The organism is Bradyrhizobium sp. CFUWI (assembly GCF_056429085.1).
Genome location: NZ_JBWJZE010000004.1, coordinates 169,851 through 227,521 on the forward strand (window position 1 = coordinate 169,851; position 57,671 = coordinate 227,521).

At 62.3% G+C, this 57,671-nt stretch carries 46 protein-coding genes (2 of these 46 cut by a window edge); 25 read left to right on the top strand and 21 right to left on the bottom strand.

Annotated features, from left to right (window positions below; genetic code table 11):
• Both AC066S_RS11255 and AC066S_RS11260 read right to left on the bottom strand, forming a co-directional pair.
• Positions 1–338: the start of a diguanylate cyclase gene (locus AC066S_RS11255; protein ID WP_478269672.1), read on the bottom strand. It extends 1,567 nt beyond the left edge of the window; the window shows 338 of its 1,905 coding nt (coding positions 1–338); it begins with the start codon at positions 336–338; the stop codon falls past the left edge of the window.
• Positions 339–512: 174 nt separating this feature from the next.
• Entirely contained in the window at positions 513–728 is a 216-nt protein-coding gene (locus tag AC066S_RS11260) for a hypothetical protein (RefSeq protein ID WP_164718943.1), read from the bottom strand.
• Positions 729–835: 107 nt separating this feature from the next.
• Between AC066S_RS11260 and hemE the strand changes: the two genes are divergently transcribed.
• On the top strand, positions 836–1,870 hold the full coding sequence (gene hemE / locus AC066S_RS11265) for a uroporphyrinogen decarboxylase (protein ID WP_478269673.1): 1,035 nt from the start codon (positions 836–838) through the stop codon (positions 1,868–1,870).
• 199 nt (positions 1,871–2,069) lie between these two features.
• On the opposite strand, the gene hemC is transcribed toward hemE, so the two are convergent.
• The 3 genes from hemC to AC066S_RS11280 are packed head-to-tail and all read right to left on the bottom strand — an operon-like array spanning position 2,070 to position 5,343.
• On the bottom strand, positions 2,070–3,050 hold the full coding sequence (gene hemC / locus AC066S_RS11270) for a hydroxymethylbilane synthase (RefSeq protein ID WP_478269674.1): 981 nt from the start codon (positions 3,048–3,050) through the stop codon (positions 2,070–2,072).
• Between the two features lie 24 nt (positions 3,051–3,074).
• On the bottom strand, positions 3,075–4,700 hold the full coding sequence (locus AC066S_RS11275) for a GMC family oxidoreductase (protein WP_126260538.1): 1,626 nt from the start codon (positions 4,698–4,700) through the stop codon (positions 3,075–3,077).
• 52 nt (positions 4,701–4,752) lie between these two features.
• The gene (locus AC066S_RS11280; protein WP_478269675.1) at positions 4,753–5,343 is read right to left on the bottom strand and encodes a TetR/AcrR family transcriptional regulator; all 591 of its coding nucleotides are present in this window, start codon (positions 5,341–5,343) and stop codon (positions 4,753–4,755) included.
• A 100-nt stretch (positions 5,344–5,443) separates the two neighbouring features.
• On the opposite strand from AC066S_RS11280, the gene AC066S_RS11285 reads away from it, so the two are divergent.
• Entirely contained in the window at positions 5,444–5,809 is a 366-nt protein-coding gene (locus AC066S_RS11285; RefSeq protein WP_135166303.1) for a nuclear transport factor 2 family protein, read from the top strand.
• Positions 5,810–5,828: 19 nt separating this feature from the next.
• Here the strand turns inward: AC066S_RS11285 and AC066S_RS11290 are convergent, their stop codons facing one another.
• Positions 5,829–6,821 (bottom strand): hypothetical protein, encoded by a 993-nt coding sequence (locus AC066S_RS11290; RefSeq protein WP_478269676.1) that lies wholly within the window; start codon positions 6,819–6,821, stop codon positions 5,829–5,831.
• A gap of 659 nt (positions 6,822–7,480) precedes the next feature.
• On the opposite strand from AC066S_RS11290, the gene AC066S_RS11295 reads away from it, so the two are divergent.
• On the top strand, positions 7,481–9,442 hold the full coding sequence (locus AC066S_RS11295; RefSeq protein ID WP_478269677.1) for a putative bifunctional diguanylate cyclase/phosphodiesterase: 1,962 nt from the start codon (positions 7,481–7,483) through the stop codon (positions 9,440–9,442).
• Between the two features lie 202 nt (positions 9,443–9,644).
• Here the strand turns inward: AC066S_RS11295 and AC066S_RS11300 are convergent, their stop codons facing one another.
• From AC066S_RS11300 to pgm, 4 genes are all read right to left on the bottom strand, one after another.
• Positions 9,645–10,625, bottom strand: a complete 981-nt coding sequence (locus AC066S_RS11300) for a PDR/VanB family oxidoreductase (protein ID WP_478269678.1) — start codon at positions 10,623–10,625, stop codon at positions 9,645–9,647.
• Positions 10,626–10,636: 11 nt separating this feature from the next.
• Complete coding sequence (locus AC066S_RS11305) at positions 10,637–11,389, bottom strand: GntR family transcriptional regulator (protein ID WP_478269679.1); 753 nt, start codon at positions 11,387–11,389, stop codon at positions 10,637–10,639.
• 3 nt (positions 11,390–11,392) lie between these two features.
• Positions 11,393–12,442: an aromatic ring-hydroxylating dioxygenase subunit alpha gene (locus AC066S_RS11310; protein WP_126260544.1), complete on the bottom strand. Its 1,050-nt coding sequence runs from the start codon at positions 12,440–12,442 to the stop codon at positions 11,393–11,395.
• A 278-nt stretch (positions 12,443–12,720) separates the two neighbouring features.
• Entirely contained in the window at positions 12,721–14,367 is a 1,647-nt protein-coding gene (pgm, locus tag AC066S_RS11315; RefSeq protein ID WP_478269680.1) for a phosphoglucomutase (alpha-D-glucose-1,6-bisphosphate-dependent), read from the bottom strand.
• A gap of 221 nt (positions 14,368–14,588) precedes the next feature.
• Here pgm and AC066S_RS11320 point away from each other — a divergent pair, with 221 nt between their 5' ends.
• Both AC066S_RS11320 and AC066S_RS11325 read left to right on the top strand, forming a co-directional pair.
• Complete coding sequence (locus tag AC066S_RS11320) at positions 14,589–15,725, top strand: alpha/beta hydrolase family protein (protein ID WP_478269681.1); 1,137 nt, start codon at positions 14,589–14,591, stop codon at positions 15,723–15,725.
• Between the two features lie 49 nt (positions 15,726–15,774).
• Positions 15,775–16,527, top strand: coding sequence for a transglycosylase SLT domain-containing protein (locus tag AC066S_RS11325; RefSeq protein ID WP_478269682.1), 753 nt, complete (start codon positions 15,775–15,777; stop codon positions 16,525–16,527).
• 9 nt (positions 16,528–16,536) lie between these two features.
• Here the strand turns inward: AC066S_RS11325 and AC066S_RS11330 are convergent, their stop codons facing one another.
• Positions 16,537–17,394 (bottom strand): winged helix-turn-helix domain-containing protein, encoded by an 858-nt coding sequence (locus AC066S_RS11330; RefSeq protein WP_478269683.1) that lies wholly within the window; start codon positions 17,392–17,394, stop codon positions 16,537–16,539.
• Positions 17,395–17,669: 275 nt separating this feature from the next.
• Between AC066S_RS11330 and AC066S_RS11335 the strand changes: the two genes are divergently transcribed.
• Complete coding sequence (locus AC066S_RS11335; protein WP_478269684.1) at positions 17,670–18,830, top strand: acyltransferase family protein; 1,161 nt, start codon at positions 17,670–17,672, stop codon at positions 18,828–18,830.
• Positions 18,831–19,138: 308 nt separating this feature from the next.
• Positions 19,139–19,987 carry an MBL fold metallo-hydrolase gene (locus AC066S_RS11340; protein WP_126260550.1) on the top strand — a complete coding sequence of 283 codons (849 nt, stop codon included), beginning with the start codon at positions 19,139–19,141 and terminating at the stop codon, positions 19,985–19,987.
• Positions 19,988–20,035: 48 nt separating this feature from the next.
• Here the strand turns inward: AC066S_RS11340 and AC066S_RS11345 are convergent, their stop codons facing one another.
• On the bottom strand, positions 20,036–20,911 hold the full coding sequence (locus tag AC066S_RS11345) for an aldose 1-epimerase family protein (RefSeq protein ID WP_478269685.1): 876 nt from the start codon (positions 20,909–20,911) through the stop codon (positions 20,036–20,038).
• A gap of 164 nt (positions 20,912–21,075) precedes the next feature.
• Here AC066S_RS11345 and AC066S_RS11350 point away from each other — a divergent pair, with 164 nt between their 5' ends.
• The 7 genes from AC066S_RS11350 (at position 21,076) to AC066S_RS11380 (ending at position 33,469) form a co-directional block, all read left to right on the top strand.
• On the top strand, positions 21,076–22,179 hold the full coding sequence (locus tag AC066S_RS11350; protein WP_478269686.1) for a glycosyltransferase family 4 protein: 1,104 nt from the start codon (positions 21,076–21,078) through the stop codon (positions 22,177–22,179).
• Positions 22,180–22,400: 221 nt separating this feature from the next.
• Positions 22,401–23,579, top strand: coding sequence for a glycosyltransferase (locus AC066S_RS11355; RefSeq protein WP_478269687.1), 1,179 nt, complete (start codon positions 22,401–22,403; stop codon positions 23,577–23,579).
• Positions 23,579–24,919 carry a hypothetical protein gene (locus tag AC066S_RS11360; protein WP_126260554.1) on the top strand — a complete coding sequence of 447 codons (1,341 nt, stop codon included), beginning with the start codon at positions 23,579–23,581 and terminating at the stop codon, positions 24,917–24,919. The genes AC066S_RS11355 and AC066S_RS11360 overlap by 1 nt, the downstream gene beginning before the upstream one ends.
• A gap of 31 nt (positions 24,920–24,950) precedes the next feature.
• Positions 24,951–26,228: a glycosyltransferase family 4 protein gene (locus AC066S_RS11365; RefSeq protein WP_126260555.1), complete on the top strand. Its 1,278-nt coding sequence runs from the start codon at positions 24,951–24,953 to the stop codon at positions 26,226–26,228.
• Entirely contained in the window at positions 26,225–27,616 is a 1,392-nt protein-coding gene (locus AC066S_RS11370; RefSeq protein WP_126260556.1) for a hypothetical protein, read from the top strand. The genes AC066S_RS11365 and AC066S_RS11370 overlap by 4 nt, the downstream gene beginning before the upstream one ends.
• A gap of 568 nt (positions 27,617–28,184) precedes the next feature.
• A complete protein-coding gene (locus AC066S_RS11375; RefSeq protein WP_478269688.1) occupies positions 28,185–32,093 on the top strand; it encodes an RHS repeat protein in 3,909 nt (1,302 codons plus the stop codon).
• A 251-nt stretch (positions 32,094–32,344) separates the two neighbouring features.
• The gene (locus AC066S_RS11380; protein WP_126260558.1) at positions 32,345–33,469 is read left to right on the top strand and encodes an acyltransferase family protein; all 1,125 of its coding nucleotides are present in this window, start codon (positions 32,345–32,347) and stop codon (positions 33,467–33,469) included.
• Positions 33,470–33,494: 25 nt separating this feature from the next.
• Here the strand turns inward: AC066S_RS11380 and AC066S_RS11385 are convergent, their stop codons facing one another.
• Complete coding sequence (locus AC066S_RS11385; protein WP_235884989.1) at positions 33,495–34,976, bottom strand: lipopolysaccharide biosynthesis protein; 1,482 nt, start codon at positions 34,974–34,976, stop codon at positions 33,495–33,497.
• A gap of 109 nt (positions 34,977–35,085) precedes the next feature.
• On the opposite strand from AC066S_RS11385, the gene AC066S_RS11390 reads away from it, so the two are divergent.
• Together AC066S_RS11390 and AC066S_RS11395 are read left to right on the top strand one after the other, a co-directional pair.
• Positions 35,086–35,919, top strand: a complete 834-nt coding sequence (locus AC066S_RS11390) for a polysaccharide pyruvyl transferase family protein (protein WP_135167708.1) — start codon at positions 35,086–35,088, stop codon at positions 35,917–35,919.
• 1 nt (position 35,920) lies between these two features.
• Positions 35,921–37,036 (top strand): glycosyltransferase family 4 protein, encoded by a 1,116-nt coding sequence (locus AC066S_RS11395; RefSeq protein WP_235884988.1) that lies wholly within the window; start codon positions 35,921–35,923, stop codon positions 37,034–37,036.
• A 17-nt stretch (positions 37,037–37,053) separates the two neighbouring features.
• On the opposite strand, the gene AC066S_RS11400 is transcribed toward AC066S_RS11395, so the two are convergent.
• Genes AC066S_RS11400 through AC066S_RS11415 form a run of 4 tightly spaced genes read right to left on the bottom strand, consistent with a single transcriptional unit; the run spans position 37,054 to position 41,813 of the window.
• A complete protein-coding gene (locus AC066S_RS11400) occupies positions 37,054–38,145 on the bottom strand; it encodes an acyltransferase family protein (RefSeq protein WP_126260562.1) in 1,092 nt (363 codons plus the stop codon).
• Positions 38,142–39,248, bottom strand: coding sequence for an acyltransferase family protein (locus AC066S_RS11405; RefSeq protein WP_478269689.1), 1,107 nt, complete (start codon positions 39,246–39,248; stop codon positions 38,142–38,144). The genes AC066S_RS11400 and AC066S_RS11405 overlap by 4 nt, the downstream gene beginning before the upstream one ends.
• 8 nt (positions 39,249–39,256) lie before the next feature.
• Positions 39,257–40,594 carry a hypothetical protein gene (locus tag AC066S_RS11410; protein ID WP_478269690.1) on the bottom strand — a complete coding sequence of 446 codons (1,338 nt, stop codon included), beginning with the start codon at positions 40,592–40,594 and terminating at the stop codon, positions 39,257–39,259.
• 7 nt (positions 40,595–40,601) lie between these two features.
• Positions 40,602–41,813, bottom strand: coding sequence for an acyltransferase family protein (locus AC066S_RS11415; protein ID WP_235884987.1), 1,212 nt, complete (start codon positions 41,811–41,813; stop codon positions 40,602–40,604).
• 651 nt (positions 41,814–42,464) lie between these two features.
• On the opposite strand from AC066S_RS11415, the gene AC066S_RS11420 reads away from it, so the two are divergent.
• The 3 genes from AC066S_RS11420 (at position 42,465) to AC066S_RS11430 (ending at position 45,928) form a co-directional block, all read left to right on the top strand.
• Positions 42,465–42,977, top strand: a complete 513-nt coding sequence (locus tag AC066S_RS11420) for a hypothetical protein (RefSeq protein WP_235884986.1) — start codon at positions 42,465–42,467, stop codon at positions 42,975–42,977.
• A 31-nt stretch (positions 42,978–43,008) separates the two neighbouring features.
• Positions 43,009–45,240 (top strand): Wzz/FepE/Etk N-terminal domain-containing protein, encoded by a 2,232-nt coding sequence (locus AC066S_RS11425; protein ID WP_478269691.1) that lies wholly within the window; start codon positions 43,009–43,011, stop codon positions 45,238–45,240.
• Positions 45,241–45,637: 397 nt separating this feature from the next.
• Positions 45,638–45,928: a hypothetical protein gene (locus tag AC066S_RS11430; RefSeq protein ID WP_126260566.1), complete on the top strand. Its 291-nt coding sequence runs from the start codon at positions 45,638–45,640 to the stop codon at positions 45,926–45,928.
• Between the two features lie 44 nt (positions 45,929–45,972).
• Here the strand turns inward: AC066S_RS11430 and AC066S_RS11435 are convergent, their stop codons facing one another.
• Entirely contained in the window at positions 45,973–47,403 is a 1,431-nt protein-coding gene (locus AC066S_RS11435; RefSeq protein ID WP_126260567.1) for an undecaprenyl-phosphate glucose phosphotransferase, read from the bottom strand.
• A gap of 27 nt (positions 47,404–47,430) precedes the next feature.
• Between AC066S_RS11435 and AC066S_RS11440 the strand changes: the two genes are divergently transcribed.
• Both AC066S_RS11440 and AC066S_RS11445 read left to right on the top strand, forming a co-directional pair.
• The gene (locus AC066S_RS11440; protein WP_283810170.1) at positions 47,431–47,553 is read left to right on the top strand and encodes a hypothetical protein; all 123 of its coding nucleotides are present in this window, start codon (positions 47,431–47,433) and stop codon (positions 47,551–47,553) included.
• 461 nt (positions 47,554–48,014) lie between these two features.
• Positions 48,015–48,752: a metallophosphoesterase family protein gene (locus tag AC066S_RS11445; RefSeq protein WP_478269692.1), complete on the top strand. Its 738-nt coding sequence runs from the start codon at positions 48,015–48,017 to the stop codon at positions 48,750–48,752.
• A gap of 175 nt (positions 48,753–48,927) precedes the next feature.
• On the opposite strand, the gene AC066S_RS11450 is transcribed toward AC066S_RS11445, so the two are convergent.
• Positions 48,928–49,206 carry a hypothetical protein gene (locus AC066S_RS11450; RefSeq protein WP_126260569.1) on the bottom strand — a complete coding sequence of 93 codons (279 nt, stop codon included), beginning with the start codon at positions 49,204–49,206 and terminating at the stop codon, positions 48,928–48,930.
• Positions 49,207–49,787: 581 nt separating this feature from the next.
• On the opposite strand from AC066S_RS11450, the gene AC066S_RS11455 reads away from it, so the two are divergent.
• Positions 49,788–50,051: a hypothetical protein gene (locus tag AC066S_RS11455; protein ID WP_126260570.1), complete on the top strand. Its 264-nt coding sequence runs from the start codon at positions 49,788–49,790 to the stop codon at positions 50,049–50,051.
• 188 nt (positions 50,052–50,239) lie between these two features.
• On the opposite strand, the gene AC066S_RS11460 is transcribed toward AC066S_RS11455, so the two are convergent.
• Positions 50,240–50,428: a hypothetical protein gene (locus tag AC066S_RS11460; RefSeq protein ID WP_126260571.1), complete on the bottom strand. Its 189-nt coding sequence runs from the start codon at positions 50,426–50,428 to the stop codon at positions 50,240–50,242.
• 2,015 nt (positions 50,429–52,443) lie between these two features.
• The gene (locus AC066S_RS11465) at positions 52,444–52,782 is read right to left on the bottom strand and encodes an H-NS histone family protein (protein WP_126262111.1); all 339 of its coding nucleotides are present in this window, start codon (positions 52,780–52,782) and stop codon (positions 52,444–52,446) included.
• 412 nt (positions 52,783–53,194) lie between these two features.
• On the opposite strand from AC066S_RS11465, the gene AC066S_RS11470 reads away from it, so the two are divergent.
• The 3 genes from AC066S_RS11470 to gmd form a co-directional block, all read left to right on the top strand.
• The gene (locus AC066S_RS11470; RefSeq protein WP_478269693.1) at positions 53,195–53,917 is read left to right on the top strand and encodes a hypothetical protein; all 723 of its coding nucleotides are present in this window, start codon (positions 53,195–53,197) and stop codon (positions 53,915–53,917) included.
• Between the two features lie 1,937 nt (positions 53,918–55,854).
• The gene (locus tag AC066S_RS11475; protein ID WP_478269694.1) at positions 55,855–56,439 is read left to right on the top strand and encodes a transglutaminase-like cysteine peptidase; all 585 of its coding nucleotides are present in this window, start codon (positions 55,855–55,857) and stop codon (positions 56,437–56,439) included.
• 200 nt (positions 56,440–56,639) lie between these two features.
• Positions 56,640–57,671, top strand: partial view of a GDP-mannose 4,6-dehydratase gene (gene gmd, locus AC066S_RS11480; RefSeq protein ID WP_126262108.1) — the 5' portion only. The gene runs 60 nt beyond the window's last position; 1,032 of the gene's 1,092 nt are visible here — the first part of the coding sequence; it begins with the start codon at positions 56,640–56,642; the stop codon falls past the right edge of the window.

Below are 57,671 nucleotides of genomic sequence, written 5' to 3' on the forward strand. Positions count from 1 at the left end.
ATGATGGCGAGGCTGTGAATGCGCTCGATTGCCTTCTTGCGCGCTTCCAACAGGGTGCGCAGCTTCGCGATCGTGACCGGTGCGGTGCCGTCCATCTCGAGCCGGCTGACGACGCCGACAACGCCGGAATCCAGGAGATCGAGGCTGTCCTCGGCATGCTGGGTCAGCGACCGGACGACGTTCGCCATTTCGGCCTCGGCCTCCCTGAGCACCGCCTCCCGCGCGGCCCATTCACGCCAGCCGCTGACGCCAAGGATGGCCACGCAGGTCAGCGCGACGAAAGCCGCCGCACGCAACGGCAGGTGGCTCCATCCGGTTCGATGGGTCGCAGGGCTCATGCGGCAGAATTCTCCGATGTTTCGGAACCTCTGCCGCTTCTATTAGTGAACTCTGAAATCGCTACGAAAATACGGGCGATCTACCCGTTTCCCGGTAGTCCTACGGACACCGCAATCATCGCATCGCTAACAACATATTAGCGAGCCTATCGGAAACCGGCGTGCCTCCGCCCGCTAGCTGAAGATCGCCTTGACCTTGTCCCAGAGCGAGGGATGGTCGGCCTCAGCATCGGCCTTCGAGGGCGTCGGCTGGGCAGCGCTCACGGGATCGGACGCGGGGAAGGTGTCCTTCAGCCCGGCGTCGAGCTTGGATTGCTGATCGGCGGCCAGCGCCTCATGCAGATCGTCGGCATGCTTGTCGTGCGGCGCGGGATTGAATGTCTCAGCCATGATGTCCTCCATCGGCTGGGTCAACGCGGCCCTGTTGCGCTGGTTCCCCTGTTCCGCTGAGGGCCGAGGCGGTGTATCAGGGGCGATAACCCCGTTCAGGACCATTCGTGCCCCAATCTGCAAGAAAGCCCTTCATCGACGTGCTCTCCGGCCAGCGCCAGAGCATCCCGCCCATGTGGATGATGCGGCAGGCCGGCCGCTATCTGCCGGAATATCGCGAGGTGCGTGCCAAGGCCGGCGGCTTCCTTGACCTCTGCTTCAACCCGGAGCTTGCGGCCGAGGTGACGCTGCAGCCGATTCGACGGTTCGGTTTCGACGCCGCGATCATCTTCTCGGACATTCTCGTTATCCCCTACGCGCTCGGGCGCTCGGTGCGGTTCGAGGTCGGCGAGGGCCCGCGGCTGGATCCGCTGGATGATCCCGCCAAGGTCGCAACGCTGGCGCCGCGCGCCGATTTCGGCAAGCTCCAGCCGGTGTTCGATGCGCTCAGGCTCGTGCGCGGCGCGCTGGACCCGAAGGTCGCCCTGATCGGCTTCTGCGGCGCGCCGTGGACGGTCGCGACCTACATGGTCGCCGGCCAGGGCACGCCCGACCAGGCGCCCGCACGGATGATGGCCTACCGGCATCCGGAGGCGTTCGCGAAGATCATCGACGTGCTGGTCGAGAACTCGGTTCAATATCTGCTGGCGCAGCTCGAAGCCGGCGCCAATGCCTTGCAGATCTTCGACACCTGGGCAGGCGTGCTCCCACCGGCCGAATTCGCACGCTGGTCGGTCGAGCCGACGCGGCGCATCGTCGAGGGCGTGCGGGCCAAGGTGCCGGATGCCAAGATCATCGGCTTTCCCCGCGGCGCCGGCGCGCTGCTGCCCGCTTATGTCGAGGCGACCGGCGTCAATGCAGTCAGCATCGACTGGACCGCGGAGCCGGCTTTCATCCGCGAACGCGTGCAGAGCAAGGTCGCCGTGCAAGGCAATCTCGATCCGCTGGTGTTGATCGCGGGCGGCGCCGCCCTCGACCGCGCGGTCGACAACGTGCTGGCCAATTTTGCGCAGGGGCGCCTGATCTTCAATCTCGGCCACGGCATCCAGCCGGAAACGCCGATCGCCCATGTCGAGCAGATGGTCAAGCGCGTGCGGGGATGATCGGCGAGCGGTCTGTCCGCATCGTCATGCCCGGGACGAGCCCGGACATGACGAGCTGTTGTGGTCGGCCCAAACAAAAACGCGAAAACAACCCCATGCACAGTAGACAAGTCATTGATAAAGCTGGGCCGGCATGACGCCGCGCAGACGCGCATTTGACGCGTCGGGCAAAACAGGCGCGGTGCTTGCGCAATGAGGCTCAGCGCGGCCGGCTGCGCTCGATGATCTCGCCGGCGCCCTTGATCAGCAGATCCAGACCAACCGCACGGCCGAGCTCGCGCGGGCGATCGGCGGGGCCTTCGCGCGAAGCTTCGATGATGGTGTTGCCGGAGAGGTCGAGCACGGATGCGGTGAGCGACATAAGATCGCCCGCGATGGTCGAGAAGCCCGCCACCGGCGAATTGCAGTGACCGTTCAGCACCCACAGCACCTCGCGCTCGGCATCGGCAGAGGCGTGCGCGGCGAGATCGTCGATCGATGACAGGATTTTTCGCGTTTGCCAGTCCTGCGCCGCGCATTCGACGGCGACGATGCCTTGCCCCGCCGCGGGCAGCATTTCGGCCGCGGTGAACTCATAGGCGATGCGATGAGACAGGCCGACGCGATCAAGGCCGGAGCGTGCCATGATCAGCGCGTCCGCCGGCCCCACCTCGCCACCATCGGGCAGACGCTGCTTCGTCTTGTTATCGAGCTTGCGCACACGCGTGTCGGCCGCACCGCGAAAATGAATGATATCGGCCTCCGGAAAGAGCCGGCGCGCATAGGCTGCGCGCCGCACGGCATTGGTGCCGATCTTGAAACCTCGGCCGCGCGCTTTCCGGAACGCCTCCAGCGTCACGCCATCACGCAGCACCAGCGCATCGCCGGGCGGATCGCGCGACAAGGTCGCGCCGATGACGAGGCCGGGCGTGTCCTCGTTGCCCGGCATGTCCTTCAGCGAATGCATCGCTGCCTGGAGCTCGCCCGACCGCACGGCGGCCCGGATCTGCGCCACGAAGGCGCCGCCCTTGCCGCCATGCGGCAATAGCTTGCTGGTCTGGTCGAGATCGCCGGTGGTGTCGAACTTGACGATCTCGACGTCGAGACCGGGCACGGCGGCGGTCAGGCGGCGCGCGATCTCTTCCGTCTGTGCCAGCGCCATCGCGCTCTTGCGGGTGCCGATCTTCAGTCGCGTAGCCAAGCCGTTGTCCTTTCGAGCCGCGAATTAACGCGCATCCTCCAATATCATGTCGGAGGCCTTTTCGGCGATCATGATGATCGGCGCATTGGTGTTCCCCGACACGAGGTCCGGCATGATCGAGCCGTCGACGACCCGAATGCCTTCGAGCCCTCTCACCTTCAGCCGCTGATCGACCACCGCGAGCGGGTCGTTGCCCATACGACAGGTCGAGGTTGGATGGTAGATGGTGCTGCCGCGCTCGCGGCAATAATCCAATATTTCGGCATCCGTAGATACCTTCGCGCCGGGATCGTATTCACTGATCACGAACGGCTTCAGCGCCGGCGCGTTCAGGATCTTGCGCAAAATCTTGATGCCTTCGACGTTGGTGGTGCGGTCGGTCTCGGTCGACATGTAGTTGATGCGGATTTCCGGCGGCACCGTCGGGTCCGCGCTCTTGATGCGCAGGGAACCCCGGCTCTCGGGTCGGAGCTGGCATACCGACGCCGTAAAGCCGGAGAAGTCGTGCAGCTTCTCGCCCATCTTGTCGGTCGAGAACGGCAGGAAATGCACCTGGATGTCGGGCGAGGCGAGCCGCGGGCTGGTCTTGAAGAACGCACCCGCGGTGCCGGCCGCAATAGTCAGCCATCCCTTCCGGAACAACGCATAGCGCGCGCCGGCCATGGTGCGGCGAAGCGGATGATTGATGGTATCATTGAGCGTGATCTTCTGCGAGCAGCGCATCACGATGCGGACCTGCATGTGGTCCTGGAGGTCGTGACCGACGCCCGGCGCGTCCAGTACGACATCGATGCCGTGCTTGCGCAGGAGATCGGCGGGACCGACGCCGGAGAGCTGGAGCAGCTGCGGCGAGTTGTAGGCGCCGCTCGACAGCACGATCTCTCTTCGCGCGCGGGCCCGGCGGATTTGCGCGCCTTGCCGATATTCGACGCCGACGGCGCGGCGGCCCTCGAACAGCACGCGCTGGCCGAGCGCGCCAGTTTCGATCTTGAGATTGCTGCGCGCCTTGGCCGGGCCGAGATAGGCCACCGAGGTCGAGGCGCGGCGGCCGTTGCGCGTCGTGGTCTGGAACAGCCCGACACCCTCCTGCGTGGCGCCGTTGAAATCAGGGTTGTAGGGCAGACCGCTCTCGACCGCGGCGTCGATGAAGGCCTTTGACAGCGGGTCGGTGACGACCATGTTGGAGACCGACAGCGGTCCGCCCGTGCCGTGATATTGATCGGCGCCGCGCGACTGGTTCTCTGCCTTCTTGAAATAGGGCAGCACGTCGTCATAGCCCCAGCCGGTATTGCCGAGCTGGCGCCAGCGATCGTAATCCTCGTGCTGGCCGCGGACATAAAGCAGGCCGTTGATCGAGCTCGAGCCGCCCAACGTCTTGCCGCGCGGCTGGAACACCTGGCGGCCCTTCAGCTCGGGCTCCGGCTCGGTCTGGTACATCCAGTTGACGCTCTTCTCCTTGAACAGCTTGCCGTAGCCCAGCGGCACATGGATCCAGATGTTGGAATCCTTTGGCCCGGCCTCGAGCAGCAGCACGGTGTGCTGACCGTTCGCCGACAGCCTGTTGGCCAGCACGCAGCCGGCAGAGCCGGCGCCGACGATGATGTAATCGAATTCGGGATCGGACGGCATAAGGGCGGAGTTTGCGTTCATGCGCTGCTGTTCTTCTTGTTGGAGCGGGCGTTCCGGTTCGTCACTAGCACGATCATGCCCTGGCGCGCAGCGCCTCGATCAGCGACTTGAACGCACGGGCATATTCCGCGCCGGCCCTTGCGATATCGGCGCGCCCGGCGCAGGCGACGGCGGCCTCGGTCACCGCACCAAGCAGCAGCCGCGCCAAGGGCTCGACCGGCTGCCGCGCGATCAGGCCCGCGTCCATCGCCGCCGACAGTGCTCGCGGCAGTTTGCCGCCAAAATGCCTGGCGTCGATCTCGCGCCAGCGCTCCCAGCCGAGTACGGCCGGGCCGTCGCGCAGGATGATCTGGCCGGTCGGACCCTTCGCGGTCGCGGCAAAGTAATGCTGGGTGCCGGCGACCATCGCGGCGAGCACGTCCTTCTCCGCGCGCGCGGCCCCATCGATCTCCACGACGAGGTCGCGCGAGACCTGGTCGAACACGGCTTCGAACACCGCCTCCTTGGTCTTGAAGTGATGATAGACCGCGCCCTTGGCGATACGGGCACCATCCGCGATCTCGTCCATGGTGGTGGCGGCAAAGCCTTGTGTCCCGAACAGGCGGCGCGCCGCCGTCAGGATCGCTTCCGATGTCGCCGCCCGCCGCTCCGCCTGTTTCGCCATGGCTCTCGTCTAATCCAATCATCTGCCGGCCGCCAGTTGACTTTTCGACCGTCGGTCGGTATTTACCGACTAACAGTCGGTTTTATTCCTGAGGTGCATCATGCCGAGCCGTGAGATCGTCGAGGCTTTCGCAAAGAGGCTGGAGGATGGCGACTTCGTCGGAGCCATCCTCGACTACTACACGCCGGATGCCGCGACCTACGAGAATCTCGCCGCGCCGGTGGTCGGGCGCGACAAGCTTGCGGACAAAGAGCGTGGCGTGCTGGCAGCGTTCAAGACAGTCACTGCCGTGCGCATCGGCCCAAGCCTGATCGATGGCGACATTGTCGCCAGCCGTTGGAAATTCTCCTTCACCAACACTGAGGGCGTGACGCGGACGCTGGAAGAGATCGCCTGGCAGACCTGGCGAGGCAACGAGATCATCGAGGAGCGCTTCTTCTACGATCCCAAACAGCTCGGACGCTGAGTGCTTCCGCGGATGGCCATCATCGGTACAGCATAACCACGGCCATGCCGATCAGAGGCGCAAGAAACCAGACGGCCTGCCGCGCAGAGCCGTTGATCGACCACCGTCCATAGACGATGGTACTGCCGTTCCGGGATGACGACCCGGGTTGATCCCGGAATGCTTTCCATCGCGCCTCGGCAGGCCCGAGAAAATCTTCCGGCTTGACCGTCATGTCGGCGCTGTTGAGCACCACCTGCATCATCTCGCCTTTCGGCTGGAACATGGCTTCAGACCCGGGTGGCGCGAAGAAGCTGCGCCTCGGAGCGATATGCTGCTCATAGAACTCCTGACCGACCGTGACGGCCGCAGCATATGGACTGACGAACGGCACCCCCGAGATGCCGGGAACGACGAGATGGCCCACCCCGCGCACCTCATGCCAGGGAATGAAGAGACCCTTGAGCCAGGGCCTGTGAAACCGGATGCCCGCGGCAGACATGGAGACCACCGCCCGATCCGCGTAGAAGTGCCGGTAAGTCGAAAACGCGATCCATCCCAAACCCAGATAGAGCAACATCCAGCCGAAAACATTCAGCGACGGATTCACCAGGTGGCTCCAATAGAGACTGCCCGCGGCGCTGACGTAGCTGGAGCGGCCGCTTGGTCCGCCGACCAACACGCTGATCACACCGATCACGCCGGAGACGACCATCAGGATAAGGACGCCGATCAACAATTCCAGAAGCAATGGCAGCCCTGACCGTCCAATCAGGGTCGTCAGCGCATAGCCTGCGAACGCCAGACCCAGGAGAGCCAGATAGACGGCGGCCAAGGCCGCTCCGCTCTGGCCGCGGCTCTCGGCGTGAAGCGCGATCGCAAGGCCGGCGACGCAAGCCCACATCGCCCAGGGAAGGCGATCCATCCGCCATTTGTCCATCGTGTATTCGACCGTTGCCGAAACATCGGCTGAAGGCTCGCTCATGGACAGGCCCTTGGGAGCGCAAACGTATCCGTTGCCGACGCGGCGCACGCGTGGCCTGGTCGGTCCACGAAACGTATCACGCGAGCAGGAGAACGTCTCCCCCCGGCCGAGCAGGGCTATCGTATATGATGTGCAGGATGCAGCGGCATCGGCAGTGGGCTCCCTCCTTTGGGGAGAGGGTGTCTCCGCGCAGCGATTGTTGAGAATAAGTGAGGGCGTCCCTACGCGGCGAGAGCCCTCACCCGCCGCGCTCTGCGAGCGCGTCGGCCTCTCCCGCAGGCGGGAGAGGCGGAGCAAGCCTAGACAGTCCCCGTGTCAATCACATGCGATGCCCTGCCCGGCCGAGGGTGCGGCAAAAGGCCGATCGAGGAGCGGGCCCATGACGATCCGAAGAAGCTGAGGCGCCAAGATGCTTCTCCAACTTCGGTGTCATGGCCCGGCTGGACCGGGCGATCCGGTACGCCTGTGAACTGAACCGAGAAGCCGCGGCGTACTGGATGCCGCTTTCGCAGAACATGACAGCGGAGTTGGACGCCAGCCTTGCTCAGCCATCTCGCATTTGTATCGATTTTGTTATCGATACTCTTGCACGAACACGCAGAAGTGGTCGCGCCGGCCCCCGCAGCCGAGGATAATTCATAGTTCGTCAAAGGTTTGCGGCGAATTCTCCGCACCGAGCCGGACCAACGGCGTATGCAGGCTCTGGAATGCGGACTCAACTGACCACCTATTTCGCGCGGCTGTTTGCCGGCGATCTGTCGGCGTTCGGCGGTCCCGTGACGGACGAGGCCGTGGCCGGCCATATCCGCGCCGAGCAGATGTCGCTCGTGCTCGGCTATTCGGTCGGCATCATGCTCGGCAATGCCTGCAACGCCATCGTGCTCGCCATCGCACTGTGGCAGTCGCCGGACCGGATCTCCGCCCTGGTCTGGGCCGCCGCCGTGGCCAGCGCGGCGATCGCGTTCGGCCTGCAATCCCGCGCCGCGCGCCGCATCACCAAGCCGCAATTCGTCTCGCGCCGCGCCATGCACCGGCTGGTGCGAAATGCCTTCGTCCTTGGCGCCGCCTGGGGCATCGTCCCCGTCGCCTTCTTTGCCGACGCCTCGGCCGGCGGCCAGCTCGTCATCACCTGCCTGTGCTCGGGCATGCTGGCCGGCGGCGCGCTCGCCTTCGCCACCATCCCGATCGCAGCCATCGCCTTCACGGCCCCGATCTTCGTCGGGATCGCCATCTGCCTCGGCAGGAACGGCGATCTGGCCTTTGTCCTGATCGCCTTCCTCGTCGTAGTCTACGGCAGCGTGCTGTTGCGCGGCGTGTTCGTCAATTCGTTCTCGTTCGCGCGGCGCGTCACGCGGCAGATCGAGGCGGAGCGCACGGTGCGGCTGGATCCCCTGACCCGCCTGCCCAACCGCGTCGCCTTCAACGAGACGCTCGAGGCCGCGCTCAAGCGACTGGCGCTGTCCGGCGAGGAATTTGCAGTGCTCCTGCTCGATCTCGATCGCTTCAAGGAGGTCAACGACAAGTTCGGCCATCCCGCCGGCGACGAATTCCTGATCCAGGTCGCAAGCCGCCTGCAACGCTGCACACGCGCCGCCGAGCATGTCGCGCGCATCGGCGGCGACGAGTTCGCGCTGGTGATGGCCAATCTGGCGCGCCCGGAAGACGCCCTCGAGATCGCCGAGCGCTTCGTCGCGGCCTTCGACGAGCCGTTCCGCATCGAGGGCCGCCAGATCGTGGGCGCCACCAGCGTCGGCATCGTGCTGGCGCCACGCGACGGCAGTGCGCCGCTCGACATCATGAAGAACGCCGATACAGCGCTCTACCGCGCCAAGAAGGCAGGGCCCGGCACGATCTGCTTCTTCGAGGCCAACGACGACAAGGTGTCACGCGATCGCAAGGCGCTGCAATCGGACCTCGAGGGCGCGATTGCGCGAAACGAGCTGTTCCTGGTGTTCCAGCCGTTCCTCGACCTCGACCAAAGCCGGATCACCGGCTTCGAGGCGCTGCTGCGCTGGCAACATCCCGAGCGCGGACTGATACCGCCGAGCGAATTCATCCCGATCGCGGAGGAGACCGGCCTGATCCACGAGATCGGCGAATGGGTCATCCGCCGCGCCTGCGCGACGGTCGCCAAATGGCCCGACGAGATCAGGGTCGCCGTGAACTTCTCCGCGGCACAGTTTCACAACGCCGGCATCCTCCAGATCATCGTGCAGGCGCTCCGCGAGGCGAAGATCGCCCCGCACCGGCTCGAGATCGAGATCACGGAATCGATGCTGCTGTCGAAATACGGCTTGGCCGAGCCGGTCCTGAACGCGCTGCTGCAGCTCGGCGTCACCGTGGCGCTGGACGATTTCGGGACGGGGTTCTCCTCCCTCACCTATCTGCGCAAGCTGCCGTTCAGCCGTATCAAGGTCGACCAGTCCTTCATCCGCGACATGCTGGTGCAGCGCGACTGCGCGGCAATCGTGAAATCGGTGATCGGCCTTGCGCGCGACCTCGACATCGGCGTGGTCGCCGAAGGCGTCGAGACCGCCGACCAGCTGGAATATCTCACGCAGATCGGCTGCGAGGAGATTCAGGGCTACCTGATCAGCCGCCCGGTGTCGGCGGACGGCGTGCTGGCGCTGCTCGAGAGGAGTAAGCTTCGGGCGACCTTCGCGGCGTAGGCAAATTATGTGGCCCGCGTGCAGCAAGGCGGGAGGTGCGCTCCCTCCCCCGCTTGCGGGGGAGGGTCGGGGAGAGGGTGACTCCACAGTGGGGCTGCCCCAGAGGAGAGAGCCCTCACCCGCGCCTTCGGCGCGACCTCTCCCGCAAGCGGGAGAGGCTAGGAGCCCGCGGCGCCGTCCATTTCTTGCAACAAGCTCTCGCTCAAATCGCGTCCGCCCGGAGCAGCGTGTCCACGGTGATCGTCCCTCGCGCGCGGGAGACGCAGGCGCAGATCTTCTGGTTGCTCTCTTTCTGATGGTCGCTGAAGAAGACGTCGCGATGGTCGATCTCGCCGTCGACCTCGACCACGTCGATGGCGCAGAGGCCGCATTCGCCGCGCTTGCAGTCGTACATCACGTCGTGACCGCTGGCGTTGAGCACGTCCAGCATCGAACGCTCGCGCGGGATTTCCAGCTCGACATTCGAGCCCTTCAAGCGCACACGGAACGCCTCGGTCGGGAGCGTGCCGCTGGAGCCGAAGGTTTCGTAGCGCAGGTCGGGCAGCGGATGGCCGGCGCCGATCCAGGCATGGCGCGCGGCATCGAGCAGCCGCATCGGGCCGCAGAACAGGGCCAGCGTTGCTTGCGGCAATGAGGTGAACAGCGCGTCGAGATCGAGCCGCTTGCCTTCGTCGCTCGCATGGACGACGAGGCGATCCCCAAGCATCGCGGCGAGCTCGTCGAGATAGGCGGCCTCGCTGCGCGAGCGCACCGCATAGTGCAGCATGACATCCGACCCGCGGCGCGCCAGCGCCTGCGCCGCGCCGAGGATCGGGGTGATGCCGATGCCGCCGGCGATCAGGCAATAGTTCTGCCGCGTCCAGTCCACGGCGAGCAGCGAGGCGGGTTGCGTGATGTCGAGCCGCGCGCCCGGCTGCAACGACCACATGTAGCGGGAGCCGCCGCGGGAATCCTCGGCGCGGCGCACCGCAATTCTGAATCCATGCGACGAGGCCTCGCCGACCAGCGAATAGGACCGCGTCTCCGGCTGGCCGTCGATGGTGACGCTGACATTGATGTGGCTGCCGACCGGATAGGCCGTGACGTCGAGCTGATCCGGCCTGATCAGGAATTCGCGGATGCCGGGCGCAAGGTCGCGGGTCGAGACGAGCGTTGCAGGAATCCAGGTTTCGATGAAGCGCATGGTGACTGCCCTCAATCGGTTGTGGTCTTGATCAGCGCGAGCGCCGGCAAGAGGTCGAGATGGGTCCGGTTGCGCAGCGCGAGCCGCAGGTTTCGCACCGCGAGCCGCGCATGCTCGCGCATGACGGCCTCGGCGCGCGCGCCTTCGCGGTTCTCGATGGCGTCGATCACGACGCGATGGTGCTCTTGCCCGATGATCAGGATCTGCTGCGCCTCAGGCAGCGCCGACTGCGCCATCACGAAGCCGCTGGGGGATGCGAACGGCAGCGCCGAGGCGCGGTCGATCTGGCGGATCAAGGGCGGGCTGCGCGACAATTCGGTGAGCAGCGCGTGGAAGCGCGCGTTCAGCGTGACATAGGACGAGAACGCTTCGATCGAGATCGGCACCTGGCGCAGCAATTCGTCGATCGCGGCCAGGCACTCCTTCAGCGGCTCGAGCTCGCGCGCGGAGACGCCGCGCTCGGCCGAGAAGCGCGCGGCGAGACCTTCGAGCGTGCCGCGCAGCTCGATGGAATCGGAGATGTCGCGTTCGGAGAACGCCTTCACCATGAAGCCACCGGAGGGAATCGCCTCCAGGAGGCCTTCCTCCTCGAGCCGCACCAGCGCCATGCGCACCGGAGTGCGCGAGGCGCCGGTGGTCTCCACCGCCTGCAGCTCGGAGATACGCTCGCCCGGACGCAAGGCGCCGGACAGGATCTGGTCGCGCAGCGCGAGCTGCGCCTTCACGGTCTGCGAGACGGAGCGGTCGACCTCACGCTCGGCCATGACCTACTCCGCGGCCTGAAGGCGCTGCGGCGCGCTTTCCTTCGCCACCATCTTGTCGATCAGCTTGCGCGACCACATCGCGCCGGCGTCGATGTTGAGGTTGTAGAAGATGCGGTCCGGGTTCTCGTCCATGGCGCGCTGCTGCGCTTCGAGGATCAATTCGTCCTCGCGGAAGATGCCGGAAACGCCCTCGCGGATCTCGGACGTGATGCGCTGCTCACCGAGCTGATAGTTGCGCACGAAGGCCCAGAAATAGTGGCAGGTCTTCTCGGTCTCCGGCGTGATGGTGTTAAGCACGAAGCCGTTGACGCCCTGCGAGCGGTCGCCTTCCGGCGCGCCCGTGCCGGCGGGCGCCACGCCGACGTCGATCGCGATGGTGCACGGCGCCTCGAAACGGATGATCTGCCAGCGGTCGACGAGGCCGGGCTTGCCGAGCTGCTTGGCCCAGAACGGCGGGGGCTCGATGTTCCGCATCCAGCGCGTCACCGTGACGGTCTTCTCGCCATGGGTGACGTCGAACGGCGCCTCGGCGACCGCCTCGTTGCCGATCGATGAGCCGTGCACGAAGGTCTCGTGGGTGAGATCCATCAGATTGTCGAGCACGAGGCGGTAGTCGCATTTGACGTGGATGGTCTTGCCGTCGCCGGCCCAGGCCGGATCGTGATTCCAGTGCAGGTCGGGGACGAGCGCGGGATCGGCCAGAGCGGGATCGCCCATCCAGAGCCAGATGTAGCGGTGGCGCTCGACCACAGGATAGGAGCGCACGCAGGCCGACGGGTTGATGGTCTCCTGCGAGGGCATGAAGGTGCAGCGGCCCTGCGCATTGAACTTCAGGCCGTGATAGCCGCAGACGACGGTGTCGCCTTCGAGCCGGCCTTTGGACAGCGGCACCAGGCGATGCCAGCAGGCATCCTCCAGCGCGGCCACCGAGCCGTCGGCCTTGCGATACATCACGACATGCTTGCCGCAGATCGTCCGCGGCAACAGCGCCGGCTTCACCTCGGCATCCCAGGCAGCGGCGTACCAGGCGTTCATCGGGAAGGGCTTTGTCATCGGTCTCACTCCCACGGCTTATGTATGCGTTATGTATACAATAGCGGAGGACGAGAATCGTTCAAGGGTAAAATGACCTTACTATAATACCGAAATCAAACATACTGTATACAGATAGTTCCAATTGGACGGCCAATCCAGCGCATTTTGATGTGTCAGCTGTGCCTCCGAACACCCGTCAGTGATCTGTCCGGGCTAAACACTGCGCGGGCGATGACACCGTTTGGTAGGTGAGGCCGTACCTCGGTCGGAAGGCGGCACGGCGTTTCGGCCGGGCCTTACCCCCCGAACACCTTCGCCAACCCCGCCTGCGCCTCCTCCTGGATCCGCTTCAAATGCTCGGGACTGCGGAAACTCTCGGCGTAGATCTTGTAGACGTCCTCGGTGCCCGACGGCCTTGCCGCGAACCAGCCGAAATCGGTCTCGACCTTGATGCCGCCGAAGGGCTGGTCGTTGCCGGGCGCCTTGCTCAAGGTGGCGCGGACGGGATCGCCGGCGAGGTCCTTGAGGCCGAGCTGCTCGGGCGTGACGGACTTCAGGATGGTCTTCTGCGGCCCCGTCGCGGCGACGTCGATGCGGGCGTAATGCGGCACGCCGAACTCGGCGGTGAGATCGCCGAACAGCTGGCTAGGATCGCGGCCGGTCTTGGCCATGATCTCGGCGGCGAGCAGGCCGAGGATGACGCCGTCCTTGTCGGTGCTCCACACCGTGCCGTCGCGGCGCAGGAACGAGGCGCCGGCACTCTCCTCGCCGCCGAAGCCGAAGCCGCCGGTGAGGAGGCCATCGACGAACCATTTGAAGCCGACCGGCGTCTCGACCAGCTTGCGGCCGAGCTTCCTGGCGACGCGGTCGATGATCGAGCTGGACACCACGGTCTTGCCGATCGCGGCGTCCCTGCTCCAGTTCGGACGGTGCGCGAACAGGTAGGAGATCGCGGTCGCCAGATAATGGTTCGGATTCATCAGGCCGCCGGATCGGGTCACGATGCCGTGGCGGTCGGCATCGGTGTCGTTGGCAAAGGCGACGTCGAAGCGGTCGCGCATCCCGATCAGGCTCGCCATCGCGTAAGGAGAGGAGCAGTCCATGCGGATCTTGCCGTCCCAATCCACCGTCATGAAGCGGAAGGTCGGATCGATCGCCTCGTTCACCACCGTGGCCTTCAGGCCGTAGCGCTCGATGATCGGATGCCAATAGTGCACGGCGGCGCCGCCGAGCGGATCGATGCCGATCTTGATGCCGGCGGATTTGATGAGCTCGAGATCGACGACGTTGCCGAGATCGGCGACATAGGGTGTGATGAAGTCGGTGGCGCGGACGTTCGAAGATTTCAGCGCCTTGGCATAGTCCATGCGCTTGACGCCCTTGAGAGCGTCGGCGAGATAGGCATTGGCGCGCTTCTCGACCACGCCCGTGACATCGGTATCGGCCGGGCCGCCATGCGGCGGATTGTATTTGTAGCCGCCATCGTCCGGCGGGTTGTGCGAGGGCGTAATGACGACGCCGTCGGCAAGGCCGCCGGTGCGGCCCTTGTTGTAGGTGAGGATCGCGTGCGAGATCACCGGCGTCGGCGTGTAGCCGCCGTCCTTGTCGATCATGACGTCGACGCCGTTGGCGGCGAACACCTCGACGGCGCTGACCAGCGCCGGCTCGGCCAGGGCGTGGGTGTCAATGCCGATGAAGAGCGGGCCGGTCAGCCCCTTTTCCTTTCGATAGTCGCAGATCGCCTGCGTGGTCGCGAGAATATGGCCTTCGTTGAAAGTGTTCTTGAACGAGGTGCCGCGATGGCCGGAGGTGCCGAACGCCACGCGCTGCGCGGGATCGGAGGCATCGGGCTTGCCGGCGAAATAGGCCGTCACCAGCCGCGGAATATTGGTGAGCGCGTCCGGCGAAGCCTGCTTGCCCGCCGCGGGATGAACATCAGCCACTGGAAGATCCTCGTTCTGTCGCAACAGAGATAGCGGAGCACCATAACCGGGCTCGCGCCAAGGGCACAACACGCGCGACCGGGCAGGCGTTCCTTTAAGCGAGTACCGTAGCCCGCATGAGCGAAGCGACATGCGGGACCATCTACCCGGATGTCGCTTCGCTCATCCGGGCTACGGGATCATGCTATGCTCCACGGCATCGAAGCCCGTCGAATCGTCCCATGGCTCTCCTGCGCAAGCTGCTTCTGCTGATCGCCGGCCTCGTCGCGGCGGTGGCGCCGGCGCGCGCCGCGGAGTTCTACACCGAGGACCTGCGCATCCCCATGGCGGAGGCGGGGCCGCAGGGGCTCGAGGCCTTTCTGGTCCGCCCGGCGGAAGCGAAGCGCTATCCGCTGGCGCTGCTGAGCCACGGCTCTCCGCGCAGCTTCGACGACCGCGCGACGATGTCCGCGCACAAATATTACGGCATCGCGCTGGAATATGCCCGGCGCGGCTTTGCGGCGCTGATCGTGATGCGGCGCGGCTACGGCACCTCGCCCGGCGGACGCGTCGACAGCGTCGGCGGTTGCGCGAAGGCCGCTTACTTGCCCGCAGCCGCAGTCGCAGTTGCCGATCTGCGCGCCGCGATCGATGCGATGGCGCGCCGGGCCGATGTGACGACGTCGGGCATGATCGCGGCCGGCCATTCCGCCGGCGGACTCGCAACCATCGCGCTCACCGCGCAGGCCCCGCCCGGTCTCGTCGCCGCGATCAACTTCGCCGGCGGCCGCGGCTCGCGCGACGACGACGATGTCTGCAATCCGAACGGACTGGTGCAGGCTTTCACCGCCTTCGGCAAGACCTCGCGCGTGCCGACGCTCTGGGTCTATGCGGCGAACGATTCCTACTTCGGCCCCGAGCTCACGCGCCGCCTCCATGACGGGTTTCGCGCCGGTGGCGGCAACGCGACATTCGTCGCGGCGCCGGCTTACGGCGACGACGGTCACTATCTCTATTCGGTGGCGGGCCGTCCGCAATGGACGCCCTATGTCGACGCCTTCCTGCGCGAGCGCGCCCTCGTTGGCCGCGACATCCTGAGCCCGCCCGATTCCTTGCCGCCGCCGCGCCAGCTCAACGAGGCCGCGCGGGCCGAGTTCGCGCGCTATCTCGCCAACATGCAGCCGCACAAGGCTTTCGCGGTGTCGCCGAACGGCGGCTACGGCTGGCGCGCGGGACGCAGCACGGGCGACGAGGCCCAGCGCGACTCGCTCGCCGCCTGCCTGAAGTGGTCGCCTACCTGCACGCTCTATGCGATCGACGACCACTTGGCCGACCCGTCGCAGACGACCCCCACGGATCAGAGCGCCCGCGCGCGCTAGTCGCCGCGCGGGCGCCGGTTTGTTAACTCCGGCGCACTATGACGGAGCGATGTTGTGGGATCGGGCAGGCTTGCATCTTTGCGCGGCGTGGCGGACCGTGGCGGTCGCCCTGCTGGTGTCGGCCCCGCTCTGCGCGCACGCCGCAGACGGCAACACGGAGCTCGGCGCAGGCGAAACGCCGTCATCCCGGGCCCTGATCCGGAAGATCATCGAGAGAGAGACCGCAAGCACCAATTTGCCGGCCGATATCGCCGAAGCGGCCGTCTTCGTCGAAAGCGGCTACAATTCGGCCGTCATCGGCAGCGTCGGCGAGATCGGCCTGATGCAGGTTCGGCCCGAGACGGCGGCGATGCTGGGTTTTCGGGGCAGCGAGGCGGAACTCGCCGAACCCGACATCAACATCCATTACGGGGTGCTTTATCTCAGCCAGGCCTGGCGTCTGGCCGGCGGGGACATCTGCCGCACCCTCATGAAGTACCGGGCAGGCCATGGCGAGGAAGCGATGACGCCGCGGTCGCAGGTCTATTGCAACCGGGCCCGCAACCGCCTTGCCGCCATGAATTCGACCTTGGCCGGAGCCGAAGCGACGGCTGTTCCGGATCCGGCGCCCCCGATCGCGGCTGCGGCTCCGGCAAAGCCGGCGAGCCGCCCGAAGCTGTCAGTGCAGCCCAAAGCCGTCTATGCCCGCTATCGACAAGGCACCGCGGCCGCCAGCCGCGCCTATTGGGCGGCCCACGAGGCCAAGGTCAGCCAGATCAAGGCGCGCATCGCGGCGAAATGGAAGCGCATCGCATCACGTTGAAACGATACCCTACAGCCGCTCGCTGAGCGCGAGCTTGTAGCCGACGCCGGTCACGGTCGCGATTACGGGCGTGCCGCTGCCGATGAGCTTGCGGCGCAGCCGCGCCACCAGCGCGTCGACCGTACGGATGTCGACCTCGGCCTGGCGGTTGCTGACGACTTCGATCAGATAGTCGCGACTGAGCGGCCGTCCGTCGGCGCCGACGAGCGCGGCGAGCAGATCGAACTCGGCGCGCGTCAGCGCCACCGGCTTGCCGTCGCTGCCGAGCAATTCGCGCCGGGTCAAGTCGATGATCCAGTCGCCGAAGGCGATCGAATTGTGGTTGCGCGCCGCCTTGCGGTCGAGCGAGCGCCGCCGCAGCACGCTACGAGCGCGCGCGAGCAGATCGCGCAGATTGATCGGCTTGGTGACGTAATGGTCGCCGGCGATCTCGAGGCCGAGGATGCGATCGACGTCGGTGTCGCGGCGCGTCACGAAGATGATGCCGGCGTTGCTGGTCGCCTGGATCTCCTTGGCGAGCTCGAAGCCGTCGCCGTCGGGCAGCTGCACGTCGAGGAAGATGAGATCGGTGCGGCCGCGCAGCGCCTGCCGGCATTCCGCGCAGGAGCCGGCGCCGACGACGTCGAAATTGTTGTCGCTGAAATAGCAGACCAGCATGGTCCGCGTCACCGGATCGTCCTCAACGACGATCAGCCGCTCGCGGCCGGCCGGACGCAATTCCCGAGGTGCGGAGTCAACCACGGTCTTGGGTGTCCTGTCTGCCTGCGGCCCGCCCTGGATGGCCTGCGGCCCGCCTCGGATGGCCTGCGGCCCGCCTTGGAAATTCAAGCCGCCGCGCAATGCGCTGTCATGTGAACGGACATTCACGACTTGCTCGAGCCTCCCGAAATTAACCGCCTGAGTATTAGGCGCCTTGCGACGCGCAAACAATATTGGTCATGGTCTTGACGCATTAAGTATGAATTGGCCCACAATTCTCATTCGGCGCATCAAAGCGCAGGAGAGCCGCTGCCGTGGTGAGCGGTCCCGCACTTTCGCCGCAGGGCCCCCGCCGGTTAACGTAAAGAAAGCCTTCGGCTTCGGAAAGCCCTCCTGCGCCTCTATTGTCTGGCCTGCACGATGAGAACCACGGAGCAGGCGTGATGCAGGAGCAGACCCGATTGGCTGCCGGCCGAACCGAACTGGGCACCCCGCCAGTCGCTCGGTCGCACACGCTCGACCTGCTGCGCGGCTTCGCCATCGCCGGCGTGATGGCGATCCACGTCTCGCAGGTATTTCCGTCGAACATCCGCCCCGTCGATTTCGCCTTCATGTGCGGTTGGACCGGCGTCAACGTGTTCTACTTCGTCAGCGCCATGACGATGTGCCTGATGTGGACGCAGCGCAGCGGCGAGACGCATCCGACCCGCAAGTTCTATATCCGGCGCTTCCTTCGCATCGCGCCGCTGTTCTGGCTCGCGATCCCGATCTACCTCGCCATCAACGGCACCGGGCCGAGCGACAATGCGCCTGGTGGTATCGGGCCGGTTCAAGTGATCCTGACCGCGACGTTCCTGCACGGCTTCTGGCCGGACAGCGTCAACAGCGTGGTGCCCGGCGACTGGTCGATCGCGGCGGAGATGACCTTCTATCTCGTCTTCCCGCTTCTGATCACCGCGTTCGGGTCGCGCCGTCATCTCTATCTCGCGCTGGCGATCGTGCTGCATCTCGTCAATGTCTGCCTGTTCAAACCGTGGGCCTTCGCGCTGTTCTCGGCCTATTACGGTCCCGGCCACGAGGGGTTCGTCTGGACCACGCTGCATCTCAGCTTTTTGAACCAGCTTCCGGTGTTCCTGATCGGATGCGCGCTGTTCTTCTCGCTGCGCGACGGCTTCACCAGATCCGACGCCGCGATCTTCGCCGTCTTCATCGCGCTGTCCTTCGTCGCAGACCGCGCCACCGGCTCGCATGAATTCAACTATCTCATGATCAATCTCGTGCTCGCCGCGCTGGTGACAGGTTGCATCAAGCTTGCCGTCCGCTTCCATCCGCTCGAAGCGCTCGGCCGCAACTCCTATTCGATGTACCTGTCGCACTTCGCGGTGATCTATGGCCTGCGTCAGCTCTGGCCGCTCGCGGACGGGCTGATCTCACTGCTCGTCGCCTATGCCGTCACCGCCGCGCTGAGCTATCTCGTCGCCCGCGCGACATGGCATCTGGTCGAACGGCGCGCGCAGGACCTGGCGCATCGCCTGACAATGGCGCCGTCGGGCCGGTCAAGCCTCCGGCCAGCCATCGCCGCCACTGCGGCCGGCATGAGCTGAACGAGGCCCCTACCTCACCCGCCCCAGGGCTATCGCTTATGGCGCTTTGAGGGATCTGTGGGCACGCCTCGTCCTTCGAGACGACCGCTTCGCGGTCTCCTCAGGATGAGGCTAACTATCATTGTGCTCGTTGAAACTGGCGCTGCGCACTCGGTCCTCATCCTGAGGGCCCGCCGAAGGCGGGCGTCTCGAAGGATGGCCACAGGCGAGATCGCTCCCATATGCGATTGCTCTGCCACTCCGGTGCGGCTTGCTTCATGGCCGCCTTCGTATCTACTGTGAAGAGTCTTCACGCTGGAGTGGGCATCATGGAGGTCATACTGCTCGGCACCGGCGGCCCGCGGCCGGACCCGCGCCGCATGGCGACGACCACGCTGATCAAGCTCGGTGACGAGAATATCCTGTTCGACGCTGGCCGCGGCGTCGTGCTGCAGCTCAGCAAGGCCGGCGTTCCCCTCGGCGCGATCAACACGGTCTTTCTCACGCACCATCACTTCGACCACATCGGCGACCTCTACGATGTGATGCTGAATTCATGGATGCACGGACGCAAGGACGCGCTGCGCGTCTATGGACCGCCGGATACCGAGCGGCTCGTCAACGCGCTGATCACGCAGGTCTACGACAAGGACATCGCCTGGCGGGATCAGGGCGAGCCGACCCTTGGCGGCTGGAAACCCGTCGTCGCGACGGACATCATACCGGGTCCCGTTCTCGACACCGGACGCTGGAAGATCAGCGCCGAGCTGGTCTCGCATGGCGATGGCCTCGACATGCAGCCGGCCTTCCTGGCGCGATGGATGTGTCTCGGCTACCGCTTCGAAGCGGAGGGCAAGGTGATTGCAATTTCCGGCGACACAGTCCCCTGCCCCGGGCTCGAGCGGCTGGCACAGGGGGCCGACCTGCTAGTCCAGTGCTGTTTCCTCGCAACGCCGGAGATCAACAACGAGCACCTTCGCCGCCTTGCGAAATTCACGATCGCCTGCGGCGACACCGTCGGCAAGGTGGCGGCCAAGGCCGGCGTCAAGAAGCTCGCGCTGACCCATCACCGGCCGCGCACCAACGATGCCATGCTGAACGCGCTGCTCGAAGATGTCAGGCAGGACTATTCGGGCCCTGTCGTGCTCGGCGAGGATCTCACGCGGATCGAAGTCTGAGGGCCGTCGCTCGGTCCGCAACGGATGCGCGCGGCCGCCTTCCGGGCATCAGGACGGTCCGACCTCGATCCGGAACGACAATTGCTCTTCGGCTCCTGGTGCGATGTGCATCAGGCCGGGCTTGTCGCTGAACTCGCCGTCGAATCCGGCCGGACTGGCATAACCGCGCCAGGGCTCGATGCAGAGGAACGGCGCGCCAGATGGTTTCGACCAGACCCCAAGCTCGCGAAAGCCGCGCCAGGACATTTTGAGCCAGGGGCCGGTGGGCGCGGCATAGCGGACCGCGTTGCTCTCGATCCGGTCGAAAATGACGGCGTCGTCGGTGAACAGGGCTTCGGACAAAGGGAGCACCGCACCTTTGACCGGGCTCGGCTCCGTTGCCACGCGCAGCAATCCGCCATCGAGGCGGCGGACGGGAGACGATTCCGCGCTCGTAAAGGTCAGCGAATAGCTCTCCTTGGCAAGTCCCGGCTGGAGCGGCCAGTTGAACGCGGGGTGACCGCCGATCGAAGCCGGCAATGTCTCCTTGCCGGTGTTGGCGATCGTGAGCGTCAGATCGAGGCCGGCGCTGTCGAGCGTATAGGTTGCGGTCAGCCGGAACGCGAACGGATAGAGCGCACGCGTCGTCTCGCTGTCCTCGAGCACCAGCGCGCAGCGGCTCTCGCCGCGCTCCGTCCACGCAAAGCGGCTGTCGCGCGCAAAGCCGTGCTGGGTCATCCGGTAGGTCTTGCCCCGATGCCGCAACTCGTCCTTGGCGAGGCGCCCGACGATCGGGAACAGCAATGGCGCATGGCGCAGCCATTCCGGTCCCGCCTGCCAGACGAATTCGGTGGTGGCGTCCCTCAACGAACACAGCTCGGCGCCGTGCGCCTTGATGGTGGTGGTAAGTCCGCCGCTGCGGAGAGTGTGGGTATCGTCACTCATGGCCGACATCTACACCGCGCCCCCACACGCAGCAAGGCGGCGCCCCTCGTGCAGTCGAAGCGTTTTGGCGCCGGGCGGAGCGCAGCGTCATATTTCCGTACCTAACGATTGCTCCTGTGGGGCCCGTCCACCACCCGAAAGCCGATGAACCCCATGGTAGCCAATTGAAGTTCTTCATCAACGGCCGGTTTCTGTCGCAAAAGCTCACTGGCGTTCAGCGTTATGCCGCTGAAATGGTCAAGGCGATCGACGCGCTCCTGGCGTCGGAGCAAACTGCTGCCTCGCTGCGGAATGCGGATTGGCAGTTGCTGACACCGGCGGATGCAAGCGAGGGCCTCGATCTCCACCGAATCAAGATCCGCACCGTCGGCCGCTTGCGTGGTCATGCCTGGGACCAAATCGATCTGGCGCGCGCCGCGGCAGGGGGCCGTCTGATCAGTCTGGCCAATTCCGGCCCCGTCCTCCATCGCGACCACATTGTCGTGATTCACGACGCTCAGGTCTTTCGCAGGCCGGATTTCTTCAACTGGCGCTATTTGACCGTCCATCGGACAATGGGGCGACTGCTCGCCCGCAACGCAGCCATCGCAACAGTGTCGGCCTTTTCCCGCCGAGAGCTTGCCCAAGTGCTGAATTTATCGGCATCGCGCATTCCGGTATTTCCCAACAGCGCCGAACACTTCGCGGCGACGAAGCCCGATCCCGGGATTCTTGCCAGACTGGGCGTTCGGCAGCAGAAGTTCTTCCTCTTCGTCGGCTCGAAGACCAAGAACAAGAATCTGGCCGTGGCGATCCGCGCTGTTCAGCTGCTCGATCGGGAAGACGTTCCGCTGGTCATCGTCGGAGGAGATAACAGCAAGGTCTTTCAGGATAATTCGGCTGACGGGGTTTCCGGGCTGCTGCTGGCCGGACGACTGACGGACAGCGAGATCGCCGCGCTCTATGCGCATGCATCGGCATTCGTGTTTCCCTCGCTCTATGAGGGTTTTGGCGTGCCGCCACTCGAGGCCATGATCTTCGGTTGCCCGGTCATCGCCTCGACGGCTGATGCGGTTGTAGAGACGTGCGGCGATGCGGCTGCGTATTTTGACGCCAATGATGCCGAAGCATTGAAGCAACTCATGCTCGAAAGATTGGCAGCCGGCGCAATCTCGGACCAGGAACGGCGACGGCAGCAGGAACGCGTCGCATTTTATTCGTGGCAAAAGTCGGCCAAGTCTCTGCTCGACCATCTCGCACCACCGGCTAGCGTTGCCAGTGCTGCTTGAAGTTCAATGCACTTCACCTATCGCGCGCATCGGTGTTCGCACAAACGATTTGCAACTGGGTGCAACGCGGACGCCCCAGCGTTGTTCCACGAAATGTTTCATTCCCGTGACAATCGCGCGCGCAATGGGCTTGGCGCAACATCACCACATCGCTGCCCCAATATCGCTACGTATTCGAGGAACTGTGTTTCGCACTAGCGAACACAGAACAGGGATACACGATGTCCGGCTCTCCGACGCAGCCCTATGCAAGGCATCCGATGAAAGTGCTGCACGTCGCAGAGACGATTCGGGGCGGGATTGCGAGCTATCTGAACGAGTTGCATCCTCAGCAACAGGCAAGCTTCGGCGCGGACAACGTGCACTACGTCGTGCCTTCGGATCATCGTCGCGATCTCCCCGGGATCGACGACAACCAGATTACGACGTTCGAGCGATCCGGCCGCAGCATCGCCGGACTATTCCAGATGTTTCGTGCGAGCATGCAGGCGCTGGATGCCTTCCGCCCTGATGTCGTACACCTGCATTCCTCGTTCGCGGGCCTCGTGCTCCGCCCCGCGCTTGCAGCCCGCTCGGACGGACCACGCGTCGTCTATTGCCCGCACGGCTGGGCGTTTTCGCGCGAGACCGGCCGCCTCAGCCACGTGGTGACGAAGGCGGCGGAGAACCTTCTCGCACGAACGTCGGACCGGATCATCTGCATCTCCGGCGACGAGTTCAACGAAGCCGTCCGCGCCGGAATTCCCGCCGACCGCCTCACCCTCGTCCATAACGGCATCTCGAAGACGCGCTCGCCGCAGCCCGTCGCGGCAGACTGGACTTCCAAGAAGGTCAAGGTTCTGTTCATCGGACGCCTCGACCGTCAGAAGGGCTTTGATCTCCTGATCGAGGCGGCGCGCGCGCTCGAAGACGTGGTTGATATCCGCATGATCGGCGCCTCCGTCGTCAACAAATACGAAGGCCCGAGCGTACCGTCCAACGTGTCCCTGCTCGGCTGGCTCGACCGCCCGACCATCGAGACCCAGCTCGAGGCCGCCGATCTCGTCGTGATCCCGTCGCGATGGGAAGCCTTCGGCCTCGTTGCCCTGGAAGCGATGCGCGCAGCAAAGCCTATCCTGGCATTCCGCAGTGGAGCACTGCCCGAGATCGTGGTCGACGGCGTCACCGGCGTGCTTTGCGAGCCTGTCGCCGTTCAACCGCTGGTGGACGGCTTTCGGCGGGCGCTCGATTTCGATCTCAAGGTGCTGGGGCAGCGCGGCTACGACCGGTTCAAGCAGCTGTATGACGTTCAAAAGACGCATGGGCAGTTGCAGCAGGTCTATCTCGAGCTGCTGCAGAACGACCAGACACCGATCGAGGCCAAGGCGGGGCTGCAATCGGATCTCTCCAAGAATTTCTGATGGCTCCACTAGTCCCACGCACCTTGGTTCGCGACAGTCTCCGCCTCGCCAGCCTCATCGCATCGGTCCTTCTGCCGGCCTCGGTCTGCGCCCAGCAGGCGCAACCGCTCGATGCCCGATTCCTGCTGGGGGTCGGCACGCATCAGGGCCTGGGTGGCCCGGTGAGCGCGCGCGGATACGTGCCTTCGGAAAACGTCGCCCAGATCAAGCAACTCGGTCTCAATTCCTTTCGCGATGATTTTCCCTGGTCCGAGTTCGAGGTTGGGGGACGCCGGATGGGCTTCACACCCAGACTTGGCAGGCTCGAAGCGCAGGTCAAGTCCGGCGTCGCGCGCCCTCTCCTGATCCTCGCCTTCGGCCATCATCTCGTTCCGAATTCCTCGCCACCGACGACCGACGAGGCGCGGCAGCGGTTCGCCGATTATGCGGCGGCGGCCGCGCAATCGGTGGTGGCGCAGCATCCGCTGTTCGAGCTCTGGAACGAATGGAACCTGGCGGCGAAGAAAGATCCTGCGTTCTCGCCGGAAAACTACCGGGCGCTCGCCGAGGTCACGCGGCCGGTCGTCAAGCGGATGGCGCCAAATGCGCCGTTCTTGGTCGGCGCGCTCGGCGACGATCTGGGCTGGACATGGACCGAGAAGATGCTGCGGACCGGCATTCTTCAATATGCGGACGGCGCATCGATCCATCTCTACAATTTCTGCATGGGCCCGAGCAAACGCACCTCGGCCGAAATCATCGACAGGCTCACGGCGTTTCACCGGCTGGTCGGCCAGGCGAGCGGAAACCCCGATTTTCCGATCTATGTCACCGAGACCGGGTGGACCACGGCTGCCACCAATAAATGCGGCGTCAGCGAGCAAGCCCAGTCCGACAATAGTGCGCAGCTCATCTTGTGGGCATCGACCGCGGCGCGCTGGCTCAAAGGAATGTGGTTCTACGAACTCAAGGACAGTGGAAAGGATGCATCGGACCTGGAGCACAATTTCGGACTCTATCGTTTCGACAACTCGCCGAAGCCGGTCGCCTGCGCGGTCCAGGGCGCCTGGGCCTTCATCCGCTCCAGCCTGAGCGCCGAGAAACGCGATCTCGCCAGCGGCCTCGTGTCGATCAATGCAACGACGACGTCCGGCGCCAGAGTTGCGGTCTGGTCCGAGACTCCCGACCGGCGTTACGAGGTCCGGATCAAGGGCGATCAGGACGGCGCAACCTTTGCGATGCCGTGCGACTCGGCCGCAAGACCGGCGTCCGGTGCCTGGATTCCGGTTTCGACCACGCCTGTTCTCATTGCAGCGAGCAACGGTGCCATGCCCGCCCTGGAGATAAGGCCGGCACGGTAAGCGCTATTTTTGCAAAACATGAGGTTCAGTGATGAAAGTTCTTTTGACGTCCACGCTTTATCCGACGCCTCAGGCCCCCAAGATCGTCGGCGGTGCAGAGATCTTCGCGCGGCGCTTCGCCGAAGGCCTGGTGCAGCGCGGAGACGAGGTCGAGGTGATCCGGGCCGCACCGTCCCCTGGGCAGGAGCGCGAAAGCTGCAATGGCATCAACGTCCATTCCGCGCCGGTCCAGAACATCTATCGGCCCTTCACGGAGCAGAAGAACGCCGTCCTGCGCAGCATCTGGCATGCGGTCGACGACTGGCAGATGCAGGCGCCGCTGATCGCGGAGCGCATCCGGGCCTTCAAGCCGGACGTGCTGCACTCCAACAATCTGTCGGGTCTCACCACCGCGATCTGGCGCGTTGCCGCCCAGCTCGGCGTGCCGGTGCTGCATACGCTTCACGATTATTATCTGACCTGCCCGCGCTGCTCGCGCTTCGACAAGGGGCGCTCCTGCGAGCACACCTGCACGAGCTGCGGGATCCTGACCTTCCATCGCAAGCGGGCGACGCATTGGCTGAGCGCGGTGGTCGGCGTGAGCGAGCGCGTGCTGTCGATCCATACCGACATGGGCATGTTCGCGGAGACGCCGATCCGCACCGTGATCCGCAACGCCTCGACGGAGCCGCCGCGCGAACCCTATCCCCGTCCGGTCTGCACCACGGAGGTGACGTTCGGATTCATCGGCCGGCTCACCGAGGAAAAGGGCATCGACAATCTGATGCGGGCACTTGCCATGCTGCCCCGGGATCGCATCCGGATGCTGATCGCCGGTCGCGTCAGCGACGAGGAACAACGGCGCCTCAGGGCGCTCGCGCCGGATGCGCGTATCGAGTTCATGGGATTCGTGGTGCCGGACGATTTCTACAAGCAGGTCGACGTGGTGATTGCCCCCTCGATCTGGCACGACCCTGGTCCGCTCGTCGTCGCCGACGCCAAGGCGGCCGGCAGGCCGCTGCTCGGAACGCGCTTTGGCGGCATGCCCGAAGTGATCGAGCACGGCGTGACCGGCTGGCTGACCGAAGCCGACCCGAAATCGCTTGCCAAGAGCATGATGGAGGTCGCGGCGGATCCCCACAAGATCGACGAGATCAGCCGGCGCCTCATTGCGGATACCAGCAAGTGGATATTTGCCGACGTGCTGTCGTCATACAAGAATCTGTATGAACAATTGCGCGAGCAGCGGATGTCGCACGTGCGCGCAGCAACGACTGAAGCCTCAAAAGGTCCGGCCATCGTCGGCAAGGAGCGCCTCATTCCGCGATGACACGCCTGTTCGCGATGGCGGGCTATTTCTATCAAAGCGCCGCGGCGATCATCCTGATCTTCGCGGTCAGCCATCTCTTGCCCGCTGCCGACTACACCAGCTTTTCCCTCACGCTGGCCTCGAGCCAATTGCTCTGCGTCCTGATGTTCGAGTGGCTGCAGCTCGCCGGATTGCGTTTTCTCGCAGCAGCCCGGGAGGACGAGGCGGCCCGGCTGAGGTGGTCGCTCTTCGCAGCTGGCGTGTCGAGTGCGGGCGCGCTGATAGCGGTCGGAAGCTGCGCGTTCCTGGCCAGCACGCTGCCGGCAGGGATCATCGCGCTCGGCCTCGGCATATCCGTGCTCCAGGGGGTGACGGATCTGTATTTCCTGACGGTACGCCTGTCGGACCGGCTGGGGGTCGCCTCCTCTCTTCTCGCACTGCGTGCCACCGCGCTTCTGGCGGGAGCCGCGGTGGGAGGAAGGATTTGGGGAACGGCTGAGGCCGCGCTGCTCGGGATTGCGTTGGGACACACGCTGGGGCTCGTCGCGGGGCTCATCGCTTACCGCACGCCGCTGGAACGCGCCTCGTTGCAGACGATGCTCGCCGACTGGAAGACCTTCGCCCGCTACGGCATGCTCGCGGCGGGTGCATCCGTCATCCATCTGTCGGTGCCGGTGCTGCTCCGCTTCATCATCATCGGCCGGCTGGGCGCGACGGGCGCCGGCGCCGGGTTTTCGATCGCGCTCGACCTGCTGCAACGCCCGTTCTGGGTCCTCAATGCAGCGATCCACACCGTGAGCTATCCCGATGTCGTAAAGGATTTCGAGCGCGGAACCGTCACGAAGTCGGTGCAATCGACGCGGCGGATGTTCGAGTTCATGGTCTGCACGACCCTCGTGCTGCTCGGCGGACTGGTCGGCTTCATTCCGGATGCCGCTCGCATCCTGGTGCCGCGGGAGAGCCTGGACGGCTTCCTGACGACGGCGCCCATGGTGGCCGCCTTCTATTTCCTGCACACGCATCTCCAGGCGACCGTCGCAGTCGTTCCGCACCTGGAGAAGCTCGCGACCAGGCTCGTAGTCGTTGCGGCCGGCCAGCTCGCGATCGTCGCGGCCGTCGCGCTAGCCGCGGTTTGGGCCGGCCTGTCGCCGCGACAAGCGGTCGGCTGCGCTTCGCTCGCCACGCTGGCAGCGATTCTGTTTGCGCTCGGTCCGACCCTGCGGTTCGAGGCATTCCCGCGCTGGTCACTGGTCGCGCAGGCGCTGGTGGCCGCCGTCCTGATCGGATCACTCGGCGCGATGCCGACCGAGCCCGCGACATGGCTTGCCGGCAAGATCTTGATCGCCGGAATCGCGACGGCCATCGTCGGTTGGCGCGGAGATTTTCTGATGCTGGCCCGCCGCGACTAATTCGCCGCACCGGCATGGATCGGAACACAGCGAGCGAGCAATTGAGCCGTTGGGCCACGGCGCTGATTCAGTTCCTGGACGGAACCATTGCGCCTCCCCGGTCCAACCAAGCGGTCATATCCGGGAAAATACGGACACAACTAACGCGATAAAATCTGTCAGATTGCTCGCCCATGAAAAAACGGCATCTGCCGACTCCCTGTGCAATCTGATGATGCAGACGAAAGAGTCGGACTCGGCAACGAGCCGCTTCACTTGGTCGCGACTCCCAGGCGCCGCGTTCGTATGACACGCTCTCAAGCCGAAGCGTTGGGTCGAACTCGCACGGCTTGCGCATATATTCAGCAGCGTAAATCGTGGAAATCTTGAAAGCGCCTTTCTCACGCCATCCTGCACGGGCATCGCATCAACATTCTGCTGCAACACGAGTCGAGCTGTTCCTGCACAAGGAACCGCATTTCACTCGCGATTTGTAGCTTCGATTTTTATCTGAAATTCACACTCGACAGAGAAGCTTCGACGCAAACCCCTGCGAGCAATTTCGTTCGCGCTGAAACTCGAGTGTGCAATGCCCGATCAAACCATCCTATCCGCCAGCGGCTTCACCAACTCCATCGGCGTCAACACGCATGCCGGTTTCGGATGGACCGGCTACAACAACCTCGCGCTGATGGCCGACAGCCTCGAATATATCGGCGTCACCCATCTCCGCGACGCGATGGGGACGAACCCCGCTGCGCAGCCAGTCGTCGAGGGCCTGGCCGCCGCCGGCTACAAGTTCGACTTTCTGGTATCGTCTGCGCTGCCCCAGTCCGGTACGGTCGGGTTGCAGAACTACATCGCCTCGCTCCATAAATTCGCGACGAGCTATTCGGGCAGCATCAGCGCCATCGAGGGGCTCAACGAGGCCAATCACCAGCCCTTCAGCTACAATGGCAGCTCGAGCCTCTCGGCCGCAGCCCAGTTCCAGAGTGCGCTCTATCAGGCCGTCAATGCCAACGCGACGCTCGCCAGCATCCCTGTCTACAATCTGTCACTGGCCTACAACGATCCCCAGGGCTACAGCCAGCTCGGCAACATGTCGGGCTCGGTCGACTATGCCAACGCCCACGCTTATGTCAGCACTGGCCTCAGTCCGAGCAACTCCATTGCGGCGACGCTGAGCGCCGTCATGGCCGCGGCTCCGGGAAAGCCTGTCGTCATCACGGAAACCGGCTACACCACGCAAAACAATACCCAGTATCTCGGCGCCAACGAGACGGTGCAGGCCAAGTCGATCCTGAACACGCTTGTCGTCGCCTACAAGGCCGGCGTGAGTGCAACTTACCTCTACGAGCTGTTCGACCGCGACTCGTCTGCAGCCAACACCAATCCCGAAGCCAATTTCGGCCTGTTCAACTCCGACGGCACGCCCAAGCTCGCCGCTACGGCGATTCACAACCTGACGACCATTCTGGCCGACGACGGCAAGGGCGGCCTGCAGCCGACTGACCCATTGAACTACACGTTGAGCAACATGCCGGCCACCGGCAACAGCATGGTGCTCGGCAAGAGCAATGGCGCCTACGAACTCGTCGTCTGGGCCGAGCCAAAGCTCTGGAACGACTCCACCGATACCGAGCTGACCAATGCGGCCCAGACGGTCACGGTGAACCTCGGCGCCGTCCATCACACCGTGAAGGTATACGACACGCTGACGGGAACCACGGCGATCGCCAGCTACACCGACGTCAGCACCATCACCATTCCGGTCAGCGATCACCCGGTGATCATCGAGATCGACGCGCCCCCGACCACGCCGCCCGCCCCGGACACAAGGACCAGCGTCACCGGGACGGCTGCGGAGATCGTGCCGCAACTGTCCGACCTGAGCGACTCGACGGCGCTGCAGACCATCACGCTGACCGACTCCCACGTCCTGCAGGTCGCCTCGAAAGCGACCATGGACTACATGATCGCCCATTACGGCAACGCGCTCTCGAAGATCCAGGGCGGATATACGTTCTCGGTGACGAACTCGGCGGCGACCTGGACCAGCACGAAGACTTACGATTCGAGCGGAAAGCTGCTCTCGAAATCCGACACCGGCCTCAATTCAAGCGGGCAGCCGACCTCGACCACCGTCGTCTACAGCGACGGCTCCAAGGACGTGATCAGCTACACCGGCGGCGTGCAGACGAAATTCGTTCATGTCGGAACCGACGCAACCCGGACAACCGACACCTACAACACGGCCGGCACCCTGCTGAGCGAAGTCGTCCAGAAGTCCGACGGCTATTACTCCACCACGCTCTACACGAACGGCGTGAAGACAGCCGCCTACGTCAAGAACGCAGACCGCTCGCAGGACAACTATACCTACAACATCACGGGCAAGAGCTTCACCACCCAGGTGCAGCATCTCGACGCTTCGGGGAAGGTCACTTCGGTGATCCGCAGCCATGCCGACGGCTCGCTGGACTCGACCCAAGTCTACAATAGTGACGGCAGCAGCGTGATCACGTTGTACAGCGCCACGGGAGTGAAACTGGTCGAGACCGCCTACCATGCCGATCGCAGCAAGGATGTCTGGACGTACAGCATCAAGGGCCAGAACTATACGACCCAGCACGACGTCTACGATTCGACCGGATTCCTCACGACCCTGACGCGCCTGCATGCCGACGGCAGCCTGGCCTTCGAGCTGATGCAGACCGCCGACGGCACCAAGACGACCAACTGGTACAATGCCGCCGGCAGCCTCACCAGCGAGGTGGTCGAAAAGGCCGACGGCTTCGCCTCGACAACCCTCTACAGCAACGGCGTCAAGACGAAAGTTTACATCAAGAACGCCGACGGTAGTCTGGACAACTATGCCTATGGCATCACCGGCCAGAGCTACACCACGCTGATCCAGCACATCGATCCGTCCGGCAAGGTCACGTCCGTCACCCGCAAGCACGCGGATGGCACGCTCGACTATACCCAGGTCGTCAACAACGACGGGAGCAGCGTCGTCACCATCTATGACTCGACGGGAGTACGGACGAAACAATCCGAGTACCACGCTGATGGCAGCAAGGACGTCTACCTCTTCAACATCACCGGCCAAAACTACACGACCGAACACGACGTCTATGATGCAACCGGCTTCCTTACGACGCTGATCCGGAAGCACGCGGACGGCAGCATGGCGTTCAAGCTGGTGCAGAGCAAGGACGGGACCAAGACGACGGACTGGTACGATGCAAAGGGGGTCCTCACCAGCGAGGTGATCACGAAGGCCGACGGTTACAGCTCGACAACGGTCTATACCAACGGCCTGAAAACTGCGGCCTACATCACCAATGCCGACCTGAGCCAAGACAATTTCACCTACAACATCACCGGCCAGAGCTATGCCACGCAGCACCAGCATCTCGATCCGACCGGCAAGACGACGGAGGTGACCCGCTGGCACGCCGACGGCACGCTCGACTATACCCAGGTCGTCGGCAGCGACGGTGGCAGCGTCGTGACCAATTACGACGCTTCAGGCGTCAAGAAGACACAAACAGACTATCACTCCGACGGCACGAGGGATGTCTATCTCTTCAACGTCATCGGTCAGAACTACACGAAAGAGCACGATACCTACGATACCACCGGTTTCCTTACGCACATCGTGCGGACCCATGCCGACGACAGCCTGGCATTCACCCTTGTGCAGAGCGCCGACGGCACCAAGACCTCGGGCTGGTATGACGCCAATGGAATTATCACCAGCGAGGTGACGACCAAGAGCGACGGCTACAATTCCACCACGCTCTACACCGGCGGTATCAAGACCGCTGCCTATATCAAGAACGCCGACGGCACGTCGGACAACTGGAACTACAACATCACAGGCCAGTCCTACACGACGCAGCACCAGCACCTCGATGCCTCGGGCAATATCGTCGAGATCACAAGGACCCACGCCGACGGCACTCTGGACTATACCCAGATCATCAACAATGACGGCAGCAAGCTGACCGACATCTATGACAGCGCCGGCATCAAGACCCAGGAGATCGCCAGCCACGCCGACGGCTCGAGGGACGTCTTCCTGTTCAACTTCAACGGACAGGCCGGCCTCACACAGCACGAGAACTACGACACCGCCAAGGCGCTGCAGTTCATCGATCAGACCAAGACCGATGGCACCCACAACGTCACGGCCGTCGCCAGCGGCGTGACGATCCAGGGCGGGGCCGGCAATGACGTGTTCTCGGCGGCGCCGAACTCGACGACCGTCGCGTACGACCACGGCCAGGACCAGATCCTCAACTTCCAGGCCGGCAGCGGGACGACGCACGACACGATCGCGATCTCGAAACTGCTGGCGGAAGACTACAGCCACCTCCAGTTCACGCAGTCCGGCACGAACGCGCTCATCACGTTCTCGGCCACCGACTCGATTCTGCTGAAGAACGTCTACGTCTCCAGCCTGACCAGCCACGACTTCGTGTTCGTCTAAGCACGGCGAAATCTGCCCAAACGGGCGCCAACAGCGCTAAGGGAGCCGGGACCGTGCAGGGTCCCGGCTCTGTTCGTTTGTCGCGCGCCTGCCTCATCGATGAGCAGAGCTGACTGCCATTCGCAATTGGATAGGCCCCATGAATTCGGGCGGGCCGCCGCGATTGCTCCGCATCGGCCTGCGCGCTTGCGAACTTGCGTCACAATTCGACTCTAGAAGGGAAACGAACCGCGCAAGGACTCCGAGGCCCGATGGAAGCCAGTGAAGCAAGACGTTTTGTCGTTCTCGACTTCTACCGCTTCGTCGCCGCGCTCGGGGTCTTCATCTTCCACCTGAAGCTGATCGACAAGGGCATCTCACCGGCCTGGAACGGGTCCTATGGCCTGTTCGTGGACATGTTCTTCATCCTGTCCGGGTTCGTGATTTCCTACTCCTATCCTTCAACCTCGACAGGCCTGCGCTCCTATGCGCGCTTTCTCGTCAGGCGGATCGCGCGAATCTACCCCTTGCATCTGCTCACATTGTTGATATTCGCGGTCCTTGCTCTCATCGGCATATCCGGTCCGACCTCGCACGCGAGCTGGACGGATTTCCTTCAAAACCTCTTCCTCGTGCAGGCGTGGGGTATCACAGATCATCTCAGCTTCAACTCGCCGGCCTGGTCCATCAGCGCCGAGCTGTTCTGTTACCTATTATTCCCATTGTTCATGCTGCTGGCCGGGAGGATCTCGCCGCTGATGCTCGCGATCATCGTCGCGCTCTCTTATGGAATCCTTGCCCATGCTCACCTGCCGATCTGGCAGGAGCGCTCACAGATGTACGGGGCAACTTTCGATTTCGGGATGTTACGGGCGCTTCCGAGCTTCCTGAACGGGATTCTCCTGACTGTCCTGTTCAGGCTCTCGAGCGACTATCGCAAGAAGCCGGTCGCATTCGCCGGAATAGCGCTGTTTGCCGTCTCGATCCTGGTCCTCAACTTCTTTGCCAAGCCCGACCTTGCAATCATACTGTTCTCTCTCGCGATCCTCGTCACAGCCACGGGAGAAAGCGCCTTCGCGCGGTTTCCCGGTTCCGACTGGCTTGGCCGCCTCGGCAACACGTCATACGCGATCTACATGGTGCACGAAGTGCTGTTGATCCTGCTTTTCAAGCCGGCCTGGCACTATTTCGGACTTCAGCCAAGCATGTTTCCAGTGTTTGCATTGGTCTGCTGCATCGTTCTGACAGTCGTTGCCGACGTGACGTATCGCTATGTCGAAGATCCCGCTAGAAGATTGATCAACCGGCTTGCGCCTGGCGGGGCAAGATCAGCCCGCGTCCCGAAGCCCGAGCCGCTCGATCTTGCCGAGGCCAGACAGGCGGCCAACGCAAGCTAGCTGGTGCGTGCAGGCCGAGTTCTGGCTAGGTCTTGGACGATCGCCGCACACGACTCAAGACTTCCTGCCAAATCCGCAGCACCGCCGGCCGGGCGACCGCCATGACAACGGCAAGATAGACCGAAGAACCAAGCAGCACGAGCGCGGCGAGACGCAGCCATGGCGACGTGGCCGGCATGGTAACAGAGGCAGCAACCACCGCGCATGCCATCACCGCGGAGCCCGCAAGTGCGGGCATCAGCGCCGCGGCATAGGGCCTGATGCCGAGCGCCAAGATCCGCATCGAGGCTCCCGCGGATAGTGGATACAGCAACAAGGCGCGAGCGACGTAGCCGACAGCGATCGCGACGAGGCCAAACGGCGCAGCGAGGATGAAGATCGCTATGTTCGAAACCGCGTAGATCAGCGTCAGCCAAGTCTGCCAGTGCGGTTTGCCGAATGCCAGGATCACCGAGTGATTGTAGAGGCCGATCGTGGTCAAGAACCCGGTGATCGACATGATCGCGAGCAGAGGGGCGGCCTCGCCCCACTTGGATCCGAAGAAACCGACGACGAGATCCGGTGCCAGAGCCGCTATGCCCGCGAAAAGCGGGGCCGTCAGCAGTGACGTGTACTTGACGAAGTCGACCAGCGTCGAACGCGATGCTTCCCGGTCATGCTGGAGGCCCGCGATGGTCGCAAAGAACACGCGGTTCAACGCATTCCCGATCACGGTACTCACGGCGTTGACCAGGCGCTTGGCGAGGCTGTAGAAGCCCGCGCCGGCGGCGCCGGTATACCAGGTGACGAAAATCAGATCGGAATTGGCATTGGCAAAGTTCGTGATTCCTGTCAGCGCCACGTAACGCGCATAGCTCAGGAGATCGATGACAGCCTGCCGGCTGACCCGGAGCCGAGGGCGCCAGGGCGTCAAGACCCAAAGGCTGACCAGCGAGATCAACGAAGTCGAGACGAGCTGTCCGACCAGCGCAAGGACCCCGTACCCCTGTATCGCCAGCGCGATCCCTACGGCTCCGCCAACCGAGATTGAAGAAATCGAACGGATGGCGAGGGATCGAAAGAGTTGATTGCGCGTCAGCCAGGCTTCGTGCGTCCGTGACAGGCCTTGCACGGCCACCACGATGCAAAATCCTTTGAGAACGATTGCAAGATCCGAAAGACCGGAGAATCGTTCGATGGCGCCGCTCGAGGCGAACAGTGCGAGTGCTGCAAACAAGGAGAGGCCCGCGATGAGCCAAAACGAGGCCGTGTAATCCTCATCCTTCGGATCGGGACGCGCCTGGACGGCAATCGCGATGCTCTCGATCAGGACTGCCCGACAGAACTCGAGCGCCAGCGCTCCCGTTGCCACGATGCCGAGAATCTGCGGCGACAGCAGCCGCGCCATGATCATGTAGATTGCGAGCGTGAGCGCCTGCCCAACCGCGGAATCGAGCGCCGACCAAATGACGCCCGAAACGATCGAGCGCGGCTTGATAATCTCGTGGCGCAATTGGAAGCCTGTCACAAATCGGGGTTAGGTCGACATTCGTCGATGAGCCATTGGCTGCTATGGTCCAATAGTCGCCTTGTTTACGAGGACACTACGGCAAGAAAGCAGCTACATCCGAGGCAGCATGAATTTTCGAGGCAATCTACGACGGCTGATCAACGAGGTCGGCTGCGACTTTATTCATCAACTGCCCTATCCGCACGTGGACTTGTTCTACTGGCGTCCCGACGACGGAACGATCAATTTCGGTGATCATCTTTCGATTGTTGTCGTTGACCATCTCTTGCGGCAATTCGGCTATACGCTCGCCGATGAGGTGCCGCGGCAAGCGCGCTTGTTCGCGATCGGCTCCGTGCTCCACTACGCGCGAAATGGCGATGTGATCTGGGGAAGCGGCGTAAACGGGCGCCCCGGCCAAGGTGACCTCAACCACCGCGTGCAGAATTTGGACGTGCGAGCCGTGCGCGGCCCCCGTACCCGGGAGGTTCTGCAGCGCCGGGGCATCTCGGTTCCCGAAGTCTTCGGAGACCCGGCGTTGCTGCTCCCTCAGCTGTTTCCAAATCGTTTTCGCCCTACTGCCAAGAAGCCGTGGGTGTTTGTTCCGAATTTGCACGATTTGAACCTCGTCGACCCCACCGCCGATACGGTGGTCTCACCGCTGGGATCCTGGAACCGGCGAATTGACGCCATTCTCGAAGCTGAACTGGTTCTGGCCAGCTCGCTCCACGGCATCATCGTCGCAGAGGCATTCGGGATACCGGCTCGATACGTACGGCTGAGCAGCGGAGAGGCTGAGTTCAAGTATCATGACTATTATGAGGGCACCGGCCGGTTCGCCGTCGAGTTTGCGACGAGTATTGACGAAGGTCGCGAGATGGGGGGAGCTGCGCGCCTTAACCTTGATCATCGTGCCTTGATGAATGCATTCCCGATCGACCTCTGGAGCGGAAAGAACTAGCATGGCCAAGCGCCTCCGCGTGGCCATCTACGCGCCGCATTTTGCGGAATATTCCTACCGCCTCGCATCGGGATTGGCGCATCATTGCGACGTTCGGCTTGTGCTCAACCGCAAAGACGCGAACCAGCAATGGGAGCTTGCCGATATCGCCGTGACGGCGCCGTTCGAGACACGAATTCGCGACCTCAGCCTGCGGCGCGGCGGCGCAATTGGCATCCCTGCCTCGTTCATCGACATAATATCCTTTCGCCCGGACGTGATCCATTGTCACGAAGTTCCTGAAATCTACACGTCCAAGCTGATTCAGCTCCTGCGTCCGCTCGGCATTCCCCTGGTGCTGACCGTTCACGATGCTATCCCGCACTCGGAGGGCGGCTCCGGCACCTCGCCCCGTGAAGATGCCTGGCGCGGGCGCATGCGTGCGGCCGCCTCGATCGTCACGACGCACGGCGAGAGCTGCATTGCCGATTTTCATCGCGCCACGCCCGACTTCAAGGGCGAAACGGTTTCCAGCATGCACGGCGTGCTCATGGTTCCGTCGGACAAAAGCTCGTTCACTGAGCCGGAACCCGGGCGCATCCTGTTTTTTGGACGGATGTGGGCTTACAAGGGCCTCGACGTCTTCATCGACGCGATCGATATGTTGGCCCAGCGCGGTGTCGCGCATGAAGCGATCGTCGCCGGGCGCGGCCCCGAGATGACACGGCTCGGCGCCCGGATGGAGGCAATGCCGACGGTCAAGACCATCAATGCCTACATTTCACCTGCGGATACCGGACGTCTATTTCAATCTGCTACAGTGGTTGCCTTGCCCTACAAGGATGCATCACAAAGCGGAGTGCTCGCATCCGCCTATGGGAATGCGCGTCCCGTCGTCGCCAGCGCCACCGGTGGCATTCCCGACGTCGTGACGGACGGCGTCAATGGTCTCCTGGTTCCTCCCGGCGATGCCACTGCGCTCGCCGATGCACTCGAGCGCGTGCTGACGTCGAATTCACTCGCCGCAACGTTGGCTGACGGCGCGCGGCAGACCGCGGCCGGGCCCCTGAACTGGGATCACATTGCCGAACGGTTGCTTGGATCCTATCACAGGCTCGCCGGTCGTACCGTGAAGTGAGCGCGACACGCGCTCTCTCAAGCCGATTGCCCCACTTTCAGCGGTCGAAAGAACGTGCTGCGGAACGCGCCGTCCAGCAAGCGTCTCAGCCGGACTTCGATCAGTTCATAGCTGATCGCACTTGCAGCCAGTGACAACACCAGCCCGAGTCCGATGAAAGCCGCCCATAGCAGCCAGCGGTCGACGCCGGCGGCAACCAGCTTCAGGCCAACCACCTGCAAGGGGAAGAGCACGAAGGGGTGCACGAGATAGAGGCTGTAGCTGATCTTGCCGATGTATTGAAGCGCCGGCGTACTCAGGGCCTTCCCGAGGCCTGATTCCGGGGCGAGCACCATGGCGAACAGTAGAAATCCGGGAATGAGCCCTACGAACGGATGAAACAGCACCAGGCTCGCATACAGCGCGGCCCCGCAGACGAGCCCTGCGACCAGACCGAGCCGTCCGGGAATGGAAATGCGAAATCCCGTCGCGCTGAACAGCATCCCAATGCAAAAGAACGCGGTGATCGGCCAGCGCATCAGGCAGGCCACGCCCAGCAGGATGAGAGGCGCCGCCAGCAGCCTGCCCCCAGCGCGCCACATCGAGAATGTCAGCGCAAACCAGATGTAGAATGCCCACTCATAGGTCAACGTCCACGCATTCTGCTGGGCAATGGGCAACCCGAGCGCGTCCTGCACGAAGAACAGGTTGGCCGCAAAGATCCCGAGATAGCTGGTGAGATCGATCCCGCGGAAGAATTTGTAGGCCACGATCGGCCCGATCGCGAACAGCGCAAGATGCAGCACGACGAACACCGGCATGATGCGCAGGACGCGGTCGAAGAAGAACCGCGACAGCGAACCGTGGCGTATCAGACTGGCCGGGATCAGGAATCCGCTGATCATGAAGAACAGCTCGACGCCGTGCCCGCCGACATTGATCACCGATTGCAGCCAGGACCAGAGCGGCGGCAGGAAGCCGGGATCCGGGATGTCGTACATCCCGCCCTTCGGCATATCGTAGAAATGGTCCATCAGCACGCTCAGCGCCGCGATGGCGCGCAGGCCCTGGACCGACGGAATGAACGATCCGTCATAGGCGGCGCCCGGCTGGTGAGGTGCCTTGATCACTCTGCGGCACCCTGGGTGCTGAGCACTGGCTCGAGGACGACAGGCTTTCTTCGCGCGGAGCGGAATCTTTGCCCGAAGGAAATGCTGGGCTTCTCGATGAACGTGTATGTCATCCAACTGACGAGGATCGACAATGCCAGGATGACGACCAGGAAGATCGACCATCCGAGGGGTCCGTCGCCGAACCATACCAGGCGATGGACGTAGACAATCACGAACGGCGACATCAGATAGACCGAATAGCTGATCACGCCGACGAATGCCATCGGGCGCCAGGCCATCCGTTCGCCGAACACGGCAAAGCCGATGAAGACAAGCGCCGCGCAGATATAGGCCGATCCGATCGAATAACTGTAGAAGAAATTCTCGTGATACACGCCGCCGAACCGGCGGTCGGACAGGGTGGCGGCGAAGACCGCATACAGAAGCGTGCAGACGGTCACATGCGTCCACCGCAGCTTGCCGCCAATGACGGTGTCGCGGATGATCTTGCCCAGGAACATCGCCGAGAGGTTCAAGCCGACCTCCATCACCGAGGACACTGCCCTGCTCTCAACGAAAAGTGCAGCTGTGGTTCCCACCAGCGCGGCGGCAACGACGATGGTCACCGCCGTGAAGCGCCGGTTGAGCAGCCCCATCGCAAAGAGAATGGTGCATCCGACGTAGAACAAGAGTTCGATCGCCAGGGTCCAGTAGAACACCCAGAGATTCGGGACGTTCACGAAAGTCTGCAACATCGTCACGTTAGCGGCGATCTGCCCCAGCGGAAAACTCTTCGAATCCAGCAGCTCCACCGACACGAGCCCGACAACGATCGAAGTCCAATAAGCCGGATAGAGCCGGAAGAAGCGGCTGATCGTAAACTCGCGCACAGGCGTGGCGCTGTCCGGGAAGCTGAACGGAATGACGAAGCCGCTCACGAAGAAGAACAACACGACGCCGAACCGGCCAAAGTTCATGTAGTAGCCGAATATGTCGTGGAGGGGCCCGTAATAGACACCCGTCGGGTGCTTTTCCAGGATGACCTCGAATACGTGCTGGACCAGGACGGCCAGCACGGCAATGCCGCGCAGTGTGTCGATGAATGCGAGCCGTTTATGCATCGTTCTTCTCACCTGCTTCCGCTCGCCGCCGGTACATCCGGGCGGAAGCCTTCTAATGACGGCATCGGTGGCCGCATGATGATTGGCACGGCGTCACCTGCCCGCGCGAAGGTCGCACGCCGCGAGAACACTTCGCTGAAGCTCAACGCGATGATGAGCAGGCCGGACGCCGGGCCGTAGTTCAGAACCGTGATCGTGAACAGGTTGACGACGAAGATCAGCGTCAGCTTGTAGACGTCGGTCGTGCCGAACGTCGCCCGGAATACCATCACCATGAATGCGACGAACGGGAGTCCGAACATCAGATACGTGCCGATATAGAAATTGTCGACGGGAACCCAGAAGGGGGCGAGCGGCGAGAACAGCTTCTGCGGATAGTTGAAGCAGCCCACGCCGCAGCCGGTCACGAGACCAACGGGCATGAGCTGGCTCAGGTAGACGAACGGCAGTTGCCAGCTGTTGTTGATGCGGTCGACGATGCTGAACAGGGTCGTGTGCGGCACCGCGGCGGTACCCGAAGCAAGCACGATCATGAAGAACGGCACTAGGATCGCGGCAAACGACCACAATGCAATGTTCCGTATCGCGGAGAAGCGCGACTTCTCCGGCAGCATCCGCACGAACACCAGCAGAATCAGGTAGAGCACGAGGACGATCATGGTCGTCTTGCTGGTCGTCAGACGGATGATGTAGACCGCAAGAGAGCCGTACAGAAGGCACCAAATCGTGCTCTTACGGATCGACGTAATTGCGAAGGACACGAGTATGAAGAAGGCCGCCATGGTACTTTCGGCAGCAAAGCCCGTGAGACGCTGATCGTCACCGCCATAGGCCCACCATAAGCGACCCGCCTCACGAACGGCGCCGAAGGACTCATATTTGTATCCGACCCAGGGCATGAAGTAGAATTTCGTCAGCAGCACGCCGATCAGCGAGAGGTAGAACGTCGCGGCGATGACCGACAGCAACTTTTTGTAGGAGCCCAGACTGGTGTCGCAGAAACAAAATCCGACGAACACCGGGAGCATCATCTTAAACGACGACATCGCCGCGTTGACCGTCCCCAGCATGAAGTAGCCGAGCACCAGCGACAGCATGATCTGCACGAGGACAACTGCAGCCATGATACTGCGATTGCGCAAGATGCAATGCACGATGAACTGGACCAGGCACACAAGCGCAATGCCATCCGGCACGAACCAAAGCGCGTCCAAATGCATGATGCTGGTGTAGTACCGCATCATACCGCCGAAGGCATCCCGGACCAGATAGGCTGCGAGCGCGATCGCCTCGATATTGAGGCTGATCAGCATCATCCTGCGGGGTTGCAGCGCGAAGGTGCTCATGCGCGGCTCAGTTGCTCAGCCGCGCCGATCGGGCGGGGGATGGCGCAAAATCCGGGGGGCTTCCGAATGCATTTCGCAGGAACCTGCCGCCGGGAATTTCGACATAGAGATAGGTGAGGTGCGAAACCGCGAGCACGGCCGCCAGTGAAACGACGAGATTCAGCGTAGCCGGCAGGCCTGCCCAGATCGAATCCAGGGCGGCGATTCGCCCCGCTCCCACGCCCCGCACGAAATATTCAGCCAGCAGCACCACGAGCGCGTGCACCATATAGATGGAGTACGAGCGGCGCCCCAGCCAGATCAGCGGCTTGGCCACCAGGATCCGCGGCATTAGCAGCGCATCCGGAAAGGAGAGCAAGCTGCCGAGGAAGATCGCGAACATCACTGGTGCGAGGAAAGTCGCCGCAGGATTGGTCTCTGCCAGGGACACCAGGACGATGCTCGCGATCATGGCGACGAATTGCAGCACGCCCTGCACGGCAGCGCCCGGCTTTGCACGCAGGCGATCGACGATCTTCACCATCAACACGCCCAGGAAAAAGCCGACGAAGCAGCGTAGAAGGCCGAAATCCGTCTGAAGCTCGAGGCTCCTCTTTTCGAGCACGAAGATGATGAAGACCAGACTTCCGACCGCGATCAGCCCGGAGAGCACATAGAACCACGATAGCGAGCCCATGCGCAGGGCAAAGAGAACGATCAGACCAAACACGAAATAGGTGTAGAACTCGACGCTGATGCTCCAGCTCGGCGCATTCCAGCTGAGATAGTCGATGAAGCCCATCGAATGCAGCAGCAGAACATTGAGGCCGAACGAATAGGCGTTGTTCACCTCGAAAACCGTCGGGGCGGCGACCACGACGCCCGCCATGACCAGGCCGATGCGCAGCAGGCGAAAGACGAGGTTTGCGAGCAGCATGACGATATGCAGCGGATAGACTCGCGCCAGGCGCCGTATCATGAATTCGCGCAGCGAGAAGCGCGTGAAGTCGTTCTCGATGTAGCTCAACGCCATGACCATTCCGCTGAGAACAAAGAACAGATCGACCAGCAACCATGCACTCCTGAAGAAGGAACAGTTGATCCAGGCGTTGTGCGGGAATGCCGCGAGAAAGGTCGGCATCAGCAGCAGATGGTGGATCACCACCGAAGTCGCGGCGATCCCCCGGATACTGTCGAGCGGCTGGACATGCGCCTTCTCACGATGAACCAACTCCGTCACATCAACATTCCGTCGCTGTTGCATCGCAGCAGTGTGTATCAGGTCTCGCGCGTGTTCAATCTCTGCGATCGCGGACTGGCATTCGATGCATGACGCCCGACGATATTTTCAAGGCTCGCAGATTTTTCGGACATGCGAGCGCCAAGTTCATGCCACTTTTCATCCGACGCGCCCCTGCTTCGGCGCGCAAGCCGATCCGGATGTGATGATTGCGAGCATTTGCGCGCAAAGTGTGCGCGAAATTCGGCACTGTTGCGATCGATGCTCTTCGCAGCACCATTGATCTGTCTGCGTGCAGATGTCGCACGAAAAACTCTCTCGCCCGGGGGAACAATAAGCGCGCGTCACGACTTGTGTCGGTTTTGCGACGAGCGGCCGTGCCGCGCGCCCGATATCTTTTCAGTTTGCAACATTCCTGAGCGCGACCTGCCGATCTCGCAGGCATTGTAAATCTTTCTTCTACAACCGGCGAGAAAGCAGACAACGCCGTCGGTTTGTCGACGGTTTTGCATCGGCTTTTGCGTCGCACAAAAAGATGACACAGTTACCTGCCAAGTTTCGCCTGTTCTCTTATTGCAACAGAAGCAAGGAACACGGATGGGCCGCGGACTAACACGTCGTCATGCACAGCCGCGATGGCTGGCGATTGTCTTGATCGGTTTTGCGCTGATTGTCTCGAGTGTCGAAGCTTGCCGCGCGCAGTGCGTCGAATTCTCGGACCGCGCCTCGCAACTCGAACTCGACACCTTCGTGAAGTCGCCCTCCTCGCTCCTGGAGCGGCTGCGCAATGACAAGGAGAAGTTGCGGTATTGGCTCGCGCGCTATGTCGCCACAAATCCGTCGGTGCTGCCGTCCGTGCAGACGCTCATCTCGGCCTCGACCTCAACCGATCGCTCGTCCATCGGCGCTGCGCTGCGCATTGCCGAAGCACGTTGCACGTCGACCAAGCCGGACGCCTCGCGCAAGATCAGGGATTTCGTGCAGCGGATCGGTGATCTCAACGTGCAGGCCGGTTATTCCGCCGCAGGAGACGACAGCTCCGGCGTCCAGGTCCAATCGCAAATCAAGACCTCGCCGCAGCCGGGCCGCGGCGGAGCACTGCTCGAAGGCGAGTGGAGAACCAAGCTGGCCAATCCATTCAAGCCCGTCCCCCTTCCGAATTGATCCATGATCGTCAAAGGCAGCGAATTAGCACATGTACCAGCCTAGGGAACATTTCCAGTCGGGGCACCGATTCGGCATCGAATTCGGCGGGGCGGTCCTCAGCTTCGAGCGCGCGGCCGACGTCCTTCGCCGCCAATGGCCGATCATCGCGGTGTGTACGGGAGCTTCGCTGGCCCTGGTGATCGTCTACCTGGCCATGGCGCAGCCCATGTTTACGGCAAATGCCCGCATCATGATGGATACGCGGCAGACGCAAGTTTTGGACAAGGACAGCAACGCCAGCAGCGCCCTGATCGACACGGGCTATGTCGACAGCCAGGTGGAGATCATCAACTCGGACGACCTCATTCTGTCCGTCGTCCGCCGCCTGAAGCTGACAGAAGACCCGGAGTTCAACGGCTCCAATCCCGGCCTGCTCTCTATCATCATCGGCAAGCTGACATCGCTATTCGGCTCCGGCGAACCAGCAAGCCAGGAGCGAATCGAACATGCGGTCGTCCAGCAGGTTCAGAAGAATCTGCGTACGGAGCGCGTGCTGACGACATATGTCCTGTCGCTGAGCTATAAAGCGCGGAGCCCCGACAAAGCCGCCAAGATCGCCAACGCGATCGCCAATGCCTATCTCGTCGGCGCCCTGGAGGCCAAATATCAGTCCACCAAGCGGGCCACCGAATGGCTGCAGCAGCGCAGCCTCGAGCTGAGCGAGCAGGCATCGGCCAGCGATCGCGCCGTCCAGACCTTCAAGGCCGAGAACAACATCGTCGGAACCAGCCGCGGCCTGATGTCCGAGCAGCAATTGTCCGACCTCAACACGCAACTAGTTCAGGCGCGGGCTGCGACCGCCGAAGCCAAGGCCCGGCTTGACCGGATCGACACGATTTCCGATCAGGATGTTGCGCAGTCGACCGTGACGGATGCCCTCAACAACTCGGTGATCACCCGTCTGCGCGCTCAATATCTCGACCTCCAGGCGCAATATGCCGACTGGTCCAGGCGCTACGGCAAGTCCCACCTTGCGGCGGTCAATCTGGCCAACAAGATGGAGGAGCTGCGCAAGAACATCGCCGACGAGCTGCGTCGGATCGCAGACGCCTATCGCAGCGACTACGAGATCGCGAAGAGCCGGGAGGCCTCGCTCGAGAAGAACGTGAAGGAGCTCGTCGCCCAGGCCGGCAACAAGGGCCAGGCCGAGGTCAAGCTGCGCGATCTCGAAAGTGCCGCCGACACCTACCGCAATCTCTACAACAACTTCCTGGAAAAGCTGCAGAGCGCGACGCAGAACCAGAGCTTTCCCCTCAGCGAGGCCCGCCTCATCAGCACCGCCACCAAGCCGGACCGCAAGAGCTCGCCGCGAACGGTCCTCGCCCTCGTGGGCGGCCTGGTCGGCGGCCTCTGCCTCGGCTTCGGCGCGGCATTTGCGCGTGAACTGCTGAGCGACGTGCTGCGGACCCCCGGCGAGGTCGAGGATGAGCTCGGCGTGAAATGCCTCGGCGTACTGCCGGACATACGTCCGCCGACGAAGGCCGGCGCGTTGCTCTCGACGTCAGCGAAGACCGGCCCTCCCGATCTCTCCCGCTACGTCGTCGATCATCCGTTCTCACGCTTTGCCGAGACCTTGCGCAACATCAAGGTTTCGATCGACGTCGCGCGTCTGACCCGCGAGATCAAGGTGATCGGCATCGTCTCTTCCCTTCCCAAGGAGGGCAAGACGACGGTGGCCGCCAATTTCGCGCAGCTGATCGCCCTCACCGGGCATCGCACGGTTCTGATCGACGGCGATCTGCACACGCGCTCGCTGACGCGGGAGCTCGCGCCCAACGCCAAGACCGGCCTCGTGGAGGCTCTCAGCGATCCGGCGAGCCTCGGCTACCATGTTCAGCGAAGCAAGGAGACGGGCCTGGACTTCCTGCCCTCCGTCGTGGCGTCCCGCATGGTCAATTCGGCCGACGTCATTGGATCGAAGGCGATGGCCGAGTTGCTCAAGGTGCTGAGAGAGCACTACGAGTACATCGTGATCGACCTTGCCCCTGTGATGCCGGTGGCGGACTCGAAGGCCGTCAGCTTCCTGATCGACGCCATGGTCTACGTGATCGAATGGGGCCAGACCACGCGAACCGCTCTGCAGGAGTCGGTTTCGGGTTCGGAAGTTCTCCAGAAGAAGCTGATCGGCGCCGTGCTCAACCGCGCGAACCCGAAGATGCTCAAGCGCATCGAGGCCTACAAGGGCAAGCACCACAACAGCTACTACGTCGAGCATACCTAGGCGGCGGCGCCGCGCCCAGGCCGATCTGGAACGACCTCGGGCCCGTTGCCATTTGGCAGCGGGCCTTTTTCGTTCGCGCTTGGCGGAATTGTTGGGTGAAGGCGGTCGAGCGCACCTTCGCCTGCGCGAGCGGAGATTGCCCCAAGCCCCTGGGAGCTGCTCCGACCTCCGTATTCGCCCGGAATCCACAACTTGCGGTTATTGCTCTAGCCAAAAGCAAGGATTGACGAAGACGGTGACGGCTAGGACAGTGCGCCAGTCGGCCAACGTTCATCGATAAGACGAGACAATCCGGTCCTCGACGCCTCAAAATGCCGAAACTTTGGGCATCTTTCTTTCTGGGTTCCCTGAGGCTAATCTCGGCTCATACTTGTAGTTCCTTTCCGGCGGGCTCGGAATGCTGATCGTCCTGACGATTTTGACTATTTGGGTCCTGCTCAACATCCTGTTCGTGTTGATCGTGATTCCTCCACGCAAGGCGCGCCGGCAGCCGATGGCGGCGCCGACGCTCTCACCCGCGCCCATCGATCCGAGCCGACGGGACATCGAGCAGGACGAACCGTTCTCGATCCGCCATGTCATCGTTTCCGTTGCGATGGGGGCTTTCTTCGTGCTCGTGCCGCCGTTGCTGGCCTTGCGGGATGCGATCATGCGGCTCTTCGGCAGGTCGACACGAGACGGAACCTGAGTTCCAGCGCCAGCACCTCAGATCATCGGGACATTGGGGTCGGGTCAGTAGGCTTCCTGGAACATCACGGCGGACGCGGTGCGGGCCATGATCTTCAGGTCGAGCCAGATACTCCAGTTGCTGACGTACCAGACGTCGTACTCGACCCGCTTTTCCATCAGATCGATGGTCGGCGTCTCCCCTCTGAACCCGTTCACCTGGGCCCAGCCCGTCAACCCCGGCTTCATGTGGTGCCGGTAAACATACTTGCTGATCAGCTCGTCATAATAATTGTCATGGGCCAACGCATGCGGTCGCGGCCCGACCAGTGACATATCCCCGCGCAGCACGTTCCAGAGCTGCGGCAGTTCGTCAATGCTCGTCATGCGCAGGAAGCGCCCGATCTTGGTGACCCGGGCATCCCGCTTGGTCGCCTGGGCGATGGTCTCGCCGTTCTCGCAAACGGTCATGGTCCGGAACTTCCAGATCTCGAACGGCCTGCCGTTGAAGCCGCGGCGCGATTGCCGGAATATGACGTTTCCGGGGGAATCCAGCTTGATCAGCACGGCAACGGTCAGCAGCAACGGCGTCAGCATCACCAGCGCGAACAAGGCCACGCCAACGTCGAGGCAGCGCTTTTGTAGCCGCTCCAGAATGGTGAGAGGCGGCCGCTGGATTTCAACCGCGACGGTTCCACTGACCGGCAGGAATGGACGGGCCACGAGATCAGCGACCGGGTCGTCCGGCAGCAGGCGTATGGGCTGTGGAACCGCGCGCAAATATGGCCCCAGCTTGCGAAGCATCGGCAATTCGTTCCAGTCGATCGCAAGCAGATATTCGTCGACGTCGGCCGAGCGCGACTGACGGATCACGTCACGAATCTGCCGCTCCCAATGGCCGTCATCCCGATCGGCTCCGAGCACGAAATGGCGCATCACGTCGAAGCCATTCCTCCGCAGGTCCTTGAAGCGGCTCGACGTGAAGTCGAGCGGCTTGAGGCTGAGCAGGATCACCTTGCGATCGACCAGCCGGCTTCTCGCAAAGCTGGTGCCGAACACCGCCTGCCAGACGAAGCGGAGGCTGATCAGGCCAAGTCCGCCGATCACAGCGAACACGATGACGGTGCCGCGCGATAGATTGTCCGTCGATTTCAGCAAGAAGGCCGCAACGGCAAGGACCGTCAGCGACGTCAGCCAGATCAGCACCGCCTTTCGAAGCTGCCAGACGACGTTGAGCAGACGGTGCGTGGCGTAGACGTCCCGGAAATAGGCGACCGCCACGAACACCACGCCGACGAACAACCCCGCTCCCACCGAAGCGCCGTCATTGGGCGAAGCGACGGCTGCGCCGTACAACGAAGCCCCGGCGGCATAGCTCAACAAGATCAGCAGAAAGTCAGCCGCCATGACCACGATCTGAAATGGCCTCTGAAGAGAGCCACCGCGCGTCGATGACAGCGTGTGAGCGTTTTCAGAACCATAAGTTGCAACAGCCATTCGAACCTCTGCCTATCGAGAGAGTGCTTGACGCTCATCGTGATGCTGAAGACTCGTCACTTCCCCGCACGGAAAGTGTTGAGTGATCGCAGCGACATTGTGGCGCTGCACGCAAAACTTTTGCGGCGCAAGGATCGTGCGCCGCGTTGAAATGCGCAGCGAAATTCGTTGCGATGAAAATGTCGTCACAGTGATGACATAGGAGCGAACGTGTTGCCCTATTTTGAATCAAGTTCCACGTCCTGCGCGGTACCTGATCGTCGCGCGAGCGCTTGTCGCTCATCTTTCAGGCGACGCAATTCGCCGATGAAGCGCGACGAGTCACTTGCGAGAATTCAGAGGACTTTCTATCTGGGCGTGCAGCTGACAGTTCGGCTCAGGCATGCAACTTTGCCGCGCTCTCGCACTCAGCAATGCAATTCTCGCGCACCGATCATTCGCGCTGCCCGCATGACCAGGTCGGCAAAAACTGCAGCGCCCTTCTTTTGGCGTGATCGAGCCGGAGAACAGGGATGCTCCCTCGCCGAATTCACGCTGTTCGTGTTGGATGGAAGCTCCTAGGTGCCGGCGACTTGGGGAAATTTTTTTGACCACCCGATCGATTGAGCGCCATGATATCTCTTGCCCGACCGCGTCCGCCGATTCCCAAACCGCAATTGCCGGAGGGAGTCCGCATCTATGCGATCTCGGATATTCACGGATGCGCGCATCTGCTCCAGCCCATGTTGCGGGTGATCGACGCCGACGTTGCCCGCAGCCGGCCGCGCTATGCGGTCGAGGTCTTCATGGGCGACTACATCGATCGCGGCCCGAATACGCGCGCCACGCTCGACGTCCTGGTCGAACGGAGCCGTCGGGGAAACGCGGTGTTCCTGAAGGGAAACCACGAGGCATTCCTTGTCAACGTGTTCGAGGATCCTTCGCTGTTCGAGGATTGGATTGCGGTGGGCGGCGCCCAGACGTTGATGTCCTACGGACTCCCCCCGCCGGACCTGAAGCGCGACGAGCCCGCATCGATCATGCGCGATCTGATACGGGCAATGCCCACCGAACATCTGGAATTCCTCGACAATTTGCGGCTGAGCTTCAGTTGCGGGGATTTCTTCTTCGTTCACGCCGGCGTTCGCCCGGGCGTGCCACTGGCCGAGCAGGCCGAGCGCGATCTGCTTTGGATTCGCGAAGAATTCCTGCGCAGCGAGCAGCAATTCGGCAAATATATCGTGCATGGCCATACGCCGGTCCGCAGCGCTGAATTCCTGGCGAACCGGGTCAACATCGACACCGGCGCCTATGCGACCGGCAACCTGACCCTGATGAGTATCCAGGGTAGCCGCATGCTCGCAGTGTGAGGTTACGACGGCCTACCATTGCCTGCCGAAGCCGGCTCGCGCCTCGGCAGGGCTGCTCACATGTCCTGACTGGACTCTAAAGCGCGATGATGAGGAAGAATCGTCATCGCGCTTTAGGTTATTGTTTGAGCATAACCTTTTCGGAAAACCGCTGCGCACTTTTCCGGATCATGCTTTAGTTGAGCAAGCAGGGCTTCTCCAGCCGCGCACGCGTCTCGGCCATCCAATCGTTCCAGGCTCGCTCGTGCTTGACGTAGAGCTCCAGCCAACGCTCCCCATGTCCGTCCTGACGGACACTGCGCCGCTCGACAAGCAAGTCGGCGCCAAGGCGGGCGCCTGGATTATCCAGGGCTTCGAACTCGACCGTCTCCGAGATCGTCAGGCCGACAAGCACCCGTTGTCCCGCGCCATCCACGATGTAGCGCCGGGGCGCGTCCCTCTTGGGTTCGCTCATCTCATCATGCCCCCTTCGTATCAATGAGAGATCCTGCGTCCAGCCTGCGCGTCGGATGCTGCCTAAAAGGCTCGTCGGGCATGGCCGAACGTTGAGGTGGGAGTTGGACCGGCCGTTCGGCGCGAGGCGTCACGGGATGATCTCGCAGGACTTCGCTCGATGCGCCAAGCACGCAACGCGTATCCCGAGATGAGTCCAGCGCTGAAAATGAAAGCGGAGAGGAATGCAGAAGTCATGGGAGTCGCCTTGGATAGTCCAGAACCTATCAAGAGCGAGCAGTGTGTCGACATCATGATTCTTGCCGACCTCTTGGCGCCGAAAGATTGTTCATGCCTGACCTCCGGAGTGCACGCGGCGTAATCTCGCGTGCATCGATGGCAAAGATTCCTCCATGAGCAGCACTCTCTATATATAGAGAGAGACGTCCTCGCAGGCCCTCTCCAACACCGTTGCAGTCGGGCAAGGCTGACGCGGCTTCCCGCGAGCAGGAAATTTCGGGCCGACCGGCCGGCCCATGCCCTTGCAACCATCCGGAACCCGTCGCATTATTTCGCATCGCATTTTACGAGGGATTCAATCCAATGAACTTCCGCGCTCTTATTCCATCGATTGCCCTGGCCGCTCTTGGCCTCGCCGTGACGGTCTCGGTTGCACCGGCCGCCGAGCTCGCGCTTGCTACGTCACACCGGGCGGCCGCCGTCCAGGGCGGCGTTGTGCCGTGGGATGACGTTTACCCGCCCGCGATCTATGGTCCCCAGCTTCGCCCGGTCGAGGAAGTCGCGGCCATGAAGGCGCAGGCACGGCCGGTGTCCCACCGCTGGTGGGGATATTGGTACGTGCGGTAGGTCGACCGCGCTCGGCTCAGCTGAACTAACAACGACCCACAACTGCCGCTCCCTGCCAGAGGGGCGGCAGTTTTGTTTGAGACCAAATGTGTTTCCGCAATGAGACAATCCCTAAAGAGCTTCACCCGGCGCTTCGCGCCAACCTCTCTCTCCCGCAAGCAAGCGGGAGAGATGAGCAAGCCGCCGCGCTAGTCGATCGGACCTAAGGCCATTCGGCTTTGGGCCACCAAGAAGCTGCCATTGTGCAGCGTGCCGCTCGCATTTTTCGGGCTCTCGTCCATGTGGCTCGTTCCATCGGCATCGATATCGATCTGGAGATGGTCGTTACCCGGCCCGAAATTCTGCAGGTGGGCCGAAGCCTCGTTACCGCCGGGCAAAGGTGCACCATCCACAGACTCGACGTCACCACCGGCGACGCCGATGCCCGATAACTTAAAGCGATCATTGTCAGCGTCGAGATTGTGAATGGTATCGGCAGCACCGGCTGAGATGCTGACGAAACGGAAATTGTCAGGCCTGCACCGGCGTAGATCTCATCGGCACCATCTCATCGGCACCACGCCGGCAGCAATCGTCGTATTACCTGACGTGTTGCCGATCACCGCTGTCATTCTAACAATTCTGCATTCTATATCGCGAAGATTGCCAACGCCACGACGACCGAAGAATCTGAGATTTGCGCTTCTCAATCCAACGTTGGCGAGAACTTGCGCAGATCAAATCAGCGGTGAATTTCGGCATAGCACCAAGGATCCGTCCGCAAGTCGGCGAAGTACGGAGTGGCAGATATTTCCTTACGAAGGTAATTGCGGCGCTGCCACAAAGCGCCATCAGGGAAAACGGGACTAAAACCCCACCACTCGACGAGTGGGCTCCGCGTGAAATGTCCTGAAGATTCAAGTCTGCTGCAGCCAAAGCACGCCATCTCGGAACAGGGAAATATCGATCGCGAACTGGGATCTGGCGCAGCGTGAGCAGGCAGCCGGCAAGTTTTCATCGCGCCACCTGCTTGTGGTCTCACAAGCTCCCCGAAAGCGGCTTGCCCGCCTACAAACCCAATTTTGCCCGACCTGGAACGCGTCTGGGGGAGACAGTCGTCCGTCGCGCGACCTGCGCCTTAGCATCCAGCACCTTGTCTCCAGCTCGTGCAGCGCGCGGAAGGCTGATCTCGTCCGAAAGGCTCGTGCCTCTCCCTGGCAGACCTTCTGAACCAACGTTGGTGTTTCCTTGGGCCTGTGTTGCCGGCCCGGATCTGTTTCGGGATGACGCTCGGCCAATGGCCATTTGGTCCTCCTTGCTCGTGCCGCTCCCGACGGCACCGATCGGCAGGCCATTATGCGCGTGGCCAGCCCCTGCATTTCGTGCGGCCTGGGCTGCCGCCCGCGACCTCGCCGGCGTGGCGGGCTGAACGTTCGGATTGCTCGGCTCGGCGTTGATGCCTGGATTTCCGCCGGGGGCCGTATCTTTCGTCCCCATTCCTGGGGTGGCTGACGAACCAGCGTTACCTGCCCCCGTCCCCATTCCAGAGGGTGCCGACGGGCCAGCGCTGGCGCTACTCGCGCCCGTCCCCGTGCCTGCGCCTCCGGACCCGGCATTAGCAATGCCTTCTAGCGCGAGGACCACCAGAGATGAGCTTGCGACGATGGCGGCAATTAATAGAGGCTTGGCACGGGGCATCTGACGATCTCCTTTTGCCAAACTTCTATTAACCACGACGCCGCAACCCGGTTCCTGTTGCTGCAGCACACGATCGTCGCCGACCCACGCGCTTCTCGACTGGTAGTTGGACTAGTTCGCCGAAACGAGCCGCCCGGCACCTGCTGACTCATCAGCGCACCTGAGCCAAGGCCAGCCTTCCTCTCAAGCACACTCTTTTGAAGGTGGATGCCCATTCGGTTGCGGTCGCCTACTAGACGCGGCTCTCTTGTAGCGCCGCCAGCTCTCCTAGAGCATTGCTGAGACAACCCCTCTTAAGGCCTGGCCACCCGTAAATTTCCCAAGTGTCGGCCACGAAGCTCGCTGGTTTACTGGTTCGAACCGAGTGCCCGCAGCATGAAAACACCGAAGCCAAAGCAATGGGCTAAAGAGGAGACCCAACGATTGCTCAGGCTTGCCCGGCAGGGAGTCGGCGCCGGCAGAATCGCCGCCGAACTCGGCCGCTACGCGGGGTCCGTGAGGCGAATGGCCCGGAGGATGGGACTGCTGTTGAAGAAATAGTCATCGAGCGATTGTCGGTATGCCCTGCCCCAATGTGTCGCGCGGCTGAACCATACAGCTCAAATTCGGCCGATCTCCCGCATCATCCCCAACCTGGCGTCGGTATGGCGACCACAGAAGAGCGCGCAGGCCAGCCGCTGGGGTCACTGCTGTCGCCGAATGCCGCAATCGCCGTTCAATTCGCCTGGCGCTTTTGAACCAAAGCCCGCTCGATGAGGAAATCGTCCAACTTCCGACCGCTTCGGAGCTGCGGCTGCAGCCACCGCGGCAGCCTGCCGCGACCGGACCATGTCTCCGCCGGGTTCTTGGGATTGCGGTATTTGGGACGAACGGGCGGGTATGGACGGCGTTTACGATCGAACCCTGTGGCCTCCTCGGCTAGCCCAATCCTGTGAAGCCGTTCCTCCAAGTGTGCTTTTTGCGCCAAGATTTTCTGAGTAAGGCTGGCAGTGACCTGCTGGTGAAACATCCAGAGCTCATCAAGGGAGAGCGAATTGAAATGCGCGGCGTCCATGGCGAGATCCGAGGTTAAAGACGAAGGTCCCAGCACAAAAGTCTGAGATGAAGCAGCAGGCAAGCCGCCAGACCAATGATAATCGCACAATCCACATTTAACTGCGGGAGGTGGCGGGGAGAATGGCATGAGGGCGGTAATATCATGGCGGAGCATTTAATTTGCCGGGAGGAAGTAACGCCCACTGAGGTGGTAACCAGGATCGTGACATCCAGAAGCTTGCCCGCCAGTCAGCTGCGCTTTGGCCCGCTTAATTGGGCGCATGGCCGCCCTGCGGCCCGGCGCGCTGGGCTGGGGTATTAATTCGACCGACCAGCGACACATTTAATTCATTGCGCCGCCAGATTTAAGTCGTATCGGGGCCCATGTCGCCGCGAAGTCTCTGGTGGGGGCGCATTACCGGGAGTTTTCGATGTCCGGTCATTTGCAATATTTCGCCAGTTTGGTTCTTCTTGGAGGTCTTGCGGCGACACCTGCGCTCTCCAGCCCGTTTACTGACTTGTTCAATCCTGCTCCTCGCGAGCCCGCTGCAAGCTCTTCGGCGCGACCGGAATGCTTGGCACAGCCCGGCAACCCGCCCGGCGCCGGCCAGCGCTGGGTGTATCGGCGGGAAGGCCGCAGCAAATGCTGGTTCTTGGCCGAGGGCGTCGCGACGGCGCGAGAACCGGGTCATCGTCGCATCGCTAACCGCACCGTCAGGCCCGACCAGGACGACACTATGCGGCAAAGGCGGAGCCCCGTAAGCGATGCGCGCGCCGAGTTATCAAGCTCTGCGGCGGCGGGCGAGCCTCAACCGACGCCGCCGGCACGCGAAGTGAAGGTGGCTGATGCTACTTCTGTTTTCGATGCGGGCGCGCCAATCCTGATTCCGACGGCATCCGTCTCGGGTCTTCCCAACAGCCAACTCACGCCCGAGCAATCCGTGCCGCCCCAAGTCGAAGCGGAGAAGCTTTCCCCTGCCTCGCGAGCCGACTCATCTCCAGCTATGCCGATGGGCCCGCGCGATGAACAGCTGCTCGGCGAGGCGCGCAGCCGGACGTCAACTTGGCTAGGTGTGGCTCTGATGATGCTGGGGAGCTTCTCGATCTTAAGCGCGAGCCGCGCACTTAGGCACGCGCTGAGATTACGCCACTGATGCGCGGCATGCTGGCAGATTACCTCAAAGCTTCGGTGAACTCCTTGCGCGCTGATCTATCCGAATTGCAACACTTATAATGTTCCGCGCGTCTGCGCTCCATCTGGTACTGCCTCAGGGCGATGTTCGAGTATGATGCGGTCCCTCTTGTGCTTGGGACTGCCATCATGCGGTACAAAGTGTTCATGGTGGACAGCGGTCGGCGAGTGATCTGCGCTGCAAAGCTTGACTGCATTGACGAGCAGGCGGCGAGACGTCGAGCCGAGCAAATGCGTGGCGAGCACGACGTTGAGCTTTGGGACGGCGATCGACTTGTTGCGGTGTTCCGAAATGCATCGAATGAAGATCTTGGGCGAGCGCGCGATCCTGGATAAACGCCCGGTCTCGCCGCCGAGTTAATTCGAACGTTGTGAGCCACGCCAGCCTGGCGGTTGCCGGCACGTCGCAGAGACATACTCGCCCAGGTCGCTACTCCGCGCGATAAAGGCGTCGACCTTCCCCAGTTAATTGTAGATACGAGGATCGCGGGCCTCCGTGCGCAAAATCGCACCAGCGAGCCAACGAAGGTCAAGCTGCGACCCCGTCGGGTCTCCAGTCTAAACGGCTCTCGCTCTGCCGTCAGCTCTGGTACGCCGTCTTCGGCCCATTGTTCTCGCTTCTACGCGTCGGAGCTTACTTCGAAGCTTCTCCACCTCTCTAAGCTCCGCCACAAGCGCTTGCAGCCGCTCGCTCAGAACAGCACAAGTATAAATCTGACGCGTACGCGACATCACATGCCTCAGAAAACGGCTAGAAGTCGAAAGTCGCGGGAAAAGAACAAGACAAAGATCCGCTCAACCGAATCTCAATGAGCTGAAGCCGCAGCCGCCAGATGCTCCCAGTACTCTGCCTCTGCGAGCAGCCTCCAGCTTCTATCCGGTTGGAGCGCGGCAGTCTGTCGGCAAAGCAAAGCCATAGCGCGAAAGCGACGAGCAGCGTCCATTACGACCTCCCATGTTTTCTTTTCCCCAACATATTTTTCAATTTTGCGATGGAGTCATCACGATTATATCGAATAATCAAATTTATTATTGAATAGCAGGTAATTAAGTTCCGTTCGCGCGTGAACAGGAGTTGGTTTCGGTTTAAGCTTCGCATCGGTTTCGAATGCTAGTAGCCGGGGCCCTATTGCGCAGTTAAAGCGCACGAAAAGCCTGCGGGACAGCAACCTGCGAGACAGCAACACGAGATGCGAACCTTCGTGCGCGATCATCGATCTCAGAATAGCGACCGGCTGGGCACGGCAGTACGGCGCGGAAATTTGCCACGGCTCTTCGTCGGCATGTCGGGTTCACTAAAGCGGTTGGCGCGAGCGATGGGGTTGCTTCTTAATGACTAATTGAATGGCCCCATTAATCTTCGTCAACCGCGATCGGCGAGCGTCTTACCGCCTCAGTTCGCGTTGCTGTGCCCTCCACAGCAACCTCTCCTCGGAGAGGGCATCGACCACTATCAGGCTCTTCAGGCCCGTCCGCGACCTCGATGCTCAGTCTGCCATCGAGTGGCTCGTTGCTATCGACATCGCAGAACTCTCCTAGGACATGCAACCTGGATCTGCGGCATAGACTCCTGAACCTCCGACGTTCACGAAGGGCACGTCTTGCCAAAGGTGCTCGGCGCAATGGTCCGCAAAGCACCGTCCCCGCTTCGCGAACGAGTCTTGCTGGCGAGGCCCTGCATGGATCCCGAGGTCGTCAGCATGCGGCCTTCGACGGACGAGATGACGAAAGCATGAGGCGGCCTCCATCGACGCAGATGATGTAAGGATTGAGGGCCACAGACTGGCGATGGCGCCTTCAGAACCAGTTCGCGCACTGCTCCAGGAATGAGCACAAATTGCCTCACAATTGTCATAGCGCTTCCACTGCATCGCAATATACTTCGTCTAGCAATCAATAATGTCAGGCGAACTTTCGATGATCAGACATGCGGTCCGCATGCTGGCCGTAATGTATTGCGTTTGCGGCCAGCCCGCCTACTCGAACTATGAATCTCAAGCGGTGATGCCACCGCTATCATTCTCACAATTCTGCATTCAATATCCCGAGGACTGCCAACGTCACGACGACCGCAGGATCAGAGACTTCCGCTCCTCAGTTCAACGTTGGCGAGAGCTCGCTCAGATCAATTCAACGGTGAATTTCGGCATAGCGCCGAAAGATCTGCCCGTAGGCCGACGTGACGCGGAATGGCGGATATTCCCCGACGAAGGCAATTGCGGCGACTATGCCGTCACCAAGCGCCATCTGCTGCTGCGATCCGGCTGGCCCAGCTCGGCGCTCCTTCTTGCAGAGGTCATCATCCGTGCAACAGGCGAGCACCACCTTGTGCTGCTCGTGCGCGAGGGAAAAGCGGTCCTTGTACTTGATAACCTCAGTCCGGTGGTTACGCCGCTCGTGGACGTCTTGGACAGATACATCCTCGTGCGGTCGGAATCGGGAACAGAACCCCAGCGTTGGATACGCGAAGTTGCTGCTTTCTAGCAAGCTAACAGCCGGCAGCTAAAGGCTTCCTCGCGGATTTCTTCTATTGGTAAGCAGCCCCAAGGTTACCATAGCGCGGATTCCGAAGCATCTGGCAGGCCGAGGGAAGGCCGTTAATCTAAGCTCGAATTTCGGGCGATCTCACCCTCCCTAACCAAGTCAATTTCATGTAAGCACAAGTCTCAAATTTTGGGATCGATATGACAAAAAAACGAGCTCTGATTACTGGCGTTACTGGCCAGGATGGCGCCTATTTGGCCGAACTTCTTTTGCAGAAGGGATATGAGGTCCATGGCATCAAGCGCAGGACCTCCCTGTTCAACACAGATCGCATCGATCATCTGTATCTCGATCCGCATGAGCCCGATCCGCCCTTCCGCCTCCACTATGGCGATCTAACGGACTCCTCGAGCCTGATCCGGATCGTCGGCCAGGTGCAGCCCGACGAGATCTACAATCTCGCGGCACAGAGCCACGTTGCCGTTTCGTTCGAGGAGCCGGAATATACTGCAAACTCCGACGCCCTCGGCGCGCTGCGCATCCTCGAGGCCATGCGCATTACGGGATTGGAAAAGAAGGCGCGCTTCTATCAAGCCTCAACGTCGGAGCTGTACGGCTTGGTCCAGGAGATCCCCCAAAAGGAAACCACGCCGTTTTATCCTCGATCGCCCTACGCCGTCGCCAAGCTCTACGCCTACTGGATCACGGTCAACTACCGTGAGGCCTACGAGATGTATGCCTGCAACGGCATTCTCTTTAACCACGAATCTCCAGTCCGCGGCGAGACCTTTGTGACCCGAAAGATCACGCGTGCTTTGGCGCGGATTCACTTAGGCCTGCAGGAGAGGCTTTATCTCGGCAATCTGGATGCCCTGCGCGATTGGGGACACGCGCGTGACTATGTCGAAATGCAATGGCTGATGCTGCAGCAGGACAAGCCGGAGGATTTCGTCATCGCTACCGGCGTGCAACACTCCGTCCGAGATTTCGTGAATGTCGCGGCGAACGAAGTCGGCATGACAGTTCGCTGGGAAGGAAGCGGCGTCGACGAGAAGGGATACGATGCCAAGACTGGCAAGTGTGTCGTTTCAGTCGATCCCCGCTATTTCCGCCCGACCGAAGTCGCGACGCTCCTCGGCGATCCATCCAAGGCCAAGCAGAAACTGGGCTGGGAGCCCAAGACAACGTTCGAAAGCCTGGTTCGAGAAATGATGAAAGAAGATCTCGAATCC

What these genes read in the sequence shown, in the direction of transcription:
- AC066S_RS11470 (WP_478269693.1), top strand. Translation starts at nt 53,195, where the DNA reads ATGTCCGGTCATTTGCAATATTTCGCCAGTTTGGTTCTTCTTGGAGGT.
- AC066S_RS11380 (WP_126260558.1), top strand. Translation starts at nt 32,345, where the DNA reads ATGGAAGCCAGTGAAGCAAGACGTTTTGTCGTTCTCGACTTCTACCGC.
- AC066S_RS11405 (WP_478269689.1), bottom strand. Translation starts at nt 39,248, where the DNA reads ATGCATAAACGGCTCGCATTCATCGACACACTGCGCGGCATTGCCGTG.
- AC066S_RS11410 (WP_478269690.1), bottom strand. Translation starts at nt 40,594, where the DNA reads ATGAGCACCTTCGCGCTGCAACCCCGCAGGATGATGCTGATCAGCCTC.
- AC066S_RS11360 (WP_126260554.1), top strand. Translation starts at nt 23,579, where the DNA reads ATGGCTCCACTAGTCCCACGCACCTTGGTTCGCGACAGTCTCCGCCTC.
- AC066S_RS11345 (WP_478269685.1), bottom strand. Translation starts at nt 20,911, where the DNA reads ATGAGTGACGATACCCACACTCTCCGCAGCGGCGGACTTACCACCACC.
- AC066S_RS11425 (WP_478269691.1), top strand. Translation starts at nt 43,009, where the DNA reads ATGTACCAGCCTAGGGAACATTTCCAGTCGGGGCACCGATTCGGCATC.
- AC066S_RS11285 (WP_135166303.1), top strand. Translation starts at nt 5,444, where the DNA reads ATGCCGAGCCGTGAGATCGTCGAGGCTTTCGCAAAGAGGCTGGAGGAT.
- AC066S_RS11300 (WP_478269678.1), bottom strand. Translation starts at nt 10,625, where the DNA reads ATGCGCTTCATCGAAACCTGGATTCCTGCAACGCTCGTCTCGACCCGC.
- AC066S_RS11310 (WP_126260544.1), bottom strand. Translation starts at nt 12,442, where the DNA reads ATGACAAAGCCCTTCCCGATGAACGCCTGGTACGCCGCTGCCTGGGAT.
- AC066S_RS11455 (WP_126260570.1), top strand. Translation starts at nt 49,788, where the DNA reads ATGAACTTCCGCGCTCTTATTCCATCGATTGCCCTGGCCGCTCTTGGC.
- AC066S_RS11430 (WP_126260566.1), top strand. Translation starts at nt 45,638, where the DNA reads ATGCTGATCGTCCTGACGATTTTGACTATTTGGGTCCTGCTCAACATC.
- AC066S_RS11260 (WP_164718943.1), bottom strand. Translation starts at nt 728, where the DNA reads ATGGCTGAGACATTCAATCCCGCGCCGCACGACAAGCATGCCGACGAT.
- AC066S_RS11335 (WP_478269684.1), top strand. Translation starts at nt 17,670, where the DNA reads ATGCAGGAGCAGACCCGATTGGCTGCCGGCCGAACCGAACTGGGCACC.
- AC066S_RS11275 (WP_126260538.1), bottom strand. Translation starts at nt 4,700, where the DNA reads ATGAACGCAAACTCCGCCCTTATGCCGTCCGATCCCGAATTCGATTAC.
- AC066S_RS11465 (WP_126262111.1), bottom strand. Translation starts at nt 52,782, where the DNA reads ATGGACGCCGCGCATTTCAATTCGCTCTCCCTTGATGAGCTCTGGATG.
- AC066S_RS11305 (WP_478269679.1), bottom strand. Translation starts at nt 11,389, where the DNA reads ATGGCCGAGCGTGAGGTCGACCGCTCCGTCTCGCAGACCGTGAAGGCG.
- AC066S_RS11280 (WP_478269675.1), bottom strand. Translation starts at nt 5,343, where the DNA reads ATGGCGAAACAGGCGGAGCGGCGGGCGGCGACATCGGAAGCGATCCTG.
- AC066S_RS11435 (WP_126260567.1), bottom strand. Translation starts at nt 47,403, where the DNA reads ATGGCTGTTGCAACTTATGGTTCTGAAAACGCTCACACGCTGTCATCG.
- AC066S_RS11395 (WP_235884988.1), top strand. Translation starts at nt 35,921, where the DNA reads ATGGCCAAGCGCCTCCGCGTGGCCATCTACGCGCCGCATTTTGCGGAA.
- AC066S_RS11370 (WP_126260556.1), top strand. Translation starts at nt 26,225, where the DNA reads ATGACACGCCTGTTCGCGATGGCGGGCTATTTCTATCAAAGCGCCGCG.
- AC066S_RS11355 (WP_478269687.1), top strand. Translation starts at nt 22,401, where the DNA reads ATGTCCGGCTCTCCGACGCAGCCCTATGCAAGGCATCCGATGAAAGTG.
- AC066S_RS11450 (WP_126260569.1), bottom strand. Translation starts at nt 49,206, where the DNA reads ATGAGCGAACCCAAGAGGGACGCGCCCCGGCGCTACATCGTGGATGGC.
- AC066S_RS11320 (WP_478269681.1), top strand. Translation starts at nt 14,589, where the DNA reads ATGGCTCTCCTGCGCAAGCTGCTTCTGCTGATCGCCGGCCTCGTCGCG.
- AC066S_RS11475 (WP_478269694.1), top strand. Translation starts at nt 55,855, where the DNA reads ATGTCAGGCGAACTTTCGATGATCAGACATGCGGTCCGCATGCTGGCC.
- AC066S_RS11390 (WP_135167708.1), top strand. Translation starts at nt 35,086, where the DNA reads ATGAATTTTCGAGGCAATCTACGACGGCTGATCAACGAGGTCGGCTGC.
- AC066S_RS11295 (WP_478269677.1), top strand. Translation starts at nt 7,481, where the DNA reads ATGCGGACTCAACTGACCACCTATTTCGCGCGGCTGTTTGCCGGCGAT.
- AC066S_RS11325 (WP_478269682.1), top strand. Translation starts at nt 15,775, where the DNA reads ATGTTGTGGGATCGGGCAGGCTTGCATCTTTGCGCGGCGTGGCGGACC.
- AC066S_RS11445 (WP_478269692.1), top strand. Translation starts at nt 48,015, where the DNA reads ATGATATCTCTTGCCCGACCGCGTCCGCCGATTCCCAAACCGCAATTG.
- AC066S_RS11375 (WP_478269688.1), top strand. Translation starts at nt 28,185, where the DNA reads ATGCCCGATCAAACCATCCTATCCGCCAGCGGCTTCACCAACTCCATC.
- AC066S_RS11365 (WP_126260555.1), top strand. Translation starts at nt 24,951, where the DNA reads ATGAAAGTTCTTTTGACGTCCACGCTTTATCCGACGCCTCAGGCCCCC.
- AC066S_RS11340 (WP_126260550.1), top strand. Translation starts at nt 19,139, where the DNA reads ATGGAGGTCATACTGCTCGGCACCGGCGGCCCGCGGCCGGACCCGCGC.